The sequence below is a fragment of the Bacillus sp. AFS041924 genome (genome assembly GCF_002577195.1).
Lineage (GTDB): Bacteria > Bacillota > Bacilli > Bacillales > Bacillaceae_G > Gottfriedia.
The window spans coordinates 1-57671 of record NZ_NULG01000022.1 but is presented as its reverse complement, the minus strand read 5'-3'; the positions used below and the strand labels follow the sequence as shown (position 1 = coordinate 57671).

The following is a 57671-nucleotide window of genomic DNA, read 5'->3' as shown; positions in this document are numbered from 1 at the left end:
TGTATTTTAGAAAATTTTATTTTTTCAACAGATTATTTAGGTTCTTTAAGTCTAAAAGTCGCCCTTTCAAATCTATTTTTAATTACTTATGCTAATACACCAGTTTTTATTTTTTCACTAAGGGTACATGTTTAACAAGCTTAAAAACTCAAATGATATTTCAACCTATTTTGCTCATTTAATTGTCTTTTTTCACCGAATAGTCGTACACTATAAATAGACTTAGTACATAGAAGGGGTTTTAGTATGAGTGATGTTTTTCAATTAACTGGTAATGTGGAATTTCCGTTGACGATTGATCCGAGTGTTTGGATTTTTGATGAGAGAAAAGTTAAGTTAGTGAGTTTATTAGCTGGTGAATTAAAAAAGGTTGATGAGCTTGAACAATATACGAAAAGTGTTTCAAAACATTGGGATCGTGAAATTGTTGAAGGTGCGAAGGTTGATAATAGTCCTTTATACGCTACTCAAAAGAAAGAATGGCTCAAAGAATCATATGCAATGCCATTTTCTTATTTTATAGACAATAGTAAACCTAAAAATCGTGATACAGAAGTTACGATTGAAACAAAAGATGAAGAAATAAAATTACCATTTGAAACGATCTATGAAAGTTATTTAGCATTTTCATATAACGGAAAAAGAATCATTGAAAACGGGCCAGTTCATTTATATTTTGTCGATGGCTCAAATAAAGAAACACCCATTACTTCAATTAAGAAAATTATTTTGTAGATTTACACAACAAAACATCTTACCAATTAAAATTGGTAAGATGTTTTCGTTTAAGCAATTTAATTTTTACAAAATATCCGCTGCAAGTTGTGCAATTGATGAACGCTCACCTTTTACTAATTTTACATGCCCACTTATTTTTTGATCTTTAAATTTTTCAACCACATAAGTTAATCCATTATTGTATTCATCTAAATACGGATGATCAATTTGTTCTGGATCTCCCATTAAAACAATTTTACTTTTATCACCAACACGAGTTAATATTGTTTTCACTTCATGTCGAGTTAGATTTTGAGCTTCGTCAATAATAATAAATTGCTCTGGGATACTTCTACCTCTTATATAGGTTAAGGCTTCTACTTCAATTGATCCCATTCCAGCTAAGATCGCATCAAGTTCTCCAGGTTTTTTTGTGTTAAATAAGTATTCAAGATTATCGTATATTGGTTGCATCCAAGGGCGAAGCTTTTCATCCTTTTCACCTGGTAAATACCCAAGATCTTTTCCTACTGGAACAATTGGTCTAGCTACTAGCAATTTTTTATAGCTTTGTAGGTCCTCACTTTGCATTAACCCTGCTGCTAAAGCTAATAAAGTTTTTCCTGTCCCTGCTTTACCGATTAAAGTGACTAAAGGGATGTCGTCACGGAGTAGTAATTCTAATGCCATTGATTGTTGTGCATTCCTTGGCCTTATTCCCCAAATATGTTCATTTGAAAAAACGAACTTTTTAATTTTTGTTCCGGTTTTATCAACAACTCCAAGTGCAGAGCTTTTACCTCCAAGAGCATCCTTTAATACGATAAATTGATTAGGATAAAAAGGATGGTTGGCTATATCTGAAACTGGAAGTTCAGTTTTCTCATAAAACCTATTTAATAAATCTGTATTTATGTAATACTCTAAATAACCAGTATAAATATGATCAACTTCAACTACTCGATCGCTTAAATAATCTTCAGCTAATAAATTTAGAGCATCCGCTTTTACACGGACTAAAGTATCTTTACTAACTAAAATAACTGTTTTTCCATTTTCTTTTGCTTCTTCTTCGAGAGATAAATTTTTTGCAACTGCTAAAATGCGATTATCGTTCGTTTTTTCAACAAAAATTTCTTGTAATTGATGAAACGAGCGATGATTTAATTCAATTCTAAACGAACCACCATTTTCAAGAGGAATACTTTCATGTAATTTCCCTAGTTCTCGAAAGCTGTCAATAAGTTTGGATACATACCTAGCATTACGACCAACCTCATCCATATATCTCTTCTTTGAGTCTACTTCCTCTAATACAACAGCTGGTACAACTACATCGTTATCTTCAAATGAAAAGATTGCTAGTGGGTCTTGCAGTAGTACATTGGTGTCGAGAACATATATTTTACTCAATCCTTAACCTCCTGACTCAAATAACTCAGAATATAATAATTAGTAATAATTCTAAATTGATTGATCTTACATTTGGTTACTAGTCGAAGAATGGACGAACCGTTTATATATTATATGAAATTCTCTCTACTTTAGAATATCTTTTCATGTTTATAGCTCGAAGGATCTTATTCCATTTAATACTGCTACATCTAATTTCTTTGCTGCCCTCTCATCGTATGTTTTAGCATATTCAGGTTCGGCTGTTATTTTTGAACCGTAAAATAATATATTTTTCACTTCATTAATTTCTACTTCTATACAAGCTAATTTTAATGGAATTCCAGGCATTTGCTTTGTTAACACCTTAGCATTACCTGAAATATTATATACTGTTTCATTTGAGAATAAGCTTAATGATACCCCTTTTACTGCTTCAATATTTGATATAATTCCTGACCTTTGATCTACAGCAAAGCGAATTGTTTTTTCGTCTAAAGCTGCAATCCAAGAAATAGCATTCATTACCGGAACATCCTTTTCAGAGTTAAAAGTACTTAAAAAAACAATCTTTTCTTTATTACAATCTTTAAATAAGCTTGGTGACAATGTTTTCTCAATACTGTTTGCCATCACTATTTCATCTCCTTCAAATAAAGAGTATACTAATATAATTCAAAGTTTTTTTAAAACTTCCTGCTAAAACCATTGTTTTCTAAAAATATATTCTAAAACCTGTTATAATTATGTTAACTTAAGTTCCATTAATAAGGAGAGAAATTCCACATGAGAGTTAAATGCATGATTTGTGATAAAAGTGAATCCATTAGCGATGAATCACCTATTGCAAAAAAATTAAGAAATCGACCTATTCATACATATACATGCTCCGAATGCTACGATCGAATTAAAACAAAAACAGAACAAAGAATTGCAACAGGAAAATTCCGTTTCTTAAAACCTGTAAAGGATAATGACGAGTGGTAAGTTAAGCAGAAAAATAGAAGCCAATAAGGTTTCTATTTTTTTATGGAAGAGAAAAATGCAGGAGCTGAAAATCTAAAAAAAGAGAGTAAAATCTTTTAATTTCTCTTAAAAGGATTTCCTATTCTCATTTGAGAAGATTATTTGGGAAGTTAGTTGGAACGAAAGATGCAAAGACCAAACAGAAGCGAACGCGATTTAGGAAGTTCAGCTCACGCACCATGGAAAGCTAGCTCAATTAGTGGAAATCAACGTTCTTTTTTTCTTATATATTAAGCCACAAATTATCATATAAATTTAAAAACAAAAAACCTAGATTCATTTCTAGGTTTTTAATACTTTTCCGGATTAAATTTAACTTGATCTAAGAAACAATCAATCATTTCAATTGGAAAACGAGTTGTGCGCTCTTTTTCATCATGAGTAAATGTGATTAGATAAAAATCTTCCATTTTTTCTATTTTCACGTTTGATACTTGATGATCCTCTTTTAAAATCGAATCAAACATCTCGTACGTCTCTTTTGCGGCTTCATCAGAAGGTCTACTTTCATATATCACTTTAATCGTTAACCAATTATATAAAGCGTCTTGTACAGATTTCATTTTATACCAACTTTCTATAATGTGTTACGTTATGTAGTAGCCTTATTCTTTTTTGATTGATGTAGGCGAACCTTATATACACCTAATACGAAAACACTTGCAAGCAATGCTTCTACAATTGGAATCCTTAACGCTAAGAAAGTAAGGAAACTACAGCCTATCATAAGTAAAACATAAGTAATTAACATTTTAAGGATGCTCAATTTTTTAGCGAATCCTAAATGATATACCACGATACTTAGTACTACAATTAATGCATATAAAATCCACATTGAAAGTCCTACATCATGAGTTATATTAATTAGTTGTGTTATGACAAATTCAAATCCCTTTGGAGCTTTTTCCAAATCCATATCCCCCTATTAAATAATAAAACAAAAATAAAACCGACTATTATCTAGTCGGTTTTATTATATCATAATTATTTTAAAATTTAATTATTCTTGTTCAGCGAATTTTTTCTTTTTCGCTGCACGCTCACGCTCGTTTTTATCAAGAAGCTTTTTACGTAAACGAATTGATGTTGGTGTAACTTCACAGTACTCATCATCATTTAAGTATTCTAAAGATTCTTCAAGTGTCATGATACGTGGTTTTTTCATTGTCGTTGTTTGGTCTTTATTCGCTGAACGAATGTTAGTAGCGTGTTTAACTTTAACAACGTTTACTGATAAATCATTATCACGGTTGTGCTCACCAACAATCATACCATCGTATACGTCAGTACCTGGCTCAAGGAAAATTATACCGCGGTCTTCTAGACCCATAATTCCGTATGTTGAAGCTTTACCAGTTTCCATAGAAACTAATACACCTTGACGACGTCCACCAACTTGACCTTGAATAGCTGGTTGGTAGCTATCGAATGAATGGTTAATAATTCCATAACCACGAGTTAATGTTAAGAATTCAGTAGTGTAGCCAATTAATCCACGAGCTGGTACCATAAATGTTAAACGAACTTGACCGTTACCATTATTAACCATGTCTCTCATTTCACCTTTACGAGCGCCCATTGATTCCATGATTGAACCAGTATACTCTTCTGGTACGTCGATTTGTACATGCTCAACTGGCTCACATCTTACACCATCAATTACACGAATAATAACTTCTGGTTTTGAAACTTGAAGCTCATATCCTTCACGACGCATGTTTTCGATTAAGATTGATAAGTGAAGCTCTCCACGTCCACTTACGATCCAAACATCAGGAGAATCTGTGTTTTCTACACGTAAACTTACGTCAGTTTGAAGTTCTTGTAATAATCTTTCTTCAATTTTACGAGAAGTTACAAATTTACCTTCACGACCAGCAAAAGGAGAGTTATTAACTAAGAATGTCATTTGTAGCGTTGGCTCATCGATACGTAAAATTGGTAGTGCTTCTTGGTGTTCAGCAGGACATACTGTTTCACCAACGTTAATATCTTCCATACCAGATACTGCTACTAAGTCACCAGCTTTTGCTTCTTGGATTTCAATACGCTTTAATCCAATAAATCCAAACATTTTTGTAATACGGAATTGCTTAACTGACCCATCAAGTTTCATTAATGCAACTGATTGACCAACTTGCATAGTTCCGCGGAAAATACGTCCGATACCGATACGTCCAACATAGTCATTATAGTCTAGTAATGTTACTTGGAATTGTAATGGCTCTTCACTATTATCGATTGGAGATGGAATGTGCTCAATAATTGTATCGAATAAAGCATTCATATTTGGTTCTTGTTTAGCAGGATCAGATTCTAAGCTAGAAGTTCCGTTGATTGCTGATGCAAATACAACTGGGAATTCTAATTGATCTTCGTCTGCACCTAATTCAATAAATAAATCGATTACTTCGTCTACTACTTCATCAGGACGTGCAAAGTCACGGTCGATTTTGTTTACAACTACGATTGGTGTTAAATGTTGTTCTAAAGCTTTTTTCAATACGAAACGAGTTTGTGGCATACAACCTTCATATGCGTCTACTACTAAAAGAACACCATCAACCATTTTCATGATACGTTCTACTTCTCCACCAAAATCGGCGTGTCCTGGCGTATCCATGATGTTAATACGTTTGCCTTCATATTGGATTGCAGTGTTTTTAGCTAAAATTGTAATTCCACGTTCACGTTCTATATCATTCGAGTCCATTGCACGCTCATTAACGTTTTCGTTTGAACGGAATGTACCTGATTGTTTTAATAATTCATCAACTAACGTTGTTTTACCATGGTCAACGTGCGCAATAATTGCGATATTGCGTAAATCTTCTCTTTTTTTCAAAATATATTCACTCCTAAAATGTCTACACATCTGTTTTCATTATTAACTAAAACATTATAGCACATGCACAGTGAAATATATCAATAAAATTGTTTAAACAAAAATATAAATTATTAATAAATATTTAGTAAAGTTTTATTTTTTTCAAATTTACATCCAATTAAACAAGGAGTAAAATAAGAATAGGAATAGGGGGATTCACTATGTCTAGTATTAAATTCAGACTTTTCTGTGTAGCACTTTTATCCGTAATCTTCTTAATTCTGGTTGGTATAATGCTAGCCGAACTAAGTGTTATTGGAGCTGTGATTTCACTAATTATCTCAATATTATTAGTTGGTTATGGTTTTTCATTACGTGCTAAATTAAAAAAAGAAGGTAAAGTTTAAAACTTACCTTCTTTTTATTATTTTTGTAAAAACTCGATATAATCAGTAAGCAATTCTTTATGAATCGAAGGGTTACTTACAAGAACTGAACTTTTTTTAAGAATTGAAAGGCTTTCATTATTGAGTGTAGTACAAACTCCACCTAGTTCTTCAACAATAATTTTACCCGCAGCAAAATCCCAAGGTGATAATCTTGGGGTGATATATGCATCTATTCTTCCCATAGCAACATAGACCATTTCCATTGCAGCAGATCCATACGATCTACTTCCTCTAACCCTGCGAATTAAACTTCCTAATTTTTCATGATTTAAATAATGATTTTTTGTTAACCAAATGGCATTTACAGCTATTACAGCCTCATCTAATACTACATTTTTCAAAGGAGTTAATGCTAGATCATTTAAAAAGGCACCCTCTCCCTTTTTGGCAAAATATAGTTCATTATGTATAACATCTAATATAAATCCCATTTTACCTATACCATTTTCATAAATACCTAAAGATATCATAAAATTACGCTTTTGATGGACAAAATTCATCGTTCCATCGATTGGATCAAGAATCCATACAATTCCATCTACATGATCCAACTCATCACCCTTACCTTCCTCACCAAGTAAGTAATGATTTGGAAATTTCTTTTTTATTTTTTCATAAAAGAATTTTTCAATTTCTTCATCTTTATTTGTTACAAGGTCATTCTCATTTGATTTTGTATTGATTGTTATGGAGTCATATAAAGAGCTCTTAATATTTTCTGCTGCCTCTTGAAGCAAATTCCTAGCGAATTGTTCAATTTTTTTCCAATCTTCATTCATTTTAAACACTCCAAACTCTACATGCTTAAACTAATAATATTATGGTCCTGTATATCAGTTTACCAATTTTATCCTAAAAAAACCTAATGAAATGAATTTATTGATCTTAAGGAGGAACTTTTTTGGAGGGAGGGCATACGATAAATCATTGGGTGGGCGGACTAGGGAATTAGCGCACAGAAAAACGAACCTATTTAAAGGTTCGGTAAATAAACTCGCTAAGCTTCTAGACGAATTAATTCTAATCTTAATAATTCTAATTTCTTCTTAGATTCAACCATTGCTTCGTTATCGTTGACTGTCATAGCATCGAATAGAGTAGCTAATTCATAATCTAACTCTAATCTAAGTACAGGTATTCTCTTTTCAGCATCAGTTCTTTTTAACGCATTAATCACTTGTCTCATCATAATCCCTCCATAGAATATAAGTTGGCAAAACAAATTGTAAAAGTTAATTAACAAAATTTTCTGATTTTTATCTTGCTACTAATATATGTTATTTAAGCTTATAATGTAACTATTTTATAAAGAAACATATTACCCATTTGTTTTGGACAAACATGGTATACTAATCAGAGAAATGTAACTAGGGGGTTCAAAAATGATTCAATCTTTTTTTAAAGAAAGTGATTTTGAAATATTTACAACTGACTCAACTTTAGAAACTAGAATGAGTGCTATCCAAAATGAAATTCAACCAAAATTCAAAGAAGTCGAAGAAGAAATCTTACCTTTTTTAAATAGACAAACTGATCAAAACTTTTTTGGCCATATTGCAAAGCATGCTCGTCGTACTGTAAATGCTCCAAAAGATACTTGGATTGCATTTGCTACAAATAATCGAGGATACAAAATGCTTCCTCATTTCCAATTTGGACTGTGGGGTACCCATCTTTTCGTTTACTTTGGAATTATTTATGAAAGTCCAAATAAGCAATCGATTGCAACTAACTTTGAAAAGAATAAAAATAAACTGTACAAAATGATTCCAAAAGATTTTGTTGTATCATACGATCATATGAAGCCTGATGTGATACCAAAAAGTAAATTGACAAAAGATGAATTTGGTAAAGGTATCCAAAGATTTCATGATGTAAAAAAAGCAGAATACCTATGTGGAATTACGATTCCAAAAGATGAAGCAATTACACTTACAAAGGAAGAACTAATCCAACGTATTATAGATACATATAATACTTTAATTCCTTTATACAATATAAGTATAAAATGAATTAATATAAGTGTTGTTTAATTATACATATGTCAAAAACAAAAGTCTATGCCCATTCTTTACACATTTTTCGACAGGACGAAATATGAAATTGAAATACTTAGGCTTAAACAAGTAGATAAAAAGCCCATTTCAGTTAGTTTATTAGCCAGAAATGGGCTTTAAATTTTTTCTAACGGATATTAAATTAACCTAAACCTTTACTATTTACATTTTAATTTTATCGCCAGGTGCACCATTTTTAGCTTTTTGCATTACTCGATAGGCAGAATAGCCCGATAGCTCCTCTAATTCGTTACATAATTTTTTTTCTTGAGCAATACTAGGTACGATTGATTTAAACTGTTTGTACGCAGCCATTAATTCTTCTCGTTCGATCCCCTTTTCATATGCTCTTTCTACCGATGTGTAGAATTGTATTACTTCTATCGTCTCATTTGTTGTCCAGTCATATGAAATTGGGTACTGGTAATCCATTTACTTCACTCCTACTATTATCTAATTAATTCCATTTTAACACATTTTTCAAATTCCATTCTTATTTAATAAATTGATATATTTTCATCCGGATGAATAAAATTTCATTACTTAATAATATTTTTCTATACAGAAAATTCATAGAATGATATAATCTTTTTGTTTTTCAAATGAAGGTAAGACAGTTTATAACTTAATGAGAGTAAACAGTTGAATTGTTTACAAACATACCACTTCCGAAAAACACTATTATTCATTAAATGGGGTGTATGTTAAAAATGAAACAAAATGAAACACCGTTATTTTCTTCTTTATTAGAACATGCAAAGAAGAACCCAATTCAGTTCCATATTCCGGGACATAAAAAAGGAAATGGAATGGATCCAACATTTAGAGAGTTTATAGGCGATAATGCTTTATCAATCGATTTAATCAACATTGCTCCTTTAGATGATTTACATCATCCAAAAGGTAAAATAAAACAAGCACAAGATCTTGCAGCTAAAGCATTTGGCGCTGACCACACTTTTTTTTCAGTTCAAGGAACAAGTGGAGCTATCATGACAATGGTAATGAGTGTTTGTGGACCTGGCGATAAAATTATCGTTCCAAGAAATGTTCATAAATCAGTATTATCTGCCATCATTTTCTCAGGTGCAACACCAATATTTGTTCATCCTGAAATTGATAGTGAATTAGGTATTTCACACGGTATTACTACAAATGCAGTAAAAGAGGCAATTTTAAATAATCCAGATGCAAAAGCAGTACTAGTCATCAATCCTACATATTTTGGTTTTGTAGCAGACTTAAAAAGCATTGTTGAACTTGCTCATTCACATGGCTTAGCAGTATTAGTTGATGAGGCACATGGTGTACATATACATTTCCATGATGAATTACCGATCTCTGCGATGCAAGCAGGGGCTGACATGGCTGCTACGAGCGTACATAAGCTTGGTGGCTCTATGACTCAAAGTTCCATTTTAAATGTAAGAGAAGGCATTGTGAATGTTCACAGGGTACAATCCATACTAAGTATGCTGACAACTACTTCAACTTCTTATTTATTGCTAGCCTCACTTGATGTTGCAAGAAAGAGATTAGCCACTGTTGGTGAAGAATTGCTTACGAATACTATTAGACTAGCAAACAATGTTCGTCATAAAATCAATTCAATTAATGGCTTATATTGCCCTGGTTATGACTTAGTTGGAAAAGAGGCTACATTTAATTTTGATCCTACTAAAATATTAATAAGTGTTAAAAAATTAGGTATAACTGGCCATGACGTTGAAGTTTGGTTAAGAGAGCGATTTAATATCGAAGTTGAAATGTCCGACTTATATAATGTTCTTTGTATTTTAACACCAGGCGATAGTGAAGAAGATATTCAGCAGTTAATTCACGCACTAGAGGTGTTAGTAACTGAGTTTGAAATTTCAGAACGTAATACAAATTTAAACGTTGAAATTCCTACGATTCCAAATTTAGCAGTTTCTCCACGAGACGCATTTTATTCTGAAACAGAATCTGTACCGCTTGAAGATTCTGTTGGAAGAATTATTGCTGAATTTGTAATGGTTTATCCACCTGGGATTCCAATCTTTTTACCAGGTGAAGAAATTACACTTGAAAATCTAGTATATATAAAAAAGAATATTGAAGCAGGACTACCTGTTCAAGGTCCCGAAGACGAAGAATTACTAACGCTAAAAGTATTAAAATAATTAAACTTTCATAAAGAAACTAGGAAAAGAATCCTAGTTTTTTTGTATTATAAATCACAACTAACTTATATAGGCATATGATAGGTAAGGTAATTAATTTGATTCGTACAAAATATTGTTTTTATGTTAGGATGTGAACTTATTGATAGTCGTGAATAATAAAATTGTTCATGCTTCATTAAAAAATAGCTCAGATTCAAATAATAATCTTTATAAAGAGATATTGTCTGATTTAACATCAAGTAAAAAATCTCATATTTATAAATCAAACCGTGAATTATCATTTGATTTAACACTTCGTACTTATATACTTCGGGCCTCTAAAGATTTAATGGCAAGTGGTATGCAATTTAGGGTATTTCGACGAGCATATTGTAATCCTATGTTTTGGATTCGGACTCCAATGGGAGGATTTCGACTTAGGCCAGGCATAAGAGCATCAATGGGAATATACGATATTTTTCGAAACGGACAATTATATGCAACAGAATGTGCTACTGCAATCATAATGATATTTTATAAAGCCCTTTTAGATTTATACGGATACGAAATTTTTGATGAAATTTTCGATAATGGTTTCTACTTATACACTTGGAATTATGACCATAAATTAGCGATATTAACAGCTGAAGTCGATCGCCCAGCTCCTGGAGACGTAGTTTATATAAAAAATCCCCAAGTTGATCCAATGACCCCAGAATGGCAAGGTGAAAATACTGTTACTATGGGAAGTAATTATTATTATGGTCACGGTATCGGAATACGTACACTACAAGAGATTATTTTCCATTTAAATATGCATAGATATCCGTTTGCAATGGTTTCTGCCTTTTTAACAAATTTAAATACAAGAATCGATTCAAATGAAATGGCTCCATATTTAAAGGATGATTCAAAATTAATACCAGTAACAACGAGGGAAGTTTCTTCTGATGTAATAACAGCAAGAATTGGTGATCAAACTCAAATAGCATAAACGAAAAATGAGGGTGACTTTTTTTAGTCTCCCTTTTTATGTACATATAAATCAAACAATGATTTGTGAACTAATGTGTAAGCTGTGCACTCCGTAAAAAAATTGTTCGGCTATTTTATAGATTGCTAAAATTCTTTGACCTCGTTAATATATCCAAATTAAGTTATCAACGTAATGAATAACAAAAAAACCACAAGGTAAATTGATCCCTTGTGGAATTTCATTATTTTAGATGTCTTTTGAGATTTGCTATTGGACACTTTATTTTATTAGTAAATTAGCAAGCTTCATTTTCTGTAGGTTGACAATCTTCACAATCTTTCACATAAAGAGTAGTTACTTTTTCATCCTCGAAATGACCTACTATTTTATCACAACATTTACATACGAACGTCCCCATTGTTGTAACCCCTTTCATAATGTTGTATCAATTAACTATCTTCATTATAAAGTGTTATACTTATTTACGCAATGTGTAAATAAGTATAACTTTAATCTTCTGATACTAGATTATTCAAGGGGTTTTTTAAGGTGTATGCCATTCAATTAGTATAACATATTTATTTTTTACTCATAGCTCTCCTCTATACTTGGTGACGGTAACCAATCCGCTAAATATTCTGCGAGCTCCATTGCTTCTTCTTCTGTTTTAAGCTTACATAAAAATTTCAATTGGTTTGGAAAAGAAACGTCCTGTCGATCTAGTAAAATACATTGTCTAGACTGCATGCAGATGACGAGTGGCTTTCCAAAGAACATGTTCGTATATACAATGCCAATATCATATCTTACATCATTTGCGACGAAGCCTACGAATCTGACTCTTACATTTTCATGATCATCATATAGTTTTTCAAACATTGCTTCACCCACTCCTCAATTTAGTGTTGTAAGTTAATACATATGAAGAAAAGATTAATTTCATACCGAATACTTGTCTAAAAATTTGAAATAATGTTATGATAATAAAGATTAAAAGTGATGTTTTTCATAAAACATCTTAGGGGGAAAGTTTAAAAATGGTTCAACAAGCTACCATTCAATTAGTGGATAAATCAAAATACCAAGAAGCAAATTTAGATTTAATAAATAATTTAATTAATGATTACATACATTCTTCAACTAAAATTGGCCAACAAGTTGACTGGAATTATGAAAGGGCTTCCTTTCCTTATACAATTTCAAACAAAAAATTAGACGACCAAGAAGCACTTTATTTACAGAGTAATGACTCTCGTTATAAACATTTTGTTGTTTCAATCCAAGATGACAAAAATATCGTAATTACACTTTTACCAAACTCAACATATGGAGATAAAGGAAAAGCAAATGAGCTTTGTCGATATTTAGCTCAAAAAATTGAAGCAAAACTAGAATTATTTAACAATCGAATCATGTATTTTTACAAACGTTAATTCAAAATAATTTTACGATTGCCTGACAAAAGAAAAATACCGAAGCATAAAAGCAAGTAATTATAATACTTGCTTTTCTTGTATTTCCAACGTATTTAGCAATTAAATACAGCTGGTAAAAGAAGACTAAAAACAAAATAACCTTCGAATAAATTTGATCTCTTTTAGATAGGAACACTACATATGAAAAACCTACCCAAAATAGTTGATGAATCATTAATACTATTAATTGTTTTCTCATCGATACTCCCACCATTCAATCATCAAATACTAGAAAGTTTGTTTTCTAAACGTTATGCTAGACATGCCTTAATCATGCAAAAAACCCTACTATATTTAGGAGGGTTTTAATCTATTTTTTTCTTCGTATTTTGCATTATACGGTGTTCAGTATCCATAAGTTAACTTTATCCCTAACGCTTTGTCATAAGCGTTTTAAATTAATTTAAACAGTATTTTAAACGAAAAAAACCTCCTATTAAATAGGAGGTTTTTAAGATATTATTTTAAAACGTGGATTGGATGACCCATCGCTAACTCTGCAGCTTCCATTGAGATTTCACCTAATGTTGGGTGAGCATGAATTGTTTGAGCAATATCCTCAACGCTCATGCAAGCTTCAATTGCAAGGCCAAGCTCAGAAATGATATCCGAAGCATTTACACCTGCAACTTGAGCACCAACTAGTACTCCATCTTCTTTACGAGAAATTAATTGTACGAATCCGTCAGTTGAATTTAGTGATAATGCGCGACCATTTCCACCGAATGGGAATTTTGCAACATTTACAGCTAATCCTTCTTCATCCGCTTGTTTTTTAGTATAACCAACAGTTGCTAGTTCTGGATCTGTGAATACTACTGCAGGGATTGCTAAGTATTCAATTTGACTTGGCATACCGCTAATCGCCTCAGCAGCCACTTTACCTTCATAAGAAGCTTTGTGTGCTAATGGTGGTCCTGCAATTACATCACCAATCGCAAAAATGTTTTTAACTGTTGTACGAGCTTGTTGATCAGTTGTAATTACACCACGTTCGTTAATTTCAACACCAACATTTTCTAAGCCCATGTCACGAGAATTTGGGAAACGTCCAACTGTTACTAATACGTAATCAGCTTCGATTTCTTTCATTTCTCCATTAGCTTCAAATTTAACAGTTACGCCGTCAGCAGTTTCTTCAACGCCTTTACCGAACGCTTTTGTTACGATATCAACATTACCTTTTTTCTTTAATCCACGTTTAACGATTGAGCTCATAGATTTTTCAAAACCATTTAAGATTTCGTCACCAGCTTCAAGAATTGTTACGTGAGTACCAAAGTTTGCATAAGCTGTACCTAATTCCATACCGATATAGCCGCCACCAATAACAACTAATTTTTTTGGAATTTCTGGTAAGTTTAATGCACCTGTTGAATCGATTACACGGTTACTCCATTTGAATCCTGGGATTTCGATCGGAGTTGAACCTGTTGCGATAATCGCATTGTTAAATGTATATGTTTGAGCTGAATCTTCAGTAATAACACGTAGTGTGTTTGCATCATTAAAGTAAGCTTCACCTTTAATAACTTCAACTTTGTTTCCTTTTAATAAACCAGCTACACCACCAGTTAATTTAGAAACAACACTGCTTTTCCAAGCTTGAACTTTTGTAAAATCAACTTTTACATTTTCAGCTGTAATACCGATATCTTCAGAATGTTTAGCAGTCTCATAACGGTGACCTGCTGTAATTAATGCTTTTGAAGGAATACAACCTACGTTTAAACATACTCCTCCTAGATTACCTCTTTCAACAACGGCTACTTTTTGTCCAAGTTGTGCTGCACGAATTGCTGCAACATAACCACCAGGACCAGCACCGATAACGACCGTATCTAGTTCAATTGCGAAATCTCCTACTACCATCTATCTTACGCCTCCATTAATAATAATTCTGGATCATTTAATAATCGTTTAATGTGGTTTAAAGCGTTTTGAGCTGTTGCACCATCGATAATACGGTGGTCAAAGCTTAATGATAACGCTAATACTGGAGCTGCTACGATTTCTCCATTAATAACTACTGGTTTTTCAGCGATACGACCAATACCTAAAATCGCAACCTCTGGGTGGTTAATTACTGGCGTAAACCATTGTCCACCTGCAGAACCAATGTTTGTGATTGTGCAAGTTGCACCTTTCATTTCTGCAGGAGCTAATTTGCCATCACGTGCTTTTGTAGCTAATTCGTTAATTTCAGCAGAAATTGAGAAAATAGCTTTACGATCAGCATCTTTAACAACAGGTACTAATAAACCTTTGTCAGTGTCTGCAGCAATACCAATATTATAGTAATGTTTGTGTACGATTTCGCTAGTAGCATCATCGATTGATGTATTTAATGCTGGGAATTTACGTAATGCAGAAGTTAAAGCCTTAACAACATAAGGTAAGAATGTTAATTTAATACCTTGTGCAGCTGCAACTTCTTTATATTTTTTACGGCTAGCAACTAGTTTAGTTACATCTACTTCATCCATTAATGTTACGTGAGGAGCAGTATGTTTAGAGTTAACCATTGCTTTTGCAATTGCTTTACGAATTCCACTCATTTTTTCACGAGTTTCAGGGTATGCACCTTCAGGAATTGGCATTGCTTTTGGAGCTTCTTCTTTTACAGCTGATGTTTCAGATACAACTTCAACAGCAACCTCAGTTTGTGCAGCTGCAACTGGTGCAACTCCGCCTGCTAAGAATGCATCTACGTCTTTTTTCGTTACACGGCCATTTTTACCTGAACCTGGAACAATACGTAAATCTACGTTTTTCTCACGAGCATATTTACGTACAGAAGGCATAGCAATTACATGTGCTTTTGGCTCAATTGCAGCAACTGGAGAAAGTGGTGCAGCATCTGTTTTTGGTTCAGCTTGCTCATAAGATTCTTGTACTTTTGCTTGAACTGCTTCAGCAGCTTCTGGTACAGGAGTAGTAACTTGCGCTTCTTCAGCATGTTGACCTTTAAAGCTAATGTTTTCATAGCCAGGTGCATCTAAGCGTACTAATACGTCACCAACAACCGCAACAGTTCCTTCGCTAACTAGAACTTCTAATACTTTACCTTTAACAGGTGATGGGATTTCAACTACAGATTTATCATTTTGAACTTCACAAATGATATCATCTTCATTTACTTCGTCTCCTGCTTTAATAAACCACTTTACAATTTCACCTTCGTGAATACCTTCACCGATATCTGGTAATCTAAATTCAAATAGACTTGCCACTGAGTTTGACACAGATTTCTACCTCCGAACAAAATTAAATTAATTTTTAAATTTTTATCTATAATGTAAGAAAGGTATTGATGAATTCATCAAATACCTTTCTCTATTTTTGTTACATAATCAATTAGAAGTTTAAAACTTTTTGAATACCTTCAACTACATCTTTATGGTTTGGTAACCAAACAGTTTCTGCTTCTGAGAATGGGTATACAGTGTCAGCTGCAGTAATACGTACAACTGGTGCTTCTAATGAAAGAATACAACGGTCATTAATTTCAGCAACTACATTTGCAGCAATACCAGCTTGTTTTTGTGCTTCTTGTACAACAACTGCACGGCCAGTTTTCTCAACAGACGCAACGATTGCAGCAGTATCTAATGGGTGAACAGTTCGTAAGTCAACTACTTCTACTGATACACCTTCTTTTTCTAATTCTTCTGCAGCTTTTAATGCAGTGTGAACCATTGCACCGTAAGCAAATACAGAAACGTCTTTACCTTCACGTTTAACATCAGCTTTACCTAATTCGATTGTGTACTCACCTTCAGGTACATCTTCACGGAAAGAACGATATAATTTCATGTGCTCTAAGTAGATAACTGGGTCGTTATCACGAATAGATGAAATTAAAAGACCTTTCGCATCTTTAGGAGTTGATGGAATGACTACTTTTAAACCAGGAGTTTGAGCCATTAATCCTTCTAAACTATCCGCGTGCATTTCTGGAGTATGAACCCCACCACCAAATGGTGAACGGAAAGTAATTGGAGAAGTGAAACGACCACTTGTACGGTAACGCATACGAGCAGCTTGACCTGCGATTGAGTCCATAATTTCAAATAAGAATCCGAAGAATTGAATTTCTGGTACAGGACGGAAACCTTGGATTCCAAGACCGATTGCTAATCCACCGATTCCTGATTCAGCAAGTGGTGTATCAAATACACGCTCTTCACCGAACTCTGCTTGTAAACCTTCAGTTGCACGGAATACACCACCGTTTACTCCAACGTCTTCACCGAATACTACTACAGTTGGATCGTTTTTCATTTCAACGCGTAATGCATCTGTGATAGCTTGAATCATTGTCATTTGCGCCATGACTTACTTCGACTCCTTCTCTTTGTAAATTGCAAATTGCTCTTCTATATTACTTGTTTTAGTTTCGAACATATTAGCCATTAAATCAGTAACTTTTTGTTTTGGCTCTTGGTCAGCAAGTTTAATCGCATCTTTAATTGCTTCTTTTGCTTCTTCGATAATTGCATTTTCTTCTGCTTCAGTCCAAAGACCTTTTTTCTCTAAGAACTTACGGAAACGAACGATTGGATCCTTTGCTTCCCACTCATTTTCAGTATCTTTTGTACGGTAACGAGTTGGGTCATCCCCAGCCATTGTATGTGGACCATAACGGAATGTTAATGTTTCGATTAATGTTGGACCTTCACCATTAATTGCACGTTTACGAGCTTCTGATGTAGCAGCATATACTGCTAATGGATCCATACCATCAACTTGAATACCTGCAATACCTACTGCAATTGCTTTTTGAGCAATTGTTCTAGCTTTTGATTGCTTAGAAACAGGAGTTGAGATTGCGTATCTGTTATTTTGAACAATGAAAATTGCAGGAGCATTGTAAGCACCAGCAAAGTTTAAACCTTCGTAGAAGTCACCTTGAGAAGCTCCACCGTCACCTGTATATGTAATGGCAACAGAGTTTTGCCCTTTTAATTTTTTACCAAGCGCCACACCCGCAGCTTGAATAATTTGAGCACCAATAATAATTTGTGGGAAGATTACATTTACATCTTCAGGAACTTGACTTCCTACTAAATGTCCACGTGACCATAAAAATGCTTTGTATAATGGTAGACCGTGCCAGATCATTTGAGGTACATCACGGTAACCAGGTAAGATAAAGTCTTCTTTTTCAAGAGCAAATTGACTTGCTAATTGAGATGCTTCTTGTCCTGCAGTCGGAGCGTAGAACCCTAAACGACCTTGTCTGTTTAAAGAAATAGAACGTTGATCAAGAACTCGAGTCCATACCATACGCTTCATTAATTCTTTTAATTTTTCGTCAGATAATTCTGGCATTGCTGCTTCGTTAACGACTTCTCCCTCTTCATTTAAAATTTGAAGAGTTTCAACTGAATCACCAAATTGAAGCATATGATTCATTAATTCAGAAACAGTTTTTGTATTCTTCATTTCCGTTGTTTCCTTTCCATCTACTTTCTTAGTAGTAGTTGCCACTTAACCCACACCCTTCTTTAATTATGGAGGATTTATTTACTATATCCATCATGTGTATTTTCTTAAGAGTAACTATAAGTACCTTGTACTTATAATTAAAAAACTGTACTTATTCTAATTGTGTATTACATTAGTACAACATTGAGCACTAGTACAGTTTATAACACGTTCATAAACTCGTCAAATATTTTGTTGTATTATTTTATTCATGATTTTTCGGAAAACTTGTTACATTTTTTCCGCCCTGTACTACCTTTGAAACAGCAATCTGTTATACAATAACAGAAACTCTTTTAAATTATACTTAAATAGCTAAAACCAGATTTTTTTTATGATAAATTCCAAACTGTACTACAACGATTTTTGGTGAATTAATCTAGTTAATTCCAGTTATTTACCATATTTTTCATATATGTCTTTTTGTAGATTATTTAATTTTTGAGTATAAAGATTTAATTGATCATTATATTTAATGACATCTTTATAAATCTTATTTGTATTCTTTGTCTTACCCTTTACATTTTTTAAATCAACTTTTTTCTGAGATAATAACTTATAAATTGAAAGATCCGTTTCTATAGCTTGTTTATATTTCGAATTCAATTTATCGTATAAATTAGTTCTTTCTCTCCAGATTTTAATGAAGTTATTTACTTCATTGCGAAACTGTTCATCTTTTGTTTCAATGTTTATTGTTTGAAGTTCTTCAATTTTTATGTCTATGTCGTGAATTAATTTTGACTCCTCATTCACTCCATCTTTCCGCTCATTTAATAAATTAATCGCTTGTTTGGCCGACTCTTGTCTTTTATTTACTTCATTAATTTTATATAAATAAATTTTTTCATAATACTCCAATTCATTTATTTCTAATTTTTGAATTTTTACACCAGCTTTTTGAAATTTTTGCTCCATTTTTGTAATTTTACTTAGTTGATTTATGACTAAATTCCTTTGTTTTACTTGAGATGTACACCCCGTACAAAAGATTAATAAAAGACCTATTACAAGAAATAAAGAAATGAATTTTTTATTCATAATTCCACCCAAATTTTTGTCGTATTAATTTCATATTGCATCTTTTCATATTTTTTATACGTCCTCAAAAAATAATATGGTCACATACCCACACACTTTATGTACTTTTTCATAATTTGTAGTATCCGCTATATGCGGAAACAGTTTAAAGGGAGGTTATATTATGTACGGTTACGGATACGGAAAAGGTGGATACCCTGGTTATGGCGGATGCGGATGCGGTTACGGTGGTTTCGCATTAATCGTTGTTCTATTCATTTTATTAATTATCGTTGGTGCAGCTTTCGTTTTATAATTCACACTGACACAGCCTCTATTATTAAATGTATAACCACAAACTTTAGGAGCGATTATTATATCGCTCCTTTTTCCATTATATTGTTGAATGACTGACAATTTATAAAAGATTTGATAGACTAAATTAATAATACTAGTGAATAGTTCATACTTATACTTAAAGAAATAATAAGACAGGAGTGAAATTCATTTGATTACAATGAAAGATATAATTCGAGAAGGGGACCCTAGGTTAAGAGAGGTCTCGAGTGAAGTAAGCTTACCTCCTTCGAATGAAGATATACATTTAGTAAATTCATTATTGGAATATGTTATTAATAGTCAAAATCCAGAAATAGCTGCTGAATATGGTTTACGATCTGGAATTGGTTTGGCCGCACCACAAATCGGCATACTTAAAAGAGCAATAGGGGTTCATGTGACTGATCAGCAAGGTAATTTATTTAGTTATGCATTATTAAATCCTAAAATTGTAAGTCATTCTGTAGAGCAAGTTTATTTATCAGGTGGCGAAGGCTGCTTATCTGTGGATCGAGATGTTCCTGGTTTTGTACCTAGATATGCAAGAATCACTGTAACTGGCTTTGACTCAAGACTTGGAGAAGTTAAAATCCGTTTAAAGGGTTTACCAGCCATTTGCTTCCAGCATGAAATTGATCATTTAAATGGCGTCATGTTTTATGATCGTATTAATAAAACGAATCCTTTTTCTCCTCCAGAAGGTGCTTTACCTTTAGAGAGAAATTAAAAAAAGAGCGATTGGAAATCGCTCTTTTTTATTTAAGAAGACCTGCCCATTTTAAGCCGTTTAAAATTCCGTCTTCATCAACATTTGTTGTAATATGATTAGCTAGTTTTTTAAGTGGTTGTACTGCATTTCCCATAGCGATACCAGTACCAACTTTTTCGATCATTTCTAAATCATTTAATCCGTCACCAAATGCGATTACATTGTTCATATCAAATCCAAGATGATTTACCATTTGTTGAATTCCATTCGCTTTAGATCCTCCGATAGGTAGGACATCCGACGAATATTCATGCCAGCGAATGAAATTAAAGTCATTAAAACCATCCGTTAATTTAGACTCTTCATGCTCTTCACAAAACAATAACACTTGGTAAATATCACGGTTGTGATAAAAATCAAGCTGTACTTCAGGATGATGCATTCTAATTGAAGTCATAGCTTCTTTTATATGAGGATGTGTTTCAATCGATGCTTTCATTGTCTCATTGTTTAAATATACTAGTGGAACATCTAATTCTTTTGCTCTTTGAGCAAATTGATGCAGTTGTTCTGGGTGTAGAGCGTGTGTATGAATTGTTTCACCTTCAAATTCAGCATACTGCCCGTTTAAACTAACAAAAGTATTTATATTTAACTCATCACGAAGTTCTTTAAACATAAATGGAGCACGTCCAGTTGCAATCGCTACGTGAATATCTTTATTTTGAAGTTCCGAAATTGCTTTCTTTGTACTTTCCGGAATTACTTTATCATGATTTAAAATCGTTCCATCTATATCAAAAAAAACGATTGGTTTAGTCATATTTTTCTCTCCTCACTAAGATGCTGCATTTGCTTTTGAGTTATCAATTTTTGACTTTTGTTTACTATTCGTAATAAATACTCCTAGAAGTACAATTAATAACCCCAATATCATTTTGTATGATAAAGGTTCGTTTAAAAAGAAAAAGCCCCAAACAGAAGCAAACACAGGAACTATATAAGTAACCATTGTTGCAAACTCTGCACTTCCTTCTTTAACCATATAATAAAATAATAAATATGCCAACCCCGAACATAATACGCCTAGGCCGAAAACACCACTAAAAACATCAAAATTAACAAAAGGTTCAAAAGTACCCTTCCCTAAAACAATCATATATATAAAGCCGAATATACCAGAAATACTAAGTGTTAAAAACGATACAATCATTACTTCAATTTTTTGTAAATACTTTTTAGTTAAATGTGAACCAAGCCCATAACTTAATGTAACAAATAACATAAGTAATGAATAAATTATATTATTAGAGAAAATTGTTGAAGGGTTAATGTTCATCATAATCATTAATCCGATAATCCCTATAATAAGCCCAATCCATTGTTTCCTTTTAATTTTTTGTGAAAAGAAAAAATAGCCAATAATGAGTGTAGCAATTGGAGTAAACGCATTTAACATTGCAGCTTCATTACTATGGAGATGGGTTTCACTAAATGATAGAAAAAGCCACGGTATTGCATGATTAAATAATGAGATGATAATAATTAGGCTCATTTTCGGTAAATTTTTATAATCAATCTTTACCCTTTTTATTAACATAATAATTAATAAAGTAATGGCACCAAAGAAACAACGATAAAATACGATAGCTTCTGGGCCAATGTCGTTTAGAAGGAGCTTAATAAATAAAAAAGATGTACTCCAAATAATACTTAACAAAAATAAAGCTCCATATAACTTCTTCACATATTTCTCCCCTTACCTTTAAGATAGACTCTATTTTAACTGCTTTTGTGAATATATTGTATGAAAATGTTTTTTCGATCAATACTACACATAAATATACTATGTCCGTGTTCTCTACATATAAGTTTAATTTCATGTTTAGGAGGTAAAACTAATGTTACGTAAACTTAGAAATAAATTAAAAAAACGGCTAAAACAATTATTGAAAAAGAAGAAATATATCTCAATCATTTCAAATATTTTTTTAAATTGAGCGTATTTTAGTTAATCTTCAATAAAAAGAATGAAAATATATAAAAAATCACTTATAATATTGAGAAGATAGTGATTTGACAAGGAGAGATTTAAATGATTTTTAAAGTATACTATCAGGAATTACCTTTAGAGGTACCTGTAAGAGAAAAAACTAAAACAGTTTATGTAGAAGCAGATAGTGAAAGAGAAGTTCGTGCGAAATTATTACCTTTCAATTATAATATTGAGCTTGTTCAAGCTTTAACCGGTGCTCATCTTGAATTCGAAAAACAATCTGAAAGCTTTAAAATTTTGGAGCTAGCGTAATTTATGAAATTTCTTAAAAATGATCAAGCTGCCGTATTCGCACTAGGCGGCTTAGGGGAAATTGGAAAAAATACATACGCAGTACAATATCAAGATGAAATTATATTAATTGATGCCGGAATCAAATTCCCTGAAGATGAACTACTAGGAATAGACTATGTAATCCCTGATTATTCCTATTTAGTTCGAAATGAGGAAAAAATTAAAGGTTTATTTATCACTCACGGACATGAAGACCACATTGGTGGTATTCCATATTTATTAAGAGAATTAAATATCCCGATTTATGGTGGCAAACTTGCTCTTGGTTTAATTAGAAATAAATTAGAAGAGCATGGTCTTTTAAGAAAAGCAAAATTAATTGAAATAAAAGAAGATGACATCATTAAATTTAGAAAAACTAGTGTTACATTTTACCGTACTACTCACAGTATTCCAGATTGTTACGGAATTGTTGTAAAAACGCCTCAAGGACAAGTAGTTCATACCGGAGACTTCAAATTCGACTTTACACCAGTTGGAGAAACAGCTAACTTAACAAAAATGGCTGAGATTGGTAAGGAAGGCGTTTTATGTCTGCTTTCTGACAGTACTAATAGTGAAGTATCACATTTTACAATGTCTGAACGAAAAGTAGGAGACACGATTAATGAAATTTTCCGTAAAGTAGACGGTCGAATCATTTTTGCAACATTTGCTTCAAACATCCATCGTCTTCAACAGGTAGTTGAGGCTGCTATTGCAACTGGACGTAAAATTGCTGTTTTCGGTAGAAGTATGGAAGCTAATATCGAGATTGGTCATGATTTAGGTTATATTAAGTGCCCTAAAGATACTTTTATTGACGCATCTCAAATTAATCGTATTCCTGCTAATCAAATTGTTATTTTATGTACAGGTAGTCAAGGTGAACCAATGGCTGCTCTATCGCGTATAGCAAATGGAACACATCGTCAAATTCAAATAATTCCTGGAGATACTGTAGTATTTTCTTCTTCACCAATTCCAGGTAATACTATGAGCGTAAATCGTACGATTAACTTATTATATCGTGCTGGCGCTGAAGTAATTCACGGATCATTAAACGACATACATACTAGTGGTCATGGTGGTCAGGAAGAACAAAAATTAATGCTTAGACTAATGAAGCCTAAGTATTTTATGCCAATTCACGGTGAATATAGAATGCAACGTATGCACGCTAAACTTGCTATGGACTGTGGAGTACCTGAAGAAAATTGCTTTATTATGGATAACGGTGAGGTTTTAGCTCTTCGTGCAGATGAAGCAATGGTTGCAGGAAAAGTACCTTCTGGCAATGTTTACATTGATGGAAGTGGTATCGGTGATATCGGAAATATCGTATTAAGAGATCGTAGAATTTTATCTGAAGAAGGTCTTGTAATCGTTGTCGTAAGCATCGATATGAAGGAATTTAAAATCTCTGCTGGTCCAGATATCATTTCGCGCGGATTTGTTTACATGAGAGAAAGTGGCGATCTAATTAACGAAGCACAAGCAATGATTTCTACTCATTTAAACAAAATCATGGAACGCAAAACGTCTCAATGGTCTGAAATCAAAAATGAAATTACAGATACTTTATCACCTTTCTTATATGAAAAAACAAAACGCAAACCAATGATTCTTCCAATTATCATGGAAGTTTAATCACACAATTCAAACGGGCTGTCTTAAAAGTTATAACACTTTTGAGACAGCCCGTTTTTTGATTATTAAATTTTAAAAATAATAAGAGGTTGTTAAAATATAAAACAATCAATAGTTAAACTTAAACTAATCAAAATATTTAATAATAAAAATTACAATTTTTTGATGATGTTGTATTAATGGTTTAAATGATAATTTGTTTTTATAATATTATAATCCTTTTCATCGTATAAAAAAATTCAAGATGCTTATTGTTAGAAAGATACGTTCAAATTATTAGTTTATAAGTCGATGATCTATCGCAATTTGCAAAAAACTGAGTAATTAATGAGCTTTCTCTAATTAGTAAATGGTATTAATAAAGAGCTATATTTGTATGCATTTTTGTACAAGCAGTTGATTGGAACGAAAGGATGCTCGACTCCTATGGGAAATGCGGGAAGCCTAAAGACCCCACAGGCTCGCTAAAGGAGGCTAAAGAATCTCGCCCCATGGAAAGCGAGCAACCTGTAGTGGAAATCAACTTCACATAGCTCTTCCTTTATAATGAAAAAGATTGTGATTTAATCCATAAAATCATTTTTATCATTATTTTTTAAAAAGACTTTTATAAAAAAAGGTTTATTAAGAACTAAAAATATGAAATATACAGTAAATAAGATAAAAAATACAACAAATAGAACAATCAAGACAATGCCCAAACTACTTTTTGCAAAACTTGTTTCGATTCTCAGATAAGGATATAAGATAAATGGTAAATGACTAATTCCATATCCAAAAAATGCAAAGAAATATTGCATTAACACAAGTATGAACGCTAAACCATATCTCTTTCTTTTGATAACAAAATAGATTGCTATACCGAAGCAAATTAAAGATATGAGAAAAAATTCCCACACATTATGCATCCGGTCAAAATGCACTTTATTATGTAACTTCATCGACGCAAAAACAATGATACTTGAAACAATGGTTGGCAAAGACCAGACTAAAACATACTTTCTTAATTTAATTTCCGACTCCGAATCATTTATTAGTTTAGCAGAGTATATTAAAAACATTGCACTAATAAATAGAACTGAGCATACCGCTAACAGCATTACTGATAAAGAATAAGAATTAGTAATTAATTTAAAAGGATAAAAACGTATATCTGTTCCATTCTCGATAATAAATCCACCCTCAGAAATTGTTAAAACGGTAGATAATGTAACTGGTATTAGTAAACTTGTTGCACCATACAAAATTAAAAAAAACTTACTCCTATTTCCTCCATATTGCTGAAATGTATAAAATGATCCCCTAATCGCTAAAAAAATCATGGCTACACTACCTGGCACTAATAGTGGCACACCGTAATAATATGCTACCCTTGGGAATATGCCAACTACACCAACAAAGAAGAAAATAAAGAACAAGGTAGCCAACTCCCAAATAGATGAAAGATGTCGATTTATTAAGCCAATTAACTTTGGTTCCTCCTTAGTTGATATCGCATAAAATGCATAAAATCCTGCACCAAAATCAATTGAAGCAATAATCATGTAGGCATATAAAAACAACCATAATATAAAGATTGCAATCGTTTGAATATCCAAACTTTTTTCCTCCTACAGAATAATTCCATAATCTAAAGATTAGTTTTCTTTAATTATACCGATAAAATACACATTCTACTAGTTTCTAAATGAAGATTATGGAAATACAAAAAGAGACTTTTAAAAAGTCTCTTAAATGTTTAAGTCAAAATACACTATTTAAGTTTATCTTGAAACTTATTCTACTTTCGCTGCTTCATCTAATACTCGATTAACACGCTTTTCTAACATTGGCATTCCGCCTTCTCCAGCTTGGAAATGACGCAATACACCTGTTTTATCAAACACGTAATATGATGGTACATATTTATTTTCAAAAGCATCTGTAATTGTATGTTGATTATCAACTAATATTGTTTGTGTAATTCCGTGTTCCTTTGCAACCTCTTTAATTTTATCAATATCTAAATCATCTTCAGATCTTGGCATATGAACACTTACTACATTTAAACGATCTTTATATTCATCTCTAAATGCATTAATATTTGGCATTGCTACTTTACATAAGTGGCAGCTAACAGACCAAAAATGAATTAAGGTTGGTTTGTCACCGATTAGGTTTTCTTTTTGAATTTCTCCATTTAATACTGTTGATGCACCGTTTAATTCAGGCATTGGTGAACGAAGTCTCATTTTATAGTCCTCCTATCTGTATCTTTCGCTCTATGCGAGCTCGTTTCTCTTTTCGGCATTGTCTAGTTCCAGGCGTTAGACCCTCGAGGTCATAAGTCAGTGACCTATAAAAGTAAAAACCAACTTTTCTAGATCCCTGCCTTATGCTTGTCGGGTCTGAACAAACGCCTTCCACTTTTCGGCATTGTCTAGTTCCAGGCGTTAGACCCTCGAGGTCATAAGGCAGTGACCGATAAAAGTAAAAACCAGTAAAAACCAACTTTTCTCGGTCACTGACTTATGCTTGTCGGGTCTGACCAAACGCCTTCCACTTTTCGGTGTTGTACTGTGTTTAAAAAGGCCTAACTATTAGTTAGACCTTTGACATTCATTCTTAATTGTTTAGAATTATAGAGTTGCTTGACCTGGTTTCCAGTTAGCTGGGCAAAGTCCACCAGTTTGTAAAGCTTGAAGTACACGTAAAACTTCATCAACTTCACGACCGATGTTGTTGTGGTGTACTACTTGGTACATTAATTCGCCTTCTGGACTGATGATGAATAATCCACGTAATGCAATACCTTCTTCTTCAATTAAAACGCCATAGTCACGTGAAATAGCGTGGTTTGTATCTGCAGCTAATGCGTATTTTAATTGACCTAAGCCGTTATCTTTGCGATCAGTGTTGATCCATGCTAAGTGAGTGTGAATTGTATCTGTAGAAACACCTACAACTTCTGCATCAAGATCTTCAAACTCGTCATAACGATCAGAGATTGCTACGATTTCAGTTGGACATACGAAAGTGAAGTCCATTGGATAGAAGTATAATACTGTCCATTTATCATTTTTCATGTTTTCTTCTAAACTTACTTTACCAAATTCTTTATTTGGTAAAACTGCTTCCATTTCAAAGCGTGGTGCTTGTTTTCCTACTAAACGTTCTGCCATCGTTATTACCTCCAATATTTATGTAACTATATATCATACAAGTGATATTATAGTAAACTACTTATTTAAAGTCAATATTAATTTATAATTATTATTAACTGAAAATCATTTTCATAATTTCCGTTTCAAAAAGTCAGAAATAAAACGAATCATTAATGGTATAACATTTTCATCAGGATTTAATTTTTGATTATGAAGTCCAAATTCGGAATTTACCCCAATCCAAAACATTAGCCCTGGAATTTCTTTTGTCATATAACCAAAATCTTCACCTGTCATTGCAACACTACACTCAATCGCCTCAACACCGTCATATTGTTTGGCAAATTTGAAGAATTCATTCGTCAATGATTCATCATTAATTACACCATAGTAATTACTTCCAAAATCTACTTCTATTTTACACTGAAAACTCTCTTGAAATCCATTCACAAGACTTTGAATTCTATTTTTTAATTTTACCATTGCTTCTTCACTTAATGCTCTCATCGTTCCTTCTAAACGAACATGATCTGCTATAACATTTTGTACTGTACCACCTGTTATTTTTCCAATTGTTATCACTGCGCTGTCTAAAGGGTTAACATTTCTAGAAACGACCGATTGTACTTGAGTTATAAAATGACTTGAAGCAACGATCATATCATTCGTTAAATGTGGAAAAGCAGCATGTCCACTTAAACCGTGAAAATCGATAAAAAGCTCAGATGTATGAGCAAATAACATACCAGTTTTCGTAGCAATTGTACCAACCGGATATTCAGGAGCAATATGTAAACCATAAATTACATCTGGTTTAAATGGTTTAAACTCTTCACTTTTAAGTAAAGGTTCCGCTCCACCTGGCCCTTCCTCTGCAGGTTGAAAAATAAACACGACATCATCATTTATCGGGTTATTCACAAGATTTGTCAGAACACCAAGTGCGATACTCATATGTACATCATGTCCACAAGCATGCATTTTGCCTTCATGGGTCGAAGAAAACTCTAAACCTGTATTTTCTTTCATTGGTAATCCATCAATATCTGTACGGTAGCCAATCGTTCTAGTAGGTTTTAGCCCTTTCACTCGAACAAATATTCCAGTTCTCCATGTTTCAATTACAATTCTTTCTTGAACTAATGAAGATAAATAATCTAGTAAATAAGCTTGTGTTTTAAATTCTTGAAATCCAAGTTCGGGAATTAAGTGTAGATCCCTTCTAATTTTAATAAACGAATCCATTATCGCTCCTCCAAAAAAAGCGTAGAAAAAATTCTACGCTTTACTTTTACTTATAGTTTTTATTGATTTAGTTGACGTAAAGCCTGAATAATTTCAGTCTTTGAAATTGTTTTATCATCGATGTCTTTAATTTTTCTAGCAGGAACACCAGCAACAACAGTATATGGAGCAACGTCTTCTGTAACGATTGCACCTGCAGCAACTACTGCGCCTTCTCCTACTCTAATACCTTCTAAAACTACAGCATTAGCTCCAATTAAAACATTATCTTCAAGGATAACAGGGTTAGCTGATGGTGGTTCAATTACGCCAGCTAAAACTGCACCTGCACCAACGTGACAATTTTTACCTGTAGTAGCACGTCCACCAAGTACTGCGTTCATATCGATCATAGTACCCTCTCCAATAACAGCACCGATATTAATTACAGCACCCATCATGATTACTGAGTTATCACCAATTGTAACTTGATCGCGAATAAACGCACCTGGCTCGATTCGAGCTTTAATACCTTTAGCATCTAAAAGTGGAATTGCAGAATTACGACGATCTGATTCAACTACATAATCTTCTATGTATTCTTTTTGATCTTCAAGGATTACTTTTACATCATCCCACTCACCAAATAAAACTCCAGAATTTTGAGAAATAAATGATTGAACTGATTCAGTAATAGTAAGCTTGTCTAATTGACCTTTTACATAAACCTTAACAGGTGTTTTTTTAGTACTATTTGCGATAAATGCAATAATTTCATTTGCGTCCATTAATTTCATAATGATTTGCCCCCTTTAGTATATCAATAAGAATACTCTATCAAATCTAGTAACTAACTAGCAACATTTTGTCGATTAATCTTTTCTTTTTTTTCGAATAGATTCAATAAATCCTTCTACTTGTTTTAATTTCATAGCATCTCGATTGTAAAGCAAGTATGTATCACGATATAATCCAGATTCTTCTTTTGTTATTAAAGGTGTTTTAATAATATTTTCATCATTTACGTCATGCAATACTGAGGAAGGTAAAATAGCAAAACCTAGACCATTCAATACAAATTGCTTACACGTTTCAATTTGATCGACTACTATTTCATGTTTAGGCAATGAATTAAAATGCTCATACCACCATGATTGAATCAGCTGATAGTAATTGGAATTACTCTTAAACTGAATAAATGGTCGTTGTATTTTTTTATATTCCTCAAGACTATGTTTTTTTGTATCGACTAATAATAATTCATCAGAAAAAAGCAATTCCTTTTCACCAAACCAATTTTGGTTTCCTCGTACAATTGCTAGATGAACTTCATTTTCATATAAACGATTTGTTATTTCACTACTCCAACCCGTAAAAAGCGAGACGTGAACTTCTGGGTAACTAGAAACATATTTTTTTAAAACAGGTGGTAACCAGTATTGCGCTACGACAGATGAAACGGCAATCTTTAAAGTACCTGAAATATCAGATTTTAAAATTTGTAATTGCTCTAACATCGTTTGATATGTCTCTTCCATTTTTTTTGCGTAATTTAATATGATTTCCCCAGAAGCAGTAATAATCAGTCCTTTTTGAGAACGAATAAACAATTCACTACCAATCTGCTTTTCTAAATTTTGAAGCCTTTGACTAAGTGCAGGTTGAGAAACAAATAATCTCTCTGCCGCCTTCCTCATATTCTTCTCTTCAGCCAATGTAATTATTAATCGAATATCATCAATTTGCATCTGATCCCCCCCCTTGCCTTTAAACAGATAATCACAGTGACCCAATTAAGTAGCTATGAGCCATGCAGGAAGCCTAAAGTCACTATGTAGTTGCTCCTACGCGACGAAGGTACTCAGGTCTCTCCCCACAAAAAAGCGAGCATCCTAGAATACATAATTACATATGAAAAAAGTAAGCCGTTTAAATGATGACCTACTTTTTTATTGTTAATGCTTATTGTATCTTCTCACATTTTTATTCAATTGTTTTAAAATCGCTCTTCTTGTTAAAATACCTTCAAAAGTGTTATTTGCATCTACCACACAGACAAAAGGATGATCAACAACAGATTCAAGCCCTTTAGCTAGTGTATCAGTTGTTTTTAATAAAGGAATTTCAGTACACATTACCTCTTCAACTTTCATATTACTTAATCGTTCAAATTCAATTCTTTCTAACCCTAAAATTCCATCTAAAATCATGGAAGTGCTAATTAAACCAAGCAACTGAAACTTCGGATTTAAAACTGGAATTGATGAATAACCTGACTTAGTAAGTACTAATAATGCGTGCTCCAAACTGTTACCAATCTGTACATGAGCTACTTTTTCACTTGAAATAATTACTTCCTCAACTTTATGTTCAAAAAATTGTGATCCATCAATACTAATCAAAAAAATCGTCCCCCAATAGAAAAGCAAAAGTCTATTAAAAATGGCAGAAAATTCTAATCCAAAATTATCATCAAAATAAATTGACTTATAACTTTGCTAATCATTTGTATAGAAAAAAATCCTATAACATTATTTTATTCATTAAGGACTAAGTCCCCATTCCTATATTATCAGATTTGTAATCCCTTTCCAATTTAACTTTTCTTAACAAATGTCTTAATTAACAATAACCATTCATAAAGAAATCTCGCCGATAGGAGTTCCTGTTAGTTGAAGACAGATGCATAGCACCTATACTTTATTCCTAAAATTGGCCACCACGTCGAATTAACTTCCTCATTGCCAATTTATACTTTCTTAGAGTGAAACAAAAAAACGTTTAGATAAATTTTTTTTATCTAAACGTTCATCTATATTTGGCTTCATAAACCTAAATCCCTTAACTTTTGATATAAATGTACTAATCTCTCGTATTGATCTTCGCCTGCATCCATTAATCCATTTTCAATATCGGTTATTTGTGATGAAATGAGTTCAATTGCATAATTTTGTTTCATCACTGTATCAACCAATAAAGACAATTCATCTTCGGTGAAATTTTGTTCACTTAGCATTCATCAATCCCTCCTAATTCTCATTTTAATCAATGTTTATTTAGTTTAAACTACTTATTTTGTAAATTTATTTGCATAACTAAATGCGGTATAAGAATCAGGTTTTATCTTTGGAATGATGCCCATCGCACTAACCTTAGATGTCATTTCTTGAATAAACTCTTTCGTAAGACCTACAGTACCAATGTCTAAATGAATTTCAAAACTAAAATTATTCGAATTAGCATTCTCATGCAGGGGACTAAAAATCTTTTCTAAATGAAAAGGTGATAGTAAAAATGCTATTTCCTGACTATACATCGTTTCAAGAAAGATTTTCTCTTTTAAATTTCGGATCTTCTTGTGATGCCAACAAGTATGTAAACATCCCCAAGCTCCATTTCCAACTCTATGAAGATGAAGTGCTGTAATAAACTTAGTTCCATTACTGTGAACTTGTGAGTCTGTCCCTATGGAGAGTCGATATTGCTTATTAGGATCACTTTTTACAAAGTGATATAGTCGATCCACTACCTGATCAAAACTCATATTTCTTTCACTTACATTGTAAAATCGATACTGATCTTTATTCACATATATGACCTCCTTTTTATAACAATACATAATAATGTATTCATCATAAATTGGGATTAGCACGCCCTTACTATTTTGTAATAAAATAGTAAAAAAACTAGACTCATTTTTTATTTTTGAGTCTAGAAATATAAGACAGTCAGAAGAGAAATAACATTAAGCGAACATTGATGTTAAAATTATTAAACTTATTAATTTTTTGATGACTATTAATGATATTAAATGTTAATTGACATGAACATTTTTAAGAGCGTAAAAAGAAAAAACAAGCACTAGGCTTGTTTTTTCTTTTCTTAATTTGATTAAGAAATAATTTCGTATATTTCAATCGCTACCATATCGATGTTATCGAAAGGAAACGTTTGTGGTTTTTCACCTTGTTGAAATACTTCTAATTCAAAAGTTTCATTTTTCTCAGAATACTTAACGCTACATTTTCTTTCACCATTTACTTCAAAATATCTTTGAGCAACCTCACCGTTCGTAGCTTGTTGTTTTAAACTTTCTAAGCGTTCTAAAATTCCTAATAATAAAGACATATTAGAACTCCTTTCTACCATGTGTCATTCCCTAAATATAGGTTATACTTTCTTACAATTTCTATCCAAAAAAATTAGATAGAATTCATCTATGTAAGTGTCCATTAATAAGAATACTTGTATTTCAATATAAATTCAAGAAAAATAGTCGTTTCAGTTAAAAAACAAATTTCTTTAACTTCAATATTTTTCTATGTCATAATAGTTTTATACAATTTTACTTTAAAAATAGGCTCTGTTAAAAAAGAATGTTGATTTTCCATTCCAGGTACTTCGCTTTCCATGGGGCGTGACTTATGCCTCCTTAAGCAAGCCTTTAGGGGTCTCAAGTTTCCCGCATTTCCCATAGGAGTCTTCGCACCTTCCATTTCAATTAGTCGCGAATTTAACTAGAAATCAACAATTAATATTAACAGAGCCTAAAAATAAAAAATAAAGGATGTCGGTTCATGAAGATCGAATTATTCACACAAGATGGGTGCCCCCCTTGTGAATTTTTGAAAAACTATTTAAAAGAAATGAATGCTTCTTATATTGAATACAACGTTTCAAAAGATGAAACGGCAAAAAAAAGAATGATGTTTGAATTAGATTCATTTTCTACACCAACTTTAATAATTGATGATGAAATAATTAGAGGTGTTCAAATGGAGCAAATCGACGCTGCTTTACAAAAACGTTAATCCTAAATAAAACACGATTTCAAAACCAAATTAAAAACACCTAAAATGAACTATCACATCCATTTAGGTGTTTTTTATCTTTCTATACTCATTTGTTTAAATGATTGTTTCAAGAGCTTGTCCAGAAATAGTTTCTCAGTTACCCTATTCCAATAAAATGAAAAACAAAAAACATGACGGACGATACAAAAAGAACTTTCGAAATAAGTCCTCTCAAATAAAATCCTCCCTCAACTGAACTTTTATTTATCGTATCATTTATTTATTCATAATGACTATATGAATCGTTCTTATCTTTTTTACATTAGTTGACAGAGAAAAAACGCTACTTTTATTTAAAATTAAGCATTTATAAATGAATTAGTCGATTTTTGAAAAAGAAAACAATCTTATCTTTATGTTCAACATCAATGGATCTATATAGGTAATTTCTCACTTTATCCGATTTAGATTAAATGTTAAAGTTAGATAATTTGTGTCAACTTTTCAATAAGAAAAACATTTTGGACGAATAGGGAGTGTTTAAATGGAGTATCGTGGTTCAACAGTTTACAATCAAGATGATTTTTTTTCAGAATATAATAAGCGCAGATATCGAGTAGATAGTCCGAACAATGCGATTGAAGGCCCAATCATTTCTGAATTAATTGGGGTTGTTGAACGAAAAAATATATTAGATTTAGGCTGTGGCGACGCTCGTTTCGGTAAAGAACTCCTACTTCTTGGAGCAAAAAGCTATACGGGTGTTGATGGCTCAGAACATATGATTAAAGCCGCATTGGCCAATTTAGAGGGTACAGTTGGAGCCATTCATCATTCATCTATTGAAGATTATCATTTTCCCTCGAATTCATTCGAACTCATCACTTCACGATTTGTCCTACACTATGTTTCAAACATTGAACAATTATTTCAAAAAATATTTAACTCCTTAAATGAAACCGGCCAATTTGTATTTAGTGTTCAACATCCATTATCAACAGCAACATTTCAAAGTAAACAGTCAGGAGATCGCCTTAGAAAATTGGATTGTAGATGATTACTTTCTATCTGGGGAAAGAAAAGAACCATGGATGAATAAAGTAGTTGTTAAACATCATCGCACAATTGAACAATATTTTTCTCTTTTAAGGAAAACCGGATTTCGCATCGATCAATTACATGAAGGTACTCCAAAACGTATGCATTTTAACAGCGAGGAAGAATTTTTAAGAAGACAAAGAATACCGATTGTACTTGTTTTTTCTTGTTTTAAATAGGCCAATTTTAACCGCAAATAAAAACGGGGCTGTCTCATACATAGGTTAACTGATAAACAAGTAGCCTTATTTAATTGTACAACTGGTTCTTTTATTAACTAATCTTAAGTTCTACCAGTTTTATTTACATAAAAAAAGGGTGCACCTAAAAAGTTAAACTTTTGGGACACCCTCATTTTACTAATTTAATCTTATTCAAGAGATTCCTTAAAAAAGCAACTCATTATGTTTAAATAAAAAATCATAACTTAAGTCAATATATAAATAGCTTCCGTTATTCATCGGATAAGAAAACGTACGAATCTTTTCACCGGTTTCAATATCTCTATACATATCGGATAATTGACCTTGATCATTCGATTGCATTTTCAAAACGGTTTCTAAAAAATAGGGTCTCCAGCTCCAGTTTCTACCTTTATACTTTTCTTGTAGCTCCCACTGTTCACCATAAACTTTAAATAAGTTAGCGGATTGTTGAAAACCATCTTCATCACATATATACATTCTAAAACAAAAAGGATTTAACTCGCTTGATATATTCATTAAAAAGGAATTTAAATCCTCACCTAATTTAAACTTATTAATTGCTGACTCAACTTTTTGTTGTATTAAATTTGTCATATCTCTAAGAGCAATTAATTTGTTTTTTTCGCCTCGGATATATTTTATAATATCATTCTTTAATGGCTCACATTCATGATTTAACTGATTAATAGAGGGTTGAGGTGTAAACAAATATGCTCCTTGATAAAATCTTCCACCATTTTTCCATGCATTTCTTAATTGGATTGAATCAATAATTCCATCGTAGTACATTGATGCCCCTACTTTTCTTGCCACATAGATTACTGAATTTAATAAATCTTGAAATGATGAGGTATGAAGCTGTTGGACCATTTTAAAATCGATTTTAATGATATCAGGAGATAAAAATCGAAGTTTTTCTAAATTAATCAACTTCTCATTTACACTATTAATCGCAAATTTAATACCATATGTTTGATAATATGTAATCAAATTCTTTAATTCTTTCTCAAATCCATAAAAAAGTTGATGTTGAAGAATAATAACAATTTTATTTAGTTGTACTCCCTTTTCTTCATAGGATTGAAAAATCGATAACAGATTTTCTGGGTCATCAGTAAGTAGAGCTGAAGGGTGACGATTAATAAAAATACCACCATCGAAATTAGATTGGACAACTTCATCGAGAGCTTGAATTAATATATGGTTGTCAACCTCTAATAAGTAGTCGTCTGGCACCAAATCATTTGCAAAGAAGAATTCAAGGCTGTGTAAATTTTCAAGTTTCAGTCTACCAACAACCTCTACTCCTACACAATGTTGTGTATCGGCTCCATATATTGGTTGAAAATATGGTACGACTTTATCTAAGTTACTTATTACGTCTAAAGGATCCATTATGAACCTCCTTCTAGAATGGGTATTGATGTAAGGACTGTCCTCCATCCATTGTAAAACAAGAACCATTAATATAACCAGCCTCATTTGAAAATAAATATGCACAAAGTCCCGCTACCTCTTCAGGAGTACCTAAGCGACCTAATGGTACACTTTGAATTGTACGGTTTTCTAATTCTTCAGAAAGCCATAGCTTATTCGCGCCACCTGTTCGCTCAATTGGACCTGGAGCGATTGCATTAACTCTAATTCCATATTTCCTTCCCCACTCAACGGCTAAAGTTCTAGTCATAGCAAGTACACCTGCTTTAGCTGATGCAGAATGAATCACGCCTGGCCCCGCATCCCAAGCATATGTAGCAATAATATTTGTGATTGCGCCTTTAATTTTATGTTGGATCATATACCGTCCGACTTCAGAACTACAATAAAAAGTTCCATTTAATACTATATTAATAACCGTATTCCATCTGTTAACAGACAAATCCTCTGCAGCACAAATAAAATTACCCGCTGCATTATTTACTAAAAAGTCTATTGTACCAAATGCTTGATCAACTTCGTTTACCATATTTTTTACTAATTCAGGATCTCGAACATCCATCACAATAGGCAGTACTTGATTATCATATTGTTCAATTTCTTTCTTTGCACTATTTAATTTTTCGATATCTCTTCCGGCAATCACAACTTTTGCACCATCTTGTGCAAATCGCATTGCCATTGCTTTCCCTATACCGCTAGAGCCACCAGTAACGATCACAACCTTATCCTTCACTCGTATCACTCCCTTTGTATTCTATAGTTTATCAATGTTTCTGTATTTTGAGAATATTTTTAACAATTAAACTATTTAATATAATATACAGTATTTATTTCGATTAAAAAGGTCGGGGGACAATTGAAAATAAAAATAAACTTATTTTTTTTAATTCTGATTTGTACAATCTATTACTCCGTTTTTATTGAGCCAATATCAATCCGGACTAAGCATTTAACATTTACCAGCAATCATTTAAATGCAAATACGTCTATTAAACTAATACAAATCTCTGATACTCACTTTAGTAGTAAACAAGATCTTGAGAGATTTAAGAAAGTTGTAAATAATATAAACCAAATGAAGCCAGATTTTATACTATTTACTGGAGATTTAGTTAGTGATATTCGAAAGTTTTCATATAAACAAGAAGTGATCGAGCTCTTAAAACAGCTTACACCAAAAATAGGAAAGATTGCTATTTATGGTAATCATGACCATGGGGGCTATTTTACTGAACAATATGAAAAGTTATTAGTTGAATGTAATTTTACATTGTTAAAAAACGAAGAAAAAACTTATTTCGTTCAAAAACGAAAAGTTTCTTTTATCGGTCTCGATGATTATATGCTAGGAAATAAACAATATCATAAAATATTAGAACATATTCAAAAAAATACATATACGATTGTTCTAGCACATGAACCTGATATTGCTGATTTAACAAAAAACTATCCAATAAACCTACAACTCTCTGGCCATAGTCATGGCGGTCAAATTTATTTACCATTTTACAAATCCTACATTATGCCTCCATATGCAAAGAAATATAATCGTGGTGTATACAAACTTTCAAATAAACATAATAGTCATCTAGTCGTTTCAAATGGTATTGGAACAACTAAACTTCCAATTCGATTATTAACACCACCTGAAATTATTTCAATTGAAATTAAAGGTCAACTTAAAAATTAGTCATTTTCATTCATTCTAGTCTTATCAATTCACACTCATACTAGGTTGGTTACCTAATTTTATGGGTACTTGCTCAATTATTTTCGTACTCCATACACTATTATTGAAGACAAGAGAGGAGGTTAATACATGAATTATCATTATCACCCTAATTTAAATTATTATTATAGAAATGAGCAAGCACCATCCTATTACTTTGATCATAATGAACAACGCTTCGTTCCTTTTTTCCCAATTTTACCAATAATAGGAGGATTAGCGGGATTAGCAGGCGGATTCGCGTTAGGTGCACTGGCATTTAGACCACCTTATTATCCACCTTATGGACCATTTCCACCATATCCAGCATTTCCTCCGTACGGTGGTGGATTCCCTGGATATCAACAACCTTATCCTCCTGTAAATACAGGTGCTTATCCTCCTATGAATCCAGGTGCTTATTTACCTAGTAATGTGGGATTAAATTCACCAGGTAATATCGGACCATACCCATATTAAATAACTTAAAAAAGCTAGTCGCTTTAATGAATATTACTTCGATTAGCTTTTTGTAATTTTAAACTATTTCAGATTTAATTTGAAAAAATTCAAACTAAAGATATAATATATTCATATCTATAATTTTGGAGGTAACCAAGAAGCATGAAACCGAAAGAACCTAGCCTGAATAAACTAAATTTTACAAACGAAGAAATTTTTCAGGCAATATTTGTTGTAAATAAACATGCTAAAACAGCACTTGAACCAAGTGAGTTATATTCACTAAAAAGACAAGCAATCTTAAAGCTTATTGATAAAGGCATTGCCAAGAAAGTCGGATTACATTTTTCAAATAACCCCAGGTCAAGCAAACAACAATCTGATGTGTTGATTGCTTGTGGAGATTTTTTCTTTCATATACCACCGTTAAAAGAAGATTTTAAGCTTCTTCCGCATTTAGGAATATTAGAAAATACTCACCGAAACCCAAAAGTATCCATGTCATTGAGCTATGCAAAAAAAATACTTCATCATTTCTTAGGTATTCAAAACGTTAAATCTGAAAGCGATTTAAAAAAAGGATTTAATCACCGAAGAAACACCCCAAGTCAATTTTTAAGGGCTTCTTCATTTCTAAGTAACTCTACATTTACTTTTCCGAGTGAACCAATTCGTAAAAATAAAGGTAAGCAAGAGAAATAAGTTGAATCAAAAATTCGTACTAAAATAAAATTCATATAGAGTAAAAGGGAAGATAAAAAACCGCTTAAAATACGGTTTCTTATTCTTCTCTTTTTTATTATATGTAGGAAATTAAGGTTTTTAAAGATCGTTAAAATCTATCTTTAGTAGCCACTTCCCTCCCCTTCCTCTACTAATTTTTAAGTAGATTTATCTCACCTAATAATAGGACATGCATACTCTATTAATAGGGGGTGATTAATCTGTTCGGTAATAATAACTTACAAGATATTATTCGTTATGTTGCTGGGTTTTTATTTGCACTTCAATTGTTACTAAATTCTTTTGGGTTTAAATTCCTAAATAATGAACAAATTGATGCTGTAATTAATATCATTTCATTCCTTTTTATTTTATACTTTGGTACTAAACATAATTATTTAGGTAAAAAAGGACAAGCTCAAAAAACATTGCTTCAAGAAGCAGGATTAGAAAAATCAAATAAGCAGACAAATTCAGATCAATAGATTACTTTATTCCTACTTTTTGATAAATTAGATTACAAATTTAAAGATTTTGTTTGAGAGTGATTAAGCATTGTTTCACTCTCTTTCTTTGAGCTGAAAATATGTTATTTTTATATTAAGATTTTCTAAATTTCACTATTTTTCCGCATAATATTAACTTTAATTGTTGGAATCATATGGACTTTGTTATACATTGTAGAATTATTTTAACTAAAATAGGTAGGAAAAGTTTACCTTTATATGGAACTTTGTAAAAACACATATTTTTCAGGAGGATACCAAATGTCAGTAATTTTTACAAGTAAAGACATTTCAAAGAAATTAAAAATAGGTAAATCTCGTGTAAGAGAGATTAGTAAGGAACTAGAAAAAAAGGAATATCATTTTACAAAGAATCAAGATACTAGAATCTACAATCAAAAAGATTTCGAATTATTTCAAATAATAATTAAAGAATACCAACAAAATGATGATCTTTCACAATCAATTCAATTTGGTTTAAACACCCTATTAAATCAAAGTCTTTCTACAATTCATGAAAATGAAACACCTTCAATCAAGAATGAAATGACGGAACATAATGCTAATTTCGATACAAATATTACCCCGAATCTTCCTCTAGATAATAACATACATAAAAGTTTTGACATGAAGAATGACATTCAATTAACTGATCCAAAAATTGACGAGATTGTTGAAGCTGAAGGATCCAAATTAGAAAAAATTGAAGAAATTGTATTGGAGCATTCTTTTTCACATGATCCAAAGCAGTTTGAAGAGTCTGTAACACTAGTAGAAACGATTGATAAAGTAGTAATAGGGCATCCTTTTTCACAGGATACAGAGCAGTTCCGAGAGTCTGTAACAGAAATGAATGATGAAGTGGCAATGGCGCATCCTTTTTCAAATAGTACAGACCAGGCTGAAAAAGCCGTATCACAATTAGAAAAAACTGAAGAGTTAGTAATGGATCATACTCTATCACAATCTATTAATGAGTCTAATACTCCAAAAGTGAAAATTGAAGATGAAGTAAAAGCCCTTTCTTTTTCACAGGATACAGAGCAATTTGAAGAGTCTGTTCCCGTACAGAAATATGAAAGCCTTGAGGATGAAGAAGTCCAAGAATATCGTTTTGAAGAAATGACCGTTGAACAAGTGCTCGAAGAAAATAAAAAACTACCTGATGAAGTAGCTCTTTCTAAATTAAGTGAATCAAGCGTTGTACGTGATCCACTTGTTTCAAAAGAAAGCATAACTACATTCGTACCGACAAATTCTAATCAAATAATGTTTGAAGAGTTTATGTCACAAATTACAAATCTAGCAAATCAGAATGAACAAATCTTAACTCAAAATCAAACATTGATAAAACAAAACTTGGAAAAAGATGAAAAATTAGAAAAAATATTAAGTTCAGTTGAAGAAAAAAGCGAAGAACTTCAAGGGTTAGCACTTGTCATTGAAGAAAAAGATGAAAAATTAGATCAGATGTTTGAAGAAATTAAAACAAAAGAATCTGGTCGGGATGCACAATTAATGAGAATGATTAGGGAGTTGCAGGAAACAAAGAAAATGGTTGCTGCCTCAAAAGAAAGAGACTGGAAAAATGCGATTAAATCACTCTTTTTTAAGCCTAAATCAGTTAAATAATTTGAATTAAGCACTTATATTTTGATAGATTCATTATGTTGAAAAGAGAAGGGATCCCCTTCTCTTTATTCTTTCGATTGCACCTCTTCACTTTCGTCTTTATGATATGCAGGTAATACTATATGAACCTCTGTACCTTTTCCTTCTTCACTTAAGTATTCAATCGTACCTTTATGGGCCTCGATTATACTAAAGGTAACCATTAGACCTAGCCCTGTTCCTTTTTCTTTTAATGAATAAAAAGGTTGTCCTAATCGGTCCAATTGTGCTTTTGACATACCTACACCATTATCTTTTACAACAATTCGTATGTACTCTCGATCTCTTACTTTCTCAATATTTGCTTCAATCTTAATATAGCCCTTCGTGTCCTTTATAGCTTCTACACCATTTTTTAATACATTAATGATGGCTTGTTTAAGCTTAGCACGATCTCCGACAGTATACATATCCTCATTTACATTTACTTGTAAAAACGCACCCTGTAAGGAAGCATAAGTTGACATTAAAGTAGTAACTTCATTCAATTGTTCTGTCATATTAATCATTTTCTTTTCTTCAATTTGAGGTCTTGCTAAATTTAGATAGTCAGAAATAATATTTTCAGCTCGATCTAGTTCAGCTAATACTAACTTCATATATTCTCTATTTGTTCCGCTTTCTTGATTTTCAATTAGTTGAATGAAACCCCTTACAACAGTTAATGGATTTCGAACTTCATGGGCTACACTCGCCGCAAGCTCACTCACCATATTTAATTTTTCTGATTTCTGCATTTGAACACGTATTTCAGCATTTTCAAATAGAAATTCTCTTAAATAAACATGGAATAACATTGTAATCGTTAAAACAGTAAAAAAGATACACGCGGAAAATATTGTTTGATCTGTTTGAAACTCTTTTATACCATTTACCGTCGCCTCATAATAAAGTAAACAGATCATACTGAACGAAAATAAAATTGGTATTAATATACTTAAAGCAAATTTCTTTCGCTTCGAAAAACTAACCCAATGTGGTGAAACAATAAAAGGTAAAATACATGAAATCACTTCAAAAGGGAAAAATTTCAAAGATGCTAAACCATATAGCAAATAGACAAAAATTGCTTTTGTTACAATAATAATCGTTCCGATTAATCTACCACCATATAAAATAGATGAATAGATTAATAAAATACTAAAAGTAATAGCCATGCTTTTACTAATGTGAATCGGGTAAAGCAAGCAAATAAAAATATTAAAAAAAGTTAGCAATCCAACTAATATTCTATTTTGTTTCGGGCTTGTATTGTGGTATCTACTTAGCCAAAACATTTCGTATAAAAAGACCGGAATGATTATGATTGCAAATTGAATTAATAAATCTTTTAATTGCAGCATTAAAGTGTCCCCACCCCTTCTTTCAACAAATTATAACATAGTTATTTAAACTTCTAATTATTAATACAAAAAATTCGAAAAAAACATTTCTACATAGAACGCCACATTCTTACAAAGTATTCTAAAATATAAGAAAAGTCGTCAAGCTTAAGTGCTTAACGACTTAAAACCAACCTTTCCTTTTAAAAAATATGTACATAAAAATCGTTACAATTCCCATTAAAATTAGAATAAATAAATAGCCATACTTCCATGTTAATTCCGGCATATAATGAAAATTCATACCATATAAACCTACGATAAAAGTTAGTGGTAAAAAGAAAGATGATATAATTGTTAATGTTTTCATAATATTATTCATTTTTTCTGAGCTTAATGAAAAATAGCTTTCACGAATATCGGAAGCTAGGTCTCGGTTTGTTTCAATCATATCAGAAAGTTTCATTAAATGATCATGTATATCTTCAAAATAAATACGATGCTCAGAAATATCTTTAAATCGATTAGAGTTCAAGATTCGGTATAATAGATCACGAGTTGGTAAAATCGTTCTTCTTAATTTCGATAAATCTGATTTAATATCATATAATCTTTCTACTGCATTATTTACTTGTTTTCTTAAAGGGTCGATTTCTAAGTCTGATAGTTCATCCTCCAAACGATAGATTAGTGGAAAATAACTATCTACAAGTTCATCAATCAGTCGATGAGTTAAATGAAGTGGGCTCTTAGAAGCTCGACGATCAGTATTTATACTTTCTAAAACTTGCTGAGTAATAGGACTTTTATGTATATGAAAAGTGATTACATAATGATCACTTACAAAAATATCAAGTTCCGTCTCTTCTAAATCCATTTTATTCAATTCGTGTAAAATTAAAAAATGATATCCTTCATAATAATCAAGTTTTGGTCTTTGTACATATTCTAAACAATCTTCAATAGCTAATGGATGAAAATTAAATTCAGTTGATAAAAGTTGAATCTCCTCTTGAGTTGGTTCATTAATATCTACCCAGTACCATAAATATTTACTTGATTTTGCATCTGATATTGTTATATTTCGATCAATTACTTTATTTTTAGTAATCCCGATTACTTGTAACACTTTTACCCACCTGCTTTAGCTATTCAATTTATTTCACTACTAAATACTTTCTATATTATATGGTAAAATGAAGGAAATTTCATTGAATAAATAGATTAAAAAAGTTTAATTTTTTATATAAAAATAATAAGTTGAGGGATTAAAATGAAAAGATTTATTAACCAAAGTGTAAAAGAAATTCAAATCTCCGGTATTAGAAAATTTACCCAAAAAATTGAAAAATATGACAATGTTATCGCATTAACATTGGGTCAACCTGATTTTCCAACTCCAGCACCAATTAAGGAATCTGCCATTAACGCAATTAATCAAAATCAAACGGTATATACACCAAACGCAGGAATCCCTGCACTTAGAAATGCAGCTTCTAATTTCTTAAATAAAAAGTACTCATTATCATATGATCCAGCTAGTGAAGTAATCGTTACTGTTGGGGCTAGTCAAGCAATCGATGTTACATTTAGAACAATTCTTAACGATAAATGCGAAGTTATTCTTCCTGCACCAATCTACCCAGGCTATGCACCAATCATCTCAACATGTGGCGCAAAACCTGTTTTTGTCGATACATCTGATAGTGGTTTTAAACTAACGCCTGAGTTATTAGAATTACATATAACAGAAAAAACACGTTGCATTGTTTTACCTTATCCTAATAATCCAACAGGCGTCACTTTAACGAAAGAAGAACTTGAAAATTTAGCTAACTATTTAGCTCAAAAAGATGTGTTCATTTTATCTGATGAAATATATAGTGAACTAACATATGAAAATACACATACTTCTATTGCAAGCTTCCCTGGAATGAGAGAAAAGACAATTGTCATAAATGGCCTTAGTAAATCCCATTCTATGACTGGTTGGAGAATTGGCTTTATATTTGCACCTACTTATTTAGCTCAGGAAATTTTAAAAGTACATCAGTACAACGTTTCATGTGCTACTTCAATTTCACAATATGCAGCAATTACAGCTCTAACAGATTGCATTGATTCACCGATTGAGATGGCTAAAGAATATAAAATTAGACGTGATTATATGATTGATCGATTAGAAAAAATGGGTCTACCTTGTATTAAACCAGAAGGTGCATTTTATTTATTTCCTTCCATTAAAGAATTCAATATGGCTTCGATGGAATTTGCTTTAAACTTAGTAGAAAAATATAATCTGGCTGTTATCCCTGGAGAAGCTTTCTCTGAATACGGAGATTCATCTATTCGCTTATCATATGCCTATTCAATGAAAGAGTTAGAAACTGCTTGTGATCGTTTAGAAGCGTTTGTAACTAGTCTGAGAACTTAAGAGCTGGATATAGGCAATAACTAATTTATTTGTTTAAAAAAAGGCTCTGTTAATATTNNGGAAATGCGGGAAACTTGAGACCGAGGAGGCTCAAGTCACGCCCCATGGAAAGCGAAGTACCTGGAATGGAAAATCAACATTCTTTTTTAACAGAGCCTAAAAAAAAAGACGTGATTATAAATTCATAATCACGTCTTTAAATTATCTAGTTTGTATTACGCTTGTTTTAAAAATGTAATCCTGTATTGTTTTATGATCTTTTCTAAATAGCATTAAATATACATTAACGATTAATGGTACACCTAAAAATAGAACTGATATCCCTGCGATGAAGATAAAACGAATAAAAAATGTAATCATTGTCGTTTCTTCATAATTGTCTTTTATCATTTTAATAGCTAAAAATCTTTGACCGTATGTCATCCCTTTATTAATTTGTGGGACGACGACAAATAAGATGATCATTATAATTGAAATAACGATTAAATCGACCGTTGAATTTCCCGAAGTAGAATTAAAACGACTTAATATCTTCTCAGGGTTCATCGTAATGATTGCAATAATGATTCCATACGCTACTGAAACAATTAACGTATCGATTATAAATGCACTTAATCGTTGATAAAACTTTGCAAGTTGAAAATTCTGCACTTGTTAACCTCTATTCATTAAAATTATTGAATGTGGTGAGAAGGATCATATAAAGTATAAAGTGCTTGTGTTCCTTTTTCATCTAAACCATTTTTAGACAGTTCATCGTAGCATTTTTTAGCAAGTAAAAGACCTGGAAGGTTTAATTCCATCTTTTCTGCTTCTTCAATTGCGATTCCCATATCTTTTATAAAATGCTTAATATAAAATCCAGGCTCGAAATCGCCTCTTAAAACACGAGGTGCTAAGTTTGATAATGACCAACTACCTGCTGCACCAGTCGAAATACTATTTAATACTTTTTCACCGTCTAATCCTGCTGACTTCGCATACGCAATGGCCTCACAAACTCCTAACATCCCTGAAGCGATTGCAATTTGATTACACATTTTTACATGTTGTCCGCTACCAGCTTTTCCATGATATACAATATTTTTTCCTAAAACATTAAATAATGTGGACATTTTATAAAATGTTTCTTCTTCTCCACCAACCATAATCGCTAATTTAGCTTCTCTTGCTCCTAAATCTCCACCTGATACAGGTGCATCTAAAGATGACATACCTACAGATTTTGTTAGTTCATCAATTTTTTTAGCTAATGTTGGTGTCGAAGTTGTAAAATCGATAAAAATAGTTTCATTTGAAGCAGATTGGATGATACCATTTTCGCCAAAATATACTTCCTCTAAATCACTTGGGTATCCGACCATCGTACAAATAACCTGGCAATTTGGTGCTAATTCTTTAGGTGTATCATACCAAGTAGCACCTAAATCAAGTAATTCATTTGCTTTTCCCTTAGTGCGATTATAAATATGTAATTTTGCACCTGCATTGATTAAATGCTTTGCCATACTTTTACCCATTACACCAATTCCAATAAATCCTACTTGAAGATCTTTTAAATTAATTGCTTCCATACTACACACTCCTCGTTTATTATCCATAATAAAACTAACATAAAAAATATGATTAAAAAAGCTAGAGCTAATCTATACCATACCTTCTATTTAAATTTAGGTTATTTCGACCCTAATTTGTTGACTCTAATAATGTAAGTATCTATATTAAGAAAGTACATAAAATTGTAACTATGCGCTAATGTTCTGGAGGTATTTTTATATGAAAAACGAACAATTTTTTGAAATGATTAAGGAACGAAACTCTACTAGAGTATTTGATTCTTCTACTGAAATCAGTAGCAGTGAAATAACGGAACTTCTTGATGCTGCCATGACTGCACCATCTGCCTGGAACTTACAGCATTGGAAATTCGTTGTATTCCACGGTGAACATGCACAAGGTAAATTATTACCGGTTGCATATAACCAGGGACAAATTAAAGATGCATCATGTGTAATTGCTGTATTAGCCGATACACAATCAGCAAAGAATGTTGACTTAGTATTCGGGCCAGCAATTGAAGCTGGCTATATGACTCAAGAAGCAAAAGATAAATTAAAATCAAACGTTGAAAATGCTTATGCAACAGAACAACGTAATCGTGAACAAGGTATTTTAAATTCTTCTCTTGCTGCTATGCAATTAATCATGGCAGCTTCTGCAAAAGGCTGGAATACTTGTGCAATCGGTGGATTTAACGAACAAGCATTTAAAGAGACTTTCTTAACTGATGCTCGCTATATTCCTACGATGCTGATTGCTATTGGTAAAGAAAAAGTACCTGGTCATCATACAACACGTTTCTCTGCAAAAGAAATGTCTATTTGGATTTAATAAATTAAAAGTAAAAGGGATTCTGACAAAAGTCGGAGTCCCTTTTATTTCATTACGTTTTATTAACAATGTTGTTCAACAGTAATGATTAATTTCCTAAGTAATTCTAGTGAAGAATCAATTGCTAATGAATAGTATCTATGCGTACCTTTTTGCTCAATAAGTACTAATTGATTATCACGTAATATCTTTAAATGATGTGATATTGCCGGTCTTGATAATGAAGTTTTTTCAGTAATTTCATTAACAGTTAGCGCTTCCCCTTCAGAAAGCATTAAAATGATATCCTGTCTATAAGGATCGCTTAATGCTTGAAACAAAGGGATACATTCTCTAAATACTTCAATTGCTTCTTTACCCAAATCTTCCACCTACTTTTATTATCCAAAAATAATCTTATTCGTTTAATAATTTAAACATACACTAAATTAAAGAAGCGAATTTGTCAACAGTAGGAACAGTTCGATTCGTTATTCATAAAAAAACAACAGGAATTTTCCCTGTTGTTTTTTATTAGATACTATTTACTAAGTTAACAACCTCTTCAGCTGTAGACATAGATAATGCTTTTTCAGCAAGTTTCTCCATCTCAACTTTAGAAAGTTTAGCCATTTGACTACGTGCAGGTAGGATTGAAGTAGCACTCATAGAGAATTCATGTAAGCCTAATCCAACAAGTAACGGAATAGCTAATGCATCCCCAGCCATTTCTCCACACATACCAGCCCATTTACCTTCTTTGTTTGCAGCATCAATAACCATTTTAACTAATCTTAAAATAGATGGGTTATATGGTTGGTATAAATAAGAAACTTGTTCGTTCATTCGATCCGCAGCCATTGTATATTGGATTAAATCGTTTGTCCCAATACTAAAGAAGTCTACTTCCTTAGCGAATACATCTGCTAAGACAGCAGAAGCAGGGATTTCTACCATCATACCAATTTCAATGTTATCTGAGACTTGAACATTTTCTTTTAATAACTGTTCTTTTTCTTCTAATAAAACAGCTTTTGCAGCTCTGAACTCATCTAATGTTGCAATCATTGGGAACATAATTTTTAAATTACCATATACACTAGCTCGAAGCAATGCACGTAACTGTGTACGGAAAATGTCTTTTTGATCTAAACATAAACGAATTGCTCTATATCCTAAGAATGGATTCATTTCTTTTGGTAAGTGTAAATAAGATAATTCTTTATCTCCACCGATATCAAGTGTTCTTACTACTACCGGTTTATTACCCATACTTTCAAGAACTGTTTTATATGACTCAAACTGTTCTTCTTCTGATGGGAAGTTATCGCGTCCCATGTATAGGAACTCAGTACGGTAAAGGCCTACACCTTCACCACCATTGTTGATAACACCTTCTACATCATTTGGAGTACCAATGTTTGCTACTAGTTCAACATGATGTCCATCTTTTGTTACAGTTGGTTCATTTTTCAGTTTAGCCCATTCAACTTTTTGAAGTTCAAATTTTTCTTTTTTAGCTTTATACTCTGCTAATTCTTCATTAGAAGGATCTACGATTACATGGCCGTCTAATCCATCTACAATGACCATAACGCCATTTTCGATTTTGCTAGTTACTTCTTTTGTTCCAACAACTGCAGGAATTTCAAGAGAACGAGCCATGATCGCTGAGTGAGAAGTACGACCCCCAATATCAGTTGTAAAACCTAAAGCATATTTACGGTTTAATTGTGCTGTATCAGATGGTGTTAAATCTTCTGCAATAATAATTACTTCTTCAGTAATATTCGCTGGGTTAGAAATCGTAACGCCTAAAAGATGCGCCATTACACGTTTTGTAACATCGCGGATATCTGCAGCACGTTCCTTCATATATTCATTATCCATGCTTTCAAACATTTGAACGAACATTGAAGCAACTTCATTCATAGCAAATTCAGCGTTTACATTTTCAGACTTAATTTTATCTTTAACTGGGTTAACTAGCTCAGGATCATTTAAAACTAAGATGTGGGCAGAAAAGATTGCAGCTTTATCTTCACCAAGTTCTGCATTCGCGTGATCACGAATTTTTTCTAATTCAGTGTTAGAAACTTGAATTGCATTGTCAAGTTTAGAAATTTCAGCATCAATATCTGAAATTTGTTTTTTAACAATATTTAATTCAGGATTTTCTAAGCGAAATGCTTTTGCAATTGCAATTCCACTAGAAGCAGCGATACCTTTAATATGTAAAGACATTATTCGCCTAAACCTTCTTTTTTCATAGTATCTTCGATTGCAGCGATAGCTTGATCAGCATCTTCACCGTTAGCACTAATTTTGATCTCAGTTCCTTGTTGAATTCCTAAAGACATTACACCCATGATTGATTTTAAGTTAACTGTTTTGCCATTATACTCAAGATTGATATCAGAATTAAATTTACCTGCTACATTTACTAATAATGTTGCTGGACGAGCGTGGATTCCAGAATCAGCTGTTACTTTAAAAGTTTTTTCCATAATAATTTATCTCCTTTGTGATTAAATCTACATTTTTGGTATAGACGTTTGGTCTACTCTAAATATTCTATTAAAAGGGGTGCATAGTGTCAACTATACAGCCCCCTTTAAAATTAAACATTTTTCGTCTATTTTCTTAGAATTATTTAATCTTTATTATGCCAACTTCACCTTTAGATTGTTTACCTGGCTTTTCAATTACAACCTGTTGTCCTTCAGCTAAGTTTGTAAAGACTACCGGTGTAATTGTAGATGGCGCATTTTCGCGAATAAAATGTAAATCAATTTTAACTAATTGTTGACCTTTTGTTATCTTTTCACCTTGTGATACCAGTACTTCAAAGCCTTCACCATTTAATTTTACAGTATCAATACCAATATGAATTAAAATTTCTTTACCACCATTTGATAAAATACCAATCGCATGTTTTGTTGGGAATACATTTACGATTTCACCATCTACTGGAGATACAACTGTACCTTCAGAAGGAATAATCGCAAATCCATCACCCATCATTTTTCCAGAAAATACCTGATCTGGTACTTCTGTAATTGGAATAATTTCACCTTCAATTGGGTTGATAATAGCTTCTTCAATTGAAGTATCAACTGCTGAATCAGTGTCTTTATGAGCATTTTGACTAACTACCGGTGTTTTACCAGTCATAATGTCTTTAATTTGTGATTTTAATGTATCTGATTTTGGCCCGAAGATTGCTTGAATATTGTTTCCAACTTCAAGAACTCCAGCAGCACCTAATGCTTTTAAACGCTCTTTATTGACTTCATCTTTTGAATTAACTTGTACACGTAAACGAGTGATACATGCATCTAATGAAGAGATATTACTTTTTCCACCTAAAGCTTGTAAAATTTCATATGGTAATTCATTAGTTGGAGTATTGCCTGTAGTATCTTCAGCGATTGCATCTTCACGACCTGGAGTTTTTAAATTCCATTTTCTAATTGCAAATCTGAAACCAAAGTAGTAAATTACTGCTAATATTAAACCGACGATGATTACCCACCACCAGCCAGTTCTGTTTGGTAGTACACCGAATAGTAAGAAGTCGATTAGACCACCTGAGAATGTCATACCAATTTTAACATTTAATAATTGCATGATCATAAATGATAATCCTGCAAAGACTGCATGAATTCCGAATAGTACTGGTGCAACGAATAAGAATGAGAACTCGATTGGTTCTGTAATACCAGTTAAGAAAGAAGTTAATGCTGCTGATGCTAAAATACCACCAGCGATTTTTTTGTTTTCAGGTTTTGCTTCATGGTACATAGCTAGTGCAGCTGCAGGTAAACCAAACATCATGAATGGGAATTTACCTACCATGAATGTACCAGCTGTTAAATTAACTCCATCTTTTAATTGAGCGAAGAAGATTTTTTGATCTCCATGTACAACCATACCAGTTTTATCTGTATATGAACCAAACTCAAACCAGAATGGTGCATAGAAAATATGATGTAAACCAAATGGAATTAATGAACGTTCAATAACACCAAATATGAATGCTGATAAAGTTAAATTTGCATCAATCATATTATGTGAGAATGAATTTAATCCGTGCTGAATTGGAGGCCAGATAAAGCACAATAAAATCCCAAGTAATACTGAAAACGCTGCTGTAGCAATTGGTACAAATCGCTTACCTGCAAAGAAACCTAAGTATGATGGCAGATCAATTTCAAAATATTTATTATAAGCCCATGCAGCCAGTACACCTACAATAATCCCACCAAATACACCGGTTTGTAGTGTAGGAATACCTAATACAAACGCATATGATGGATCATCAAATTTCGCAATATTTAAAGCTTTATCTAAAACAACATATTGTCCAACATCTTTGAACACACTCATTGTTTTATTCATAATCAGGAATCCAACGATTGCTGCTAAACCTGCAACACCTTCTCCTCCTGCTAAACCAACAGCAACACCTACTGCGAATAATAATGACAGATTACCAAAAATGATGTCACCAGATTGTTCCATAACTTTTGCTACTAACTGGAACCAGTGAGCATCAAGAAATGGTAAGTATTTTAATGTTTGTGGATTTTGAAATGCATTTCCGAATGCAAGTAATAATCCTGCAGCTGGTAAAATCGCAACTGGTAGCATAAGCGCTTTACCAACTTTTTGTAAAACTCCAAAGATTTTCTTAAACATTGTTATCCTCCTTTTATCCAAACAAAAAAGGCATGAGCAGAAAAAATGACAATTATAAATCCTGGATATAGTTTCCCCTACCCAAGAATAATAATTCACATCTTTTCAACTCATGCCTGATCGAATCAGTAACACGTTTTATGAATGTGTACACTATTCAATTATGTTTTATATGATTTCGCTTTCATTATATCTATAGATTTTAAAAATTTCAAGGCAAAATACTTATTTTATTAAATAATTATTACTATTTTTAAAAATAGAGACAAATTTCTCATTTAGCTTATTGAATTATTTGTTAATTTTGCTTTGAACAAGCCGTTCTAGATGTAAAGTTAAGTATATTACTTCGGCTTCACTAGCTTTTTTGCTTAATGAAACTTCAATTGATTTTAATATCTTCCATGCTAAATCATAGCATACAGGGTATTCTTTTTTTAAGATTATACCTAAAGCTGGTGACTCTTCTGAAGAATTACCATGAAAAATACGATCAATTAAAAATCGCAAATGACGTACAAGTCGTGAATAATGAATACTTTCTTTATCAATTTCAATTTTCAGATAATCTTCTATATAGATTACTAACTCCTTAATGATTTGTGAAAACTTATTTACCTCCGATACAACTTCCATTGATAAGTTACTTACAATATGAAGTGTTACAAACCCTACTTCCTCAATCGGTAAATTTATATCTATTTCTTTATTTATTAAATCAATAACTTCTTGTGCAATTCTAAAATACTCAGGATACATTGCTTTTGTTTCTTGTAAGAACGGATTATCAACATTATAACCTTCTCTGATCCGCTTAATCGCAAATATTAAGTGGTCCGTTAGGCCAATATGAATTTGCTCATTTAAAGTACATCCAGTTCTTTCAGAAATTAAATAAATCGCTTGCTGCAGTGTACCCATTAATTTTTCATCCATAAAATTAATTAATGATTTATATTGCTTTTGTTTTTGTTCATCAGTTAAGATAAACATTTTTTCTACTACACCTTCGGAAATAAAATCACCTTTAGTTTTATTAAAACCGATACCTTTACCTAATAAAACAACTTCGGTATGATTGGGATTTTTAGCAATTAAAACATTATTATTAAGAACTTTTTTGATCATATAGCAAGTTGACATCTCTGACATTTTTTTTATCACCCCCAAGTTCAAAAATTGCTTTTATATCATAACATAATTTTTCAAAAATAGTTAAAACACGAATTATGTTTCATAAAATAATCATATTTTTTTGATTATCTATTATTGTAGGATAGAATATAAAAGTATAAATATAAATTGAGTAGGTGTTAAGTAATTATGATTAAGTTATTTGTTAGTGATCTAGATGGTACAATGTTTCATCAAGGTCAACTATTTGAACACGATGTAGAGGCATTAAAAACCCTTGTAGATCGCGGTGTTGTACTATGTTTTGCTTCTGGTCGATTAGATTATGAAATCGTTAAAATTATGGAAAGCCTAGAAGGTAATTTTCATCGCATTAGTATGAATGGAACTTATATTTATTCAAATGATGGTGAAGCTTTATTAGACGCAACCTTTCATCCAAGTGCTATAGACAAAATTTATAAGATGATTACACACGATAAATTTTTAATATATGTAGCGGATAATTCAACCTACTATATCGAAGAGAAAACTGATTTAGTAAAAGAAATTGAAAAGAATTCTAGCATGAATACAGTCGAACTTAAAACACTTCAGGAAGAATTAGGAAAATCGATTACACCTAAGAAATATGTTGTATTAGGTGAAGATGAAGATTTACTCGAACTGCAAAAAGAATTACAAGAAGAATTACCTGAATTTGTAACTTCTTTTATTTCAGCAAAGAATTGTTTAGATATTGTTCCAGTTAATGTAAGTAAAGGTTCTGCAATTCAAATACTTATTGATAAATTAGGAATCAAACCTGATGAAATTGCTTGTATTGGCGATGCTTACAATGATATTTCAATGTTTGAACTAACTCCTAACAGCTTTGCGATGGAAAATGCTGACGATGAGGTTAAGAAATATGCTTCGTATATCGTTCCTTCTGTTGCTGAAGCAGTTAATATTGTTTTACAAATAAAGTAAAAATTAAGGGTGCTTTTAGAAGCACCCTTTTGGTTTGTGGAAAACTGTCACTTCCTATTCCATATCAACTGTAAAAAGGGTGCTGTAAAAGCACCCTTTTAACGGTCAATATCAATTGTAAATCGATAACGATCAGCTCGATAAATACAGCTTACATATTCAAGTGGAATACCCTCATTAATAAATGTAATTTGATGTAATTCTAATGCTGGCGAGTCTTCCGCGGTCTCTAGAATTAACGAATCCTTTTCAGACATTAAAGAAGCTTTAATCCACTTTGTTGCTTTTTTTATTGAATAACCTAATGAAACTTCAAAATATTCATATAGGGAATGATTCAATACTTTTTCATCAATTCGATTTACTACTAATTTTTTTGGAAGATAGGTTGTTTCAATAGCAATGGGTTGATCATTTGCTAAACGACATCTTTCTATTTTAAAGATCTCTGATCCACTTTCAATTGATAATACTTCTGCTAAATAATCATCAGCTTCAATTGTTGAAAAACCAAGTAATTTATTAGTAGGCGTCAAACCAACAGATGTTATATCCTCAGAAAAACTCCTTAAGGATTTAAGCGATTCCTCAACTTCAATGCCATCCTTAACTGAAACAAAAGTACCAATTCCACGTTTCCGACTTATTAGAGACTCCTTAACAAGATTGTTTAAAGCCTGTCTAATTGTCATCCTGCTTACATTTAACATCTCACTCAATGTTTGCTCAGAAGGAATTCGCTCACCGGGTTTCCATTCTCCTGAGTTAATTTTTTGCTTTAATATCTCTTGTATTTGGAAATAAATCGGTAACGGAGAATTTTTATCAAGCTTTAACATTATTTGCTACATAGTGAGTAAGCTTCTTCATCAACAACTATTGTTACGTTATTATGATTTTGAAGTGCAGTAGCAGGACAGCTAATATCTACTTTTCCATTTAACATTTCCTTAACTGCTTCAGCTTTTTTGATGCCTGAAGCTACTAAAATAATTTCTTTTGCTCTCAAAATTGAACCTATTCCCATTGTTACTGCATGAGTAGGTACATCTTCTTCGTTGTCAAAATATATTTTATTTGCATTACGAGTAGATTCAGTGAGCTCAACAATATGAGTAGGTGTATCGAATGGAGTTCCTGGTTCATTGAATGCAATATGACCATTTTCACCAATACCTAAAAGTTGTAAATCTACCGGATGCTTTTGAAGTATTTCTTCATAATTTTTACATGCTTCTTCTAAATCTTTCGTATTACCATTTGGTAAGTGATTTTCTTTAAAGTTTAAATGACTAAATAATTGCTCAGTCATATAAGTGTGATAACTAGTTTGATCATCCTCAGCTAGCCCAACATACTCATCAAGATTTACAGTAATTACATTTGATACATCTGGCTTATTGATGCGGAAAAGCTCATAAATACCTAGAGGTGATCCACCTGTAGCTAAACCTAATGTAAATTCTTCTTTACCTTCAAAAGCCTTTACCATTTTTTCATATGCTACTTTTGAAATTTCTTCTGCGTTTTTTACTACGATTACGTTCATAAAGTCACCTCATTCAAATTTTTACCTTGTCTAGTTGTATTAATAACGAAGAAATCTGGAGTCATTTGGACAAAATCAGCGTCTTTGCCTGGTTCTAATGCTCCTTTATGTTTAAGACCAAATTCTTCAGCTTGGTTTATTGATGTCATTTGAACTGCTTCCTCAGGAGTACATCCCGTAAATGTCATAATATTTCTAAATCCTTCGTCCATTTTTAAGATGCTACCCGCTAGCGTTCCATCTTCTAATCTTGCACTTTTATTTTTGACAAATACAGGTTGTCCACCTAATTCATACTGTCCATCTTCTAAACCTTTAGCTCTCATTGCATCGGTAATGACACTAATTTTTTTAGCACCCTTTAGACGGTACGCCAGTTTAACCATATCTGGATGAATATGAATTCCATCAGGTATTACTTCTACCATTACTCGATCATCTAATAATACATGTCCAACCGTTCCAGCTTCACGATGATGCATAGGTCTCATTTGGTTATACAAATGTGTTGCGTGAAAAACATTTCTACCTTCAAAATCTGAACTTATTGCATCAGAATGACCTACCGTACCAACAACATCAGTCCGCTCTAGTTCAGCTTCTAAATCCTTTGCACCTTCTACCTCTGGCGCATAAGTAACTAATTTTATTAAACCACCAGATGCTTCCTGCCATTCTTTAAATAGTTCAACGTCTGGGTTAATAATATATTCTAACGGCTGTGCTCCAGCCTTATTTTTATTAACAAACGGACCTTCTAAATGAATATGTTCAAAATGAGCTCCTAGTTTTTTTGCCTTATTTAAAGACTTCAATGCATTTTTTATATTTTCTTTTGATTGAGTCATTGTTGTTGGGAAAAAGGTTGTCACACCTTCTTGCATCATCTTTTTACTCATTGTTACCATTGATTTAGGATCAGCGTCCATTGCATCAACGTCATATGCTCCGTGAATATGAACATCGATCATTCCTGGAATAATAACTGTTCCTTTTCCATCGATTATTTCTTCATCTTCATTATTGTAAGCATCCATGTGACCTACAGAAGAAATTTTTTCATCATATCGAATGTAACCATTTTCAATTACTTCTGTACCTGTGTAAATTTTTACATTAATAATTGATTTCATTTTTTCTCCTCTTTCCTATTCTTAAGAAGTCTTCTCCAATACTACAATATAGAAAGTAGTGTTTACTTAATCATCGTTCACATTCATTTTAGATAAGTACCTTGATTACCTCATAACCATTTTATGATATATACTCCTAGTTGTCTATACTACTGATGTGTAATTAACAAAAACGTCACAAAAAATTATGGTTTTGTTTTAAGTAGTTCGACCAATATGCTATTTTAGTGTTTATGCGTAAGTAAAATAGTCGGAAAATCTTATTTGCTTATTAATTTCAAATTTCCTTACTCATGAAGGGGCATGAGTTAAAAATATGCAAGATAACCCAAATTCCTTACTCTTAAAAAGTTCCTGATCCTAAAAACCAATTCTAATCAAAAGGCTCTGTTAATAATAATTGTTGATTTTAGTTAAATTAGAGACTAATTGAAATGGAAGGTGCGAAGACCCCTATGGGAAATGCGGGAAACTTGAGACCC

Annotated in this window: 64 protein-coding genes; 22 read left to right on the top strand and 42 right to left on the bottom strand. The window is 32.3% G+C overall.

The annotated features are described in order from the left end of the window. Positions 1–246: 246 nt before the first annotated feature. Positions 247–735, top strand: coding sequence for a hypothetical protein (locus COC46_RS08230; RefSeq protein WP_098809252.1), 489 nt, complete (start codon positions 247–249; stop codon positions 733–735). Between the two features lie 66 nt (positions 736–801). Here COC46_RS08230 and COC46_RS08225 read toward each other — a convergent pair whose 3' ends face one another. Then, a complete protein-coding gene (locus tag COC46_RS08225) occupies positions 802–2130 on the bottom strand; it encodes a PhoH family protein (protein WP_098809251.1) in 1329 nt (442 codons plus the stop codon). A 150-nt stretch (positions 2131–2280) separates the two neighbouring features. After that, positions 2281–2742 (bottom strand): PNPOx family protein, encoded by a 462-nt coding sequence (locus tag COC46_RS08220; RefSeq protein WP_098809267.1) that lies wholly within the window; start codon positions 2740–2742, stop codon positions 2281–2283. A gap of 153 nt (positions 2743–2895) precedes the next feature. On the opposite strand from COC46_RS08220, the gene COC46_RS08215 reads away from it, so the two are divergent. After that, positions 2896–3096 carry a YlaI family protein gene (locus tag COC46_RS08215; protein WP_098809250.1) on the top strand — a complete coding sequence of 67 codons (201 nt, stop codon included), beginning with the start codon at positions 2896–2898 and terminating at the stop codon, positions 3094–3096. A 329-nt stretch (positions 3097–3425) separates the two neighbouring features. Here COC46_RS08215 and COC46_RS08210 read toward each other — a convergent pair whose 3' ends face one another. The 3 genes from COC46_RS08210 to typA all read right to left on the bottom strand — a co-directional run bounded on the left by COC46_RS08210 (position 3426) and on the right by typA (position 5980). Continuing rightward, positions 3426–3698 carry a hypothetical protein gene (locus tag COC46_RS08210; RefSeq protein ID WP_098809249.1) on the bottom strand — a complete coding sequence of 91 codons (273 nt, stop codon included), beginning with the start codon at positions 3696–3698 and terminating at the stop codon, positions 3426–3428. A gap of 29 nt (positions 3699–3727) precedes the next feature. Beyond that, a complete protein-coding gene (locus COC46_RS08205) occupies positions 3728–4045 on the bottom strand; it encodes a YlaH-like family protein (RefSeq protein ID WP_255294847.1) in 318 nt (105 codons plus the stop codon). Positions 4046–4135: 90 nt separating this feature from the next. Next, positions 4136–5980 carry a translational GTPase TypA gene (gene typA / locus COC46_RS08200; RefSeq protein ID WP_176545099.1) on the bottom strand — a complete coding sequence of 615 codons (1845 nt, stop codon included), beginning with the start codon at positions 5978–5980 and terminating at the stop codon, positions 4136–4138. Between the two features lie 203 nt (positions 5981–6183). Between typA and COC46_RS08195 the strand changes: the two genes are divergently transcribed. Next, positions 6184–6369 carry a DUF5325 family protein gene (locus tag COC46_RS08195; protein ID WP_098809247.1) on the top strand — a complete coding sequence of 62 codons (186 nt, stop codon included), beginning with the start codon at positions 6184–6186 and terminating at the stop codon, positions 6367–6369. Positions 6370–6386: 17 nt separating this feature from the next. Here COC46_RS08195 and COC46_RS08190 read toward each other — a convergent pair whose 3' ends face one another. Both COC46_RS08190 and COC46_RS08185 read right to left on the bottom strand, forming a co-directional pair. After that, entirely contained in the window at positions 6387–7190 is an 804-nt protein-coding gene (locus COC46_RS08190; protein ID WP_098809246.1) for an inositol monophosphatase family protein, read from the bottom strand. 218 nt (positions 7191–7408) lie between these two features. Continuing rightward, positions 7409–7597 carry a hypothetical protein gene (locus COC46_RS08185; RefSeq protein WP_098809245.1) on the bottom strand — a complete coding sequence of 63 codons (189 nt, stop codon included), beginning with the start codon at positions 7595–7597 and terminating at the stop codon, positions 7409–7411. Between the two features lie 196 nt (positions 7598–7793). On the opposite strand from COC46_RS08185, the gene COC46_RS08180 reads away from it, so the two are divergent. Beyond that, positions 7794–8423 carry a YktB family protein gene (locus COC46_RS08180; protein WP_098809244.1) on the top strand — a complete coding sequence of 210 codons (630 nt, stop codon included), beginning with the start codon at positions 7794–7796 and terminating at the stop codon, positions 8421–8423. Positions 8424–8630: 207 nt separating this feature from the next. Here the strand turns inward: COC46_RS08180 and COC46_RS08175 are convergent, their stop codons facing one another. Then, complete coding sequence (locus tag COC46_RS08175) at positions 8631–8900, bottom strand: UPF0223 family protein (protein ID WP_098809243.1); 270 nt, start codon at positions 8898–8900, stop codon at positions 8631–8633. A 278-nt stretch (positions 8901–9178) separates the two neighbouring features. Between COC46_RS08175 and COC46_RS08170 the strand changes: the two genes are divergently transcribed. Then, positions 9179–10630 carry an aminotransferase class I/II-fold pyridoxal phosphate-dependent enzyme gene (locus COC46_RS08170; RefSeq protein ID WP_098809242.1) on the top strand — a complete coding sequence of 484 codons (1452 nt, stop codon included), beginning with the start codon at positions 9179–9181 and terminating at the stop codon, positions 10628–10630. Positions 10631–10781: 151 nt separating this feature from the next. Continuing rightward, positions 10782–11606: a protein-glutamine gamma-glutamyltransferase gene (locus COC46_RS08165; protein ID WP_255294849.1), complete on the top strand. Its 825-nt coding sequence runs from the start codon at positions 10782–10784 to the stop codon at positions 11604–11606. A gap of 277 nt (positions 11607–11883) precedes the next feature. Here COC46_RS08165 and COC46_RS08160 read toward each other — a convergent pair whose 3' ends face one another. Next, positions 11884–12006, bottom strand: coding sequence for a GapA-binding peptide SR1P (locus COC46_RS08160; RefSeq protein ID WP_098809240.1), 123 nt, complete (start codon positions 12004–12006; stop codon positions 11884–11886). 167 nt (positions 12007–12173) lie between these two features. After that, a complete protein-coding gene (locus COC46_RS08155; protein ID WP_098809239.1) occupies positions 12174–12467 on the bottom strand; it encodes a DUF3055 domain-containing protein in 294 nt (97 codons plus the stop codon). A gap of 158 nt (positions 12468–12625) precedes the next feature. Between COC46_RS08155 and COC46_RS08150 the strand changes: the two genes are divergently transcribed. Beyond that, positions 12626–13021, top strand: a complete 396-nt coding sequence (locus COC46_RS08150) for a DUF1885 family protein (protein WP_098809238.1) — start codon at positions 12626–12628, stop codon at positions 13019–13021. Position 13022: 1 nt separating this feature from the next. Here COC46_RS08150 and COC46_RS08145 read toward each other — a convergent pair whose 3' ends face one another. The 6 genes from COC46_RS08145 to COC46_RS08120 all read right to left on the bottom strand — a co-directional run bounded on the left by COC46_RS08145 (position 13023) and on the right by COC46_RS08120 (position 19594). Then, complete coding sequence (locus tag COC46_RS08145) at positions 13023–13262, bottom strand: hypothetical protein (RefSeq protein ID WP_098809237.1); 240 nt, start codon at positions 13260–13262, stop codon at positions 13023–13025. Between the two features lie 260 nt (positions 13263–13522). Beyond that, the gene (gene lpdA / locus COC46_RS08140; protein ID WP_098809236.1) at positions 13523–14935 is read right to left on the bottom strand and encodes a dihydrolipoyl dehydrogenase; all 1413 of its coding nucleotides are present in this window, start codon (positions 14933–14935) and stop codon (positions 13523–13525) included. Between the two features lie 5 nt (positions 14936–14940). Beyond that, entirely contained in the window at positions 14941–16296 is a 1356-nt protein-coding gene (locus COC46_RS08135; protein WP_098809265.1) for a dihydrolipoamide acetyltransferase family protein, read from the bottom strand. Positions 16297–16420: 124 nt separating this feature from the next. Continuing rightward, positions 16421–17398 carry an alpha-ketoacid dehydrogenase subunit beta gene (locus COC46_RS08130; protein WP_098809235.1) on the bottom strand — a complete coding sequence of 326 codons (978 nt, stop codon included), beginning with the start codon at positions 17396–17398 and terminating at the stop codon, positions 16421–16423. A gap of 3 nt (positions 17399–17401) precedes the next feature. Beyond that, on the bottom strand, positions 17402–18481 hold the full coding sequence (gene pdhA / locus COC46_RS08125; protein ID WP_255294848.1) for a pyruvate dehydrogenase (acetyl-transferring) E1 component subunit alpha: 1080 nt from the start codon (positions 18479–18481) through the stop codon (positions 17402–17404). 465 nt (positions 18482–18946) lie between these two features. Next, entirely contained in the window at positions 18947–19594 is a 648-nt protein-coding gene (locus COC46_RS08120) for a YkyA family protein (protein WP_098809234.1), read from the bottom strand. 163 nt (positions 19595–19757) lie between these two features. Here COC46_RS08120 and COC46_RS08115 point away from each other — a divergent pair, with 163 nt between their 5' ends. Then, positions 19758–19889: a YjcZ family sporulation protein gene (locus COC46_RS08115; RefSeq protein WP_098809233.1), complete on the top strand. Its 132-nt coding sequence runs from the start codon at positions 19758–19760 to the stop codon at positions 19887–19889. Between the two features lie 192 nt (positions 19890–20081). Further along, positions 20082–20639, top strand: a complete 558-nt coding sequence (gene def / locus COC46_RS08110; protein ID WP_098809232.1) for a peptide deformylase — start codon at positions 20082–20084, stop codon at positions 20637–20639. 28 nt (positions 20640–20667) lie between these two features. On the opposite strand, the gene COC46_RS08105 is transcribed toward def, so the two are convergent. Beyond that, a complete protein-coding gene (locus tag COC46_RS08105) occupies positions 20668–21444 on the bottom strand; it encodes a Cof-type HAD-IIB family hydrolase (protein WP_098809231.1) in 777 nt (258 codons plus the stop codon). 15 nt (positions 21445–21459) lie between these two features. Continuing rightward, on the bottom strand, positions 21460–22368 hold the full coding sequence (locus tag COC46_RS08100) for a DMT family transporter (protein WP_098809230.1): 909 nt from the start codon (positions 22366–22368) through the stop codon (positions 21460–21462). A 348-nt stretch (positions 22369–22716) separates the two neighbouring features. On the opposite strand from COC46_RS08100, the gene COC46_RS08095 reads away from it, so the two are divergent. After that, entirely contained in the window at positions 22717–22929 is a 213-nt protein-coding gene (locus COC46_RS08095; protein WP_056468578.1) for a DNA-dependent RNA polymerase subunit epsilon, read from the top strand. 3 nt (positions 22930–22932) lie between these two features. Continuing rightward, positions 22933–24600, top strand: a complete 1668-nt coding sequence (gene rnjA / locus COC46_RS08090; protein ID WP_098809229.1) for a ribonuclease J1 — start codon at positions 22933–22935, stop codon at positions 24598–24600. A gap of 563 nt (positions 24601–25163) precedes the next feature. Here rnjA and COC46_RS08085 read toward each other — a convergent pair. The 10 genes from COC46_RS08085 to COC46_RS08040 all read right to left on the bottom strand — a co-directional run bounded on the left by COC46_RS08085 (position 25164) and on the right by COC46_RS08040 (position 33095). After that, positions 25164–26198: a cytochrome d ubiquinol oxidase subunit II gene (locus COC46_RS08085; RefSeq protein ID WP_098809228.1), complete on the bottom strand. Its 1035-nt coding sequence runs from the start codon at positions 26196–26198 to the stop codon at positions 25164–25166. 177 nt (positions 26199–26375) lie between these two features. Next, positions 26376–26831, bottom strand: coding sequence for a TlpA family protein disulfide reductase (locus tag COC46_RS08080; RefSeq protein WP_098809227.1), 456 nt, complete (start codon positions 26829–26831; stop codon positions 26376–26378). Positions 26832–27218: 387 nt separating this feature from the next. Next, positions 27219–27761: a peroxiredoxin gene (locus tag COC46_RS08075; protein WP_098809226.1), complete on the bottom strand. Its 543-nt coding sequence runs from the start codon at positions 27759–27761 to the stop codon at positions 27219–27221. Positions 27762–27872: 111 nt separating this feature from the next. Further along, complete coding sequence (locus tag COC46_RS08070; RefSeq protein ID WP_098809225.1) at positions 27873–28988, bottom strand: N-acetyldiaminopimelate deacetylase; 1116 nt, start codon at positions 28986–28988, stop codon at positions 27873–27875. Between the two features lie 59 nt (positions 28989–29047). Beyond that, positions 29048–29764, bottom strand: a complete 717-nt coding sequence (gene dapD, locus COC46_RS08065; RefSeq protein ID WP_098809224.1) for a 2,3,4,5-tetrahydropyridine-2,6-dicarboxylate N-acetyltransferase — start codon at positions 29762–29764, stop codon at positions 29048–29050. Positions 29765–29839: 75 nt separating this feature from the next. Further along, on the bottom strand, positions 29840–30715 hold the full coding sequence (locus tag COC46_RS08060) for a transcriptional regulator CcpC (protein WP_098809223.1): 876 nt from the start codon (positions 30713–30715) through the stop codon (positions 29840–29842). A gap of 207 nt (positions 30716–30922) precedes the next feature. Next, positions 30923–31369: a cyclic-di-AMP-binding protein CbpB gene (cbpB, locus tag COC46_RS08055; protein ID WP_098809222.1), complete on the bottom strand. Its 447-nt coding sequence runs from the start codon at positions 31367–31369 to the stop codon at positions 30923–30925. 422 nt (positions 31370–31791) lie between these two features. Further along, positions 31792–31983, bottom strand: coding sequence for an antirepressor AbbA (abbA, locus tag COC46_RS08050; protein ID WP_088013915.1), 192 nt, complete (start codon positions 31981–31983; stop codon positions 31792–31794). A 54-nt stretch (positions 31984–32037) separates the two neighbouring features. Further along, positions 32038–32511, bottom strand: a complete 474-nt coding sequence (locus COC46_RS08045) for a ribonuclease H-like YkuK family protein (RefSeq protein ID WP_369700034.1) — start codon at positions 32509–32511, stop codon at positions 32038–32040. A 347-nt stretch (positions 32512–32858) separates the two neighbouring features. Beyond that, a complete protein-coding gene (locus COC46_RS08040) occupies positions 32859–33095 on the bottom strand; it encodes a YkuJ family protein (RefSeq protein WP_056474223.1) in 237 nt (78 codons plus the stop codon). A gap of 449 nt (positions 33096–33544) precedes the next feature. Here COC46_RS08040 and COC46_RS08035 point away from each other — a divergent pair, with 449 nt between their 5' ends. The 3 genes from COC46_RS08035 (at position 33545) to COC46_RS23115 (ending at position 35037) form a co-directional block, all read left to right on the top strand. Further along, positions 33545–33778: a glutaredoxin domain-containing protein gene (locus COC46_RS08035; RefSeq protein WP_098809220.1), complete on the top strand. Its 234-nt coding sequence runs from the start codon at positions 33545–33547 to the stop codon at positions 33776–33778. A gap of 526 nt (positions 33779–34304) precedes the next feature. Then, on the top strand, positions 34305–34817 hold the full coding sequence (locus COC46_RS08030; protein WP_369700032.1) for a class I SAM-dependent methyltransferase: 513 nt from the start codon (positions 34305–34307) through the stop codon (positions 34815–34817). A 34-nt stretch (positions 34818–34851) separates the two neighbouring features. Next, positions 34852–35037: a hypothetical protein gene (locus COC46_RS23115; protein ID WP_369700031.1), complete on the top strand. Its 186-nt coding sequence runs from the start codon at positions 34852–34854 to the stop codon at positions 35035–35037. A 207-nt stretch (positions 35038–35244) separates the two neighbouring features. Here COC46_RS23115 and COC46_RS08025 read toward each other — a convergent pair whose 3' ends face one another. Both COC46_RS08025 and fadH read right to left on the bottom strand, forming a co-directional pair. Beyond that, positions 35245–36459 (bottom strand): EAL-associated domain-containing protein, encoded by a 1215-nt coding sequence (locus COC46_RS08025; RefSeq protein ID WP_176545097.1) that lies wholly within the window; start codon positions 36457–36459, stop codon positions 35245–35247. 13 nt (positions 36460–36472) lie between these two features. Beyond that, complete coding sequence (fadH, locus tag COC46_RS08020) at positions 36473–37237, bottom strand: 2,4-dienoyl-CoA reductase (protein WP_098809218.1); 765 nt, start codon at positions 37235–37237, stop codon at positions 36473–36475. Positions 37238–37360: 123 nt separating this feature from the next. On the opposite strand from fadH, the gene COC46_RS08015 reads away from it, so the two are divergent. The 5 genes from COC46_RS08015 to COC46_RS07995 all read left to right on the top strand — a co-directional run bounded on the left by COC46_RS08015 (position 37361) and on the right by COC46_RS07995 (position 41535). Beyond that, the gene (locus COC46_RS08015; protein ID WP_176545096.1) at positions 37361–38194 is read left to right on the top strand and encodes a metallophosphoesterase; all 834 of its coding nucleotides are present in this window, start codon (positions 37361–37363) and stop codon (positions 38192–38194) included. 129 nt (positions 38195–38323) lie between these two features. After that, complete coding sequence (locus COC46_RS21890) at positions 38324–38692, top strand: hypothetical protein (RefSeq protein WP_141550883.1); 369 nt, start codon at positions 38324–38326, stop codon at positions 38690–38692. A gap of 144 nt (positions 38693–38836) precedes the next feature. Beyond that, positions 38837–39376 (top strand): YkyB family protein, encoded by a 540-nt coding sequence (locus tag COC46_RS08005; RefSeq protein WP_098809216.1) that lies wholly within the window; start codon positions 38837–38839, stop codon positions 39374–39376. Positions 39377–39618: 242 nt separating this feature from the next. Beyond that, complete coding sequence (locus COC46_RS08000) at positions 39619–39882, top strand: phage holin (protein ID WP_098809263.1); 264 nt, start codon at positions 39619–39621, stop codon at positions 39880–39882. 282 nt (positions 39883–40164) lie between these two features. Beyond that, complete coding sequence (locus tag COC46_RS07995; RefSeq protein WP_176545095.1) at positions 40165–41535, top strand: DUF3967 domain-containing protein; 1371 nt, start codon at positions 40165–40167, stop codon at positions 41533–41535. 65 nt (positions 41536–41600) lie between these two features. Here the strand turns inward: COC46_RS07995 and COC46_RS07990 are convergent, their stop codons facing one another. Together COC46_RS07990 and corA are read right to left on the bottom strand one after the other, a co-directional pair. Next, the gene (locus COC46_RS07990; protein WP_098809214.1) at positions 41601–42917 is read right to left on the bottom strand and encodes a sensor histidine kinase; all 1317 of its coding nucleotides are present in this window, start codon (positions 42915–42917) and stop codon (positions 41601–41603) included. A 163-nt stretch (positions 42918–43080) separates the two neighbouring features. Further along, a complete protein-coding gene (gene corA, locus COC46_RS07985) occupies positions 43081–44025 on the bottom strand; it encodes a magnesium/cobalt transporter CorA (protein ID WP_098809213.1) in 945 nt (314 codons plus the stop codon). A 144-nt stretch (positions 44026–44169) separates the two neighbouring features. Between corA and COC46_RS07980 the strand changes: the two genes are divergently transcribed. Further along, positions 44170–45330, top strand: a complete 1161-nt coding sequence (locus tag COC46_RS07980; protein ID WP_098809212.1) for an aminotransferase A — start codon at positions 44170–44172, stop codon at positions 45328–45330. A gap of 201 nt (positions 45331–45531) precedes the next feature. Here the strand turns inward: COC46_RS07980 and COC46_RS07975 are convergent, their stop codons facing one another. Together COC46_RS07975 and COC46_RS07970 are read right to left on the bottom strand one after the other, a co-directional pair. Next, entirely contained in the window at positions 45532–45981 is a 450-nt protein-coding gene (locus tag COC46_RS07975) for an RDD family protein (RefSeq protein WP_098809211.1), read from the bottom strand. Positions 45982–46004: 23 nt separating this feature from the next. Continuing rightward, positions 46005–46895, bottom strand: a complete 891-nt coding sequence (locus COC46_RS07970; RefSeq protein ID WP_098809262.1) for an NAD(P)-dependent oxidoreductase — start codon at positions 46893–46895, stop codon at positions 46005–46007. 211 nt (positions 46896–47106) lie between these two features. On the opposite strand from COC46_RS07970, the gene COC46_RS07965 reads away from it, so the two are divergent. Then, positions 47107–47721, top strand: coding sequence for a nitroreductase family protein (locus tag COC46_RS07965; protein WP_098809210.1), 615 nt, complete (start codon positions 47107–47109; stop codon positions 47719–47721). Positions 47722–47783: 62 nt separating this feature from the next. Here COC46_RS07965 and COC46_RS07960 read toward each other — a convergent pair whose 3' ends face one another. The 5 genes from COC46_RS07960 to glcT form a co-directional block, all read right to left on the bottom strand. After that, positions 47784–48083: an ArsR/SmtB family transcription factor gene (locus COC46_RS07960; RefSeq protein ID WP_098809209.1), complete on the bottom strand. Its 300-nt coding sequence runs from the start codon at positions 48081–48083 to the stop codon at positions 47784–47786. 151 nt (positions 48084–48234) lie between these two features. Next, on the bottom strand, positions 48235–49944 hold the full coding sequence (gene ptsP / locus COC46_RS07955) for a phosphoenolpyruvate--protein phosphotransferase (protein WP_098809208.1): 1710 nt from the start codon (positions 49942–49944) through the stop codon (positions 48235–48237). Further along, positions 49944–50207 carry a phosphocarrier protein HPr gene (locus COC46_RS07950; protein ID WP_098809207.1) on the bottom strand — a complete coding sequence of 88 codons (264 nt, stop codon included), beginning with the start codon at positions 50205–50207 and terminating at the stop codon, positions 49944–49946. Before COC46_RS07950 ends, ptsP begins: the two co-directional genes overlap by 1 nt. Before the next feature lie 142 nt (positions 50208–50349). Beyond that, positions 50350–52401 carry a glucose-specific PTS transporter subunit IIBC gene (gene ptsG, locus COC46_RS07945; RefSeq protein WP_098809206.1) on the bottom strand — a complete coding sequence of 684 codons (2052 nt, stop codon included), beginning with the start codon at positions 52399–52401 and terminating at the stop codon, positions 50350–50352. 291 nt (positions 52402–52692) lie between these two features. Then, positions 52693–53553, bottom strand: a complete 861-nt coding sequence (gene glcT, locus COC46_RS07940) for a glucose PTS transporter transcription antiterminator GlcT (RefSeq protein ID WP_304362830.1) — start codon at positions 53551–53553, stop codon at positions 52693–52695. Positions 53554–53724: 171 nt separating this feature from the next. Here glcT and COC46_RS07935 point away from each other — a divergent pair, with 171 nt between their 5' ends. Continuing rightward, complete coding sequence (locus COC46_RS07935) at positions 53725–54507, top strand: Cof-type HAD-IIB family hydrolase (protein ID WP_098809205.1); 783 nt, start codon at positions 53725–53727, stop codon at positions 54505–54507. Positions 54508–54605: 98 nt separating this feature from the next. On the opposite strand, the gene COC46_RS07930 is transcribed toward COC46_RS07935, so the two are convergent. From COC46_RS07930 to nagA, 3 genes are read right to left on the bottom strand one after another with little or no spacing between them, the layout of a single operon-like run. Continuing rightward, a complete protein-coding gene (locus tag COC46_RS07930) occupies positions 54606–55346 on the bottom strand; it encodes a GntR family transcriptional regulator (RefSeq protein WP_098809204.1) in 741 nt (246 codons plus the stop codon). After that, complete coding sequence (nagB, locus tag COC46_RS07925; protein WP_098809203.1) at positions 55346–56056, bottom strand: glucosamine-6-phosphate deaminase; 711 nt, start codon at positions 56054–56056, stop codon at positions 55346–55348. The genes COC46_RS07930 and nagB overlap by 1 nt, the downstream gene beginning before the upstream one ends. Continuing rightward, positions 56053–57189 (bottom strand): N-acetylglucosamine-6-phosphate deacetylase, encoded by a 1137-nt coding sequence (nagA, locus tag COC46_RS07920; protein WP_098809202.1) that lies wholly within the window; start codon positions 57187–57189, stop codon positions 56053–56055. Before nagA ends, nagB begins: the two co-directional genes overlap by 4 nt. Positions 57190–57671 lie beyond the last annotated feature (482 nt).

Excerpts from the sequence above, each read along its gene's own strand:
- COC46_RS08230 (WP_098809252.1), top strand. The coding sequence starts at position 247 with ATGAGTGATGTTTTTCAATTAACTGGTAATGTGGAATTTCCGTTGACG.
- COC46_RS08220 (WP_098809267.1), bottom strand. The coding sequence starts at position 2,742 with ATGGCAAACAGTATTGAGAAAACATTGTCACCAAGCTTATTTAAAGAT.
- COC46_RS08215 (WP_098809250.1), top strand. The coding sequence starts at position 2,896 with ATGAGAGTTAAATGCATGATTTGTGATAAAAGTGAATCCATTAGCGAT.
- COC46_RS08210 (WP_098809249.1), bottom strand. The coding sequence starts at position 3,698 with ATGAAATCTGTACAAGACGCTTTATATAATTGGTTAACGATTAAAGTG.
- COC46_RS08195 (WP_098809247.1), top strand. The coding sequence starts at position 6,184 with ATGTCTAGTATTAAATTCAGACTTTTCTGTGTAGCACTTTTATCCGTA.
- COC46_RS08190 (WP_098809246.1), bottom strand. The coding sequence starts at position 7,190 with ATGAATGAAGATTGGAAAAAAATTGAACAATTCGCTAGGAATTTGCTT.
- COC46_RS08185 (WP_098809245.1), bottom strand. The coding sequence starts at position 7,597 with ATGAGACAAGTGATTAATGCGTTAAAAAGAACTGATGCTGAAAAGAGA.
- COC46_RS08180 (WP_098809244.1), top strand. The coding sequence starts at position 7,794 with ATGATTCAATCTTTTTTTAAAGAAAGTGATTTTGAAATATTTACAACT.
- COC46_RS08175 (WP_098809243.1), bottom strand. The coding sequence starts at position 8,900 with ATGGATTACCAGTACCCAATTTCATATGACTGGACAACAAATGAGACG.
- COC46_RS08170 (WP_098809242.1), top strand. The coding sequence starts at position 9,179 with ATGAAACAAAATGAAACACCGTTATTTTCTTCTTTATTAGAACATGCA.
- COC46_RS08160 (WP_098809240.1), bottom strand. The coding sequence starts at position 12,006 with ATGGGGACGTTCGTATGTAAATGTTGTGATAAAATAGTAGGTCATTTC.
- COC46_RS08155 (WP_098809239.1), bottom strand. The coding sequence starts at position 12,467 with ATGTTTGAAAAACTATATGATGATCATGAAAATGTAAGAGTCAGATTC.
- COC46_RS08150 (WP_098809238.1), top strand. The coding sequence starts at position 12,626 with ATGGTTCAACAAGCTACCATTCAATTAGTGGATAAATCAAAATACCAA.
- COC46_RS08145 (WP_098809237.1), bottom strand. The coding sequence starts at position 13,262 with ATGAGAAAACAATTAATAGTATTAATGATTCATCAACTATTTTGGGTA.
- lpdA (WP_098809236.1), bottom strand. The coding sequence starts at position 14,935 with ATGGTAGTAGGAGATTTCGCAATTGAACTAGATACGGTCGTTATCGGT.
- COC46_RS08130 (WP_098809235.1), bottom strand. The coding sequence starts at position 17,398 with ATGGCGCAAATGACAATGATTCAAGCTATCACAGATGCATTACGCGTT.
- pdhA (WP_255294848.1), bottom strand. The coding sequence starts at position 18,481 with ATGAATCATATGCTTCAATTTGGTGATTCAGTTGAAACTCTTCAAATT.
- COC46_RS08120 (WP_098809234.1), bottom strand. The coding sequence starts at position 19,594 with ATGAATAAAAAATTCATTTCTTTATTTCTTGTAATAGGTCTTTTATTA.
- COC46_RS08115 (WP_098809233.1), top strand. The coding sequence starts at position 19,758 with ATGTACGGTTACGGATACGGAAAAGGTGGATACCCTGGTTATGGCGGA.
- COC46_RS08105 (WP_098809231.1), bottom strand. The coding sequence starts at position 21,444 with ATGACTAAACCAATCGTTTTTTTTGATATAGATGGAACGATTTTAAAT.
- COC46_RS08095 (WP_056468578.1), top strand. The coding sequence starts at position 22,717 with ATGATTTTTAAAGTATACTATCAGGAATTACCTTTAGAGGTACCTGTA.
- rnjA (WP_098809229.1), top strand. The coding sequence starts at position 22,933 with ATGAAATTTCTTAAAAATGATCAAGCTGCCGTATTCGCACTAGGCGGC.
- COC46_RS08080 (WP_098809227.1), bottom strand. The coding sequence starts at position 26,831 with ATGAGACTTCGTTCACCAATGCCTGAATTAAACGGTGCATCAACAGTA.
- COC46_RS08075 (WP_098809226.1), bottom strand. The coding sequence starts at position 27,761 with ATGGCAGAACGTTTAGTAGGAAAACAAGCACCACGCTTTGAAATGGAA.
- COC46_RS08070 (WP_098809225.1), bottom strand. The coding sequence starts at position 28,988 with ATGGATTCGTTTATTAAAATTAGAAGGGATCTACACTTAATTCCCGAA.
- dapD (WP_098809224.1), bottom strand. The coding sequence starts at position 29,764 with ATGAAATTAATGGACGCAAATGAAATTATTGCATTTATCGCAAATAGT.
- COC46_RS08060 (WP_098809223.1), bottom strand. The coding sequence starts at position 30,715 with ATGCAAATTGATGATATTCGATTAATAATTACATTGGCTGAAGAGAAG.
- abbA (WP_088013915.1), bottom strand. The coding sequence starts at position 31,983 with ATGCTAAGTGAACAAAATTTCACCGAAGATGAATTGTCTTTATTGGTT.
- COC46_RS08045 (WP_369700034.1), bottom strand. The coding sequence starts at position 32,511 with ATGAGTTTTGATCAGGTAGTGGATCGACTATATCACTTTGTAAAAAGT.
- COC46_RS08040 (WP_056474223.1), bottom strand. The coding sequence starts at position 33,095 with ATGTCTTTATTATTAGGAATTTTAGAACGCTTAGAAAGTTTAAAACAA.
- COC46_RS08035 (WP_098809220.1), top strand. The coding sequence starts at position 33,545 with ATGAAGATCGAATTATTCACACAAGATGGGTGCCCCCCTTGTGAATTT.
- COC46_RS08030 (WP_369700032.1), top strand. The coding sequence starts at position 34,305 with ATGGAGTATCGTGGTTCAACAGTTTACAATCAAGATGATTTTTTTTCA.
- COC46_RS23115 (WP_369700031.1), top strand. The coding sequence starts at position 34,852 with ATGAATAAAGTAGTTGTTAAACATCATCGCACAATTGAACAATATTTT.
- COC46_RS08025 (WP_176545097.1), bottom strand. The coding sequence starts at position 36,459 with ATGGATCCTTTAGACGTAATAAGTAACTTAGATAAAGTCGTACCATAT.
- COC46_RS21890 (WP_141550883.1), top strand. The coding sequence starts at position 38,324 with ATGAATTATCATTATCACCCTAATTTAAATTATTATTATAGAAATGAG.
- COC46_RS08005 (WP_098809216.1), top strand. The coding sequence starts at position 38,837 with ATGAAACCGAAAGAACCTAGCCTGAATAAACTAAATTTTACAAACGAA.
- COC46_RS07995 (WP_176545095.1), top strand. The coding sequence starts at position 40,165 with ATGTCAGTAATTTTTACAAGTAAAGACATTTCAAAGAAATTAAAAATA.
- COC46_RS07990 (WP_098809214.1), bottom strand. The coding sequence starts at position 42,917 with ATGCTGCAATTAAAAGATTTATTAATTCAATTTGCAATCATAATCATT.
- COC46_RS07980 (WP_098809212.1), top strand. The coding sequence starts at position 44,170 with ATGAAAAGATTTATTAACCAAAGTGTAAAAGAAATTCAAATCTCCGGT.
- COC46_RS07965 (WP_098809210.1), top strand. The coding sequence starts at position 47,107 with ATGAAAAACGAACAATTTTTTGAAATGATTAAGGAACGAAACTCTACT.
- ptsP (WP_098809208.1), bottom strand. The coding sequence starts at position 49,944 with ATGTCTTTACATATTAAAGGTATCGCTGCTTCTAGTGGAATTGCAATT.
- COC46_RS07950 (WP_098809207.1), bottom strand. The coding sequence starts at position 50,207 with ATGGAAAAAACTTTTAAAGTAACAGCTGATTCTGGAATCCACGCTCGT.
- ptsG (WP_098809206.1), bottom strand. The coding sequence starts at position 52,401 with ATGTTTAAGAAAATCTTTGGAGTTTTACAAAAAGTTGGTAAAGCGCTT.
- glcT (WP_304362830.1), bottom strand. The coding sequence starts at position 53,553 with ATGTCAGAGATGTCAACTTGCTATATGATCAAAAAAGTTCTTAATAAT.
- COC46_RS07935 (WP_098809205.1), top strand. The coding sequence starts at position 53,725 with ATGATTAAGTTATTTGTTAGTGATCTAGATGGTACAATGTTTCATCAA.
- COC46_RS07930 (WP_098809204.1), bottom strand. The coding sequence starts at position 55,346 with ATGTTAAAGCTTGATAAAAATTCTCCGTTACCGATTTATTTCCAAATA.
- nagB (WP_098809203.1), bottom strand. The coding sequence starts at position 56,056 with ATGAACGTAATCGTAGTAAAAAACGCAGAAGAAATTTCAAAAGTAGCA.
- nagA (WP_098809202.1), bottom strand. The coding sequence starts at position 57,189 with ATGAAATCAATTATTAATGTAAAAATTTACACAGGTACAGAAGTAATT.